Below are 56,049 nucleotides of genomic sequence, written 5' to 3' on the forward strand. Positions count from 1 at the left end.
CGCCCGCCGCGATGAGCTTGGCGCGCAGGCCGAGGCGCTTGGAGATCACGAGTCCGAGGATCGACGCGAGCGTCAGCACGCCCAGCGCGCCGACGTTCACCCCGAGATAGGTGATCGCGTGCCCGAGTGGCGACCAGTGACTGTACATGTTCACCGTCGACAGGCCCGTGACGCAGATCGTCGAGACCGCGGTGAAGAGCGCGTCGGCGAGCGGGGTCCGCTGGCCGTCGGCGGCCGCGGCCGGCAGCGAGAACAGCGCTGTGAACAGCAGGATCAGGACGACGAACACGAGCACCGCGAAACGCGCCGGCGACGCGGTCGTCAGATCGCGGAGTCCGTCCCATGCCCGGTAGGCGATGCGGCGTACGCGCATCGACATACTCACCTCTTCGGGCGTCGCCGCCATGCGTCGCTCCCTTCGGGGTGGAACCCGAATCATGGTACTCGGGCGGGCTCGCGGCTAACCTAATGCCATGGCGGACATCTTCGACGTGATCGCTGACGGAACGCGTCGCGACATCCTTCAGCTCCTTCTCGATCGCGCCACCGGGGGCGAGCGGGGCACCAGCGTCTCGCAGATCGTGCACGCGCTCGGGGTCAGTCAGCCCACCGTGTCGAAGCACCTCAAGGTCCTGCGCGAGGCGGAACTCGTCTCCGTGCGGGAGGAGGGGCAGCACCGCTACTACAGTCTCGCCGTCGCCCCGCTCGACGAGGTCGACGATTGGCTCGTCCCGTTCTTCTCGATCGACGTCGAGAACGAACCGGCGCTCCCCGAATCGGCCGTGCATGCCGCGGAGGTCGTGGGTCGTGCCGCCGCGTCGGTGAAGCATTCCGTCACCTCGGCGTTCCGCAAACTGCCCGGCCGATGAGCAGCGTTCCCGTCATCGGAACGCGGTAGCCGGTACACACTCGTGTCACAGAGGCCCCATTGGTTTACACGCGTCGCGGCCAGACTCTAGAGTGTGTCCCACATCAGAGGGTGAGGGTCACCCTGGCGAAGGGTGATCGATGGCGGAGCTGCCCGACGTGCGGTTTCTGACGGTCGCGGAGGTCGCGGACCTCATGCGCGTCTCGAAGATGACCGTGTACCGGCTCGTGCACGCGGGGGAGCTGCCCGCCGTGCGGTTCGGCCGGAGCTATCGGGTGCCCGAATCCGCCGTCGCCGAGGCCGTGCAGCGTCCGGTCTCCGACGTCGGCTAGACTGGTCCGAGGCCTTTTTCCAACGCCTGCCCGTTCCCGGGAGCCGACATCGGCACCCAGACCCCGACTTAGTGAGGTTTTCCGTGGGTTCTGTCATCAAGAAGCGCCGTAAGCGCATGGCGAAGAAGAAGCACCGCAAGCTGCTTCGCAAGACTCGTCACCAGCGTCGCAACAAGAAGTAAAGCGACCACCACACCGAGCGCCTGTCATCCGACGGGCGCTTCGTGTATCCGGCATCCGATCATTCCGTCCTCTCGAGGAGCACTCATGCAGTCCATCTCGGTCCACGATCTGCACGAGGGACGCGACCGTCCGCTCATCGACGTGCGCGAGGTCGACGAGTTCGCCTCCGGTCACGTGCCCGGCGCGGTGAACCTGCCGATGTCGACGCTCGGCGAGAACCTGGACCAGCTGCCCGACGGCGCGTTCGACGTGATCTGCCAGGCCGGCGGCCGCTCCGCGCGCGTCGTCGAGGCGCTCACGGCGCGCGGCCACGACGCCACGAACGTCGAGGGCGGCACGGGCGAGTGGATCGCCGCGGGGTACGACGTCGAATCCTGACCCGCGCCCGCCCTCCTAGGATGGGGGCGTGACGACCCTCACGCTGATCGCCAAGCCCGACTGTCATCTCTGCGACGTCGCCGAGCAGATCGTCGAGACGGTCGTCGCCGAGCTCCCCGACGACGTCGCGGACCGCGTCGTCGTCGAACGGGCCTCGATCGCCGAGGACGCCGCGCTGTACGAGCAGTGGTGGGAGAAGATCCCGGTCGTCCTCATCGACGGAGAGCTGCACACGCACTGGCGTGTCTCCGCCGACCGTCTGCGGGCCGCGCTCCTCGCGGCCGACCCCGAAGGAGCCTCTGCGTGAGCATCCGTCACATCGTCCTCTGGAAGCTCGCGGCGGATGACGCCGACACCCGTGCCCTACACGCGGAGCAGATCGAGGAGCGCCTGCTGTCGCTCCGCGGCGAGATCGCCGAGATCGAGCACCTCGAGGTGGGGCGCAACGTCGCCTATCCGCAGACCAACTGGGACGTGGTGCTCGTCAGCGAGTTCGCCGACGTGGAGGCGCTCGAGCGCTATCAGGTGCACCCCGCGCACCAGGAGGTGTCGGCGTTCGTCCGCTCTGTCGTCACCGAGCGCGCCGGAATCGACTTCCCGGTCTGAGGCCCGCCCTCAGCTGAGGGGACGCGTCGTCACCGGAACGGGCGCGAGCGCGATCCGGACGTGGGCGTGGTCGTCGAGGCGTGCCTGCGCGCCGTGCTCCACGTGCACGAGGCTGCCGTCGCTCGTGCGTACCCGCGACCGACGTATGTGCCCGAGGAACGTGCTCTCCTCGACGACGCCGTCGACCCCGGGGGCGTCTGGCGCGACGAACACGACGTTCTCCGGACGGATGAGCACCTCGCAGTGCCCGTCGTGCGCGGAGGCCGCGAGTGGCAGGTGCTGTCCCCAGACGTCCACCACGGAGCCCTCCACGATCCCGGGTACGGTGTCGACCGGTCCGAGGACCGCGGCCACCGCCGGTTCGTCGGCGCGCGCGTAGACCTGCTCCGGGGTGCCGTCGGCGGCGACCCGGCCGCGGTGCAGCACGATCACGCGATCGGCGACCGCGATCGCCTCGGCGGTGTCGCGCGTCACCCACACGGTCGTCGTCCGGCGACGACGCAGCTCCCGCACGAGGGCGTCGCGGAGCCGCTCGCGAGCTGACGTGTGCAGCGCGCTCAGCGCGTCGTCCAGGACGAGGGCGCGCGGCTCCGTTGCGAGCACGCGGGCGATCGCGAGACGTTGGCGATCACCGCGGGACAGCCGGCGGACCGGTGCGTCCGGGTCGGGGAGTTCCACGAGCGCGAGAAGCCGGTCGATCTCGGCGCCGACGCGGGGGTTCCCACCGGCCCGAGGCAGGACCACGTCGCGCACCCGACCGAAGCGGGGTGCGGCATCGGTGAAGACCGCGGCCAGCCGGGGGGCGTCGGGCCGGGCACGTCCGTCGATGCGCACCTCGCCGTCGTCGGGCCGCTCGCGTCCGGCGATGATGTTCGCGAGGGTCGTCGCGCCGCAGCCGGACTCCCCGACGATCGCGAGGATCGTGCCGGCTGAGAGGTGGAGATCGACCCCGTCGACCACGCGTTCTCCGCCGCGCACGCGCCCGACACCGTCGAGCCGGATGCTCCAGCCCGCGCCCGAGGAACCGTCCGAGGGGACGGTCAGCGCGGCGCTGTCGACGACCATGCCGAAACGGTAGGCGAGGGGAATGACCTCACCCGGCCCGGGGAGTGAACCCGGGGCGTCGTGTGGGCGAACTCAGGGGGCGAGACGCGTCGGACCGCGGAAGAGGTAGGTGACCTCGCGGATCGACGATTCGCCGAGCAGAAGCATGAGCACGCGCGCGAGACCCATGCCGAAGCCGCCGTGCGGGGGAGCGCCGAAGCGGAAGAAGTCGAGGTAGAAGTCGAGGTGCTCGGGGTCGAGCCCCTTCTCCTTCGCCTGCTCCACGAGAATGTCCACGCGGTGTTCGCGCTGCGCGCCCGTGGTGATCTCGACCCCGTTGAACAGCAGGTCGTACGACTTCGTCAGCCCGGTCTCGGGGTCGCGCATGTGGTAGAACGCGCGGATCTCCGGGTGGTAGTCGGTCACGAAGACGAACTGGTGACCGAACGCCTCGCGCACGTGCGCGGCGATCTGGCGCTCGCCCTCGGGGTCGAGGTCGCCGTCGGTGCGCGGGATGTCGTAGCCGCGGGCCGCGACGATCTCGCGGGCCTCGGCCAGCGGGATGCGCGGGAACGGCAGCGTGGGCACCTGGACCTCGACGCCGAAAAGCTCCTGGATCTCGTCGCCGTGCTTGTCCTTGACCGCCTGGAACGCCGTCTGCAGGAGCTCCTCCTGCATGCGCGCGACGTCTTCGTGCGAGTCGATCCAGCTGATCTCGGCATCCACGGAGGTGAACTCGGTCGCGTGGCGGCTGGTGAAGGAGGGGTCGGCGCGGAACGCGGGTGCGATCTCGAAGATCTTGCCGAAGCCGGCGACCTGCGCCATCTGCTTGAAGAACTGGGGGCTCTGCGCGAGGTACGCGGTCTTGTCCTCGAAGTAGGGGACCTCGAAGAGCTCGGCGTTGGACTCCGACGGGGAGGCCATGAGCTTGGGCGAGTGGATCTCGATGTAGTCCCGCTCGACCCAATACGTGCGCATCGCGTGCTCGAGGGTCGTCTGGACGCGGAAGATGAGGTTGTTGCGGCGCTGACGCAGGTCGAGGAAGCGCCAATCCATGCGCTTGTCCAGACCGCTGTCGGCTGCGATCGGCGTCTCGGGGTTGGCCGCGGCGGCGATCTCGAGCTCGCCGATCTTGATCTCCACGCCGCCGAGCTTGACCCGCTCGTCGTGCTTGAGCTCGCCGCGGACGGTGAGGAACGTGCCGTTGGCCAGGCCGCCGATCGTCTCGGTGAGCGCCAGGGCAGTGGCATCCTGGTCGCCCGCCTCTTCCGACGGGCGCGTGGCCGGGTTGACCAGCTGGACGGCGCCGGTCTCGTCGCGGAGGACGACGAACTGCACCTTCTTCTGGTCGCGGACGGTCTCGACCCACCCCGACACCGAGACGGGGCCGGCGGGAAGGGACTTCAGCTGCTGGACGAGGACGCGTTCGCTCACGAGAAGCCAGTCTACGTGCGGGGCGACGGGCGCCCGCGCCTCAGCGGCCGGAGCCCGCCGTCAGACCCTCCTTGACGTGCCGCTGCGCGGCGAGGATGACGACGAGCGCGGGCACGCTCGCGATGAGGGATGCCGCCATGGTCGCGGCCCACGTGTTCAGGTTCGAGTTCGACAGCGCGAGGATCAGCACCGACATGGGGTACATCTCGTTGCGGTTGACGAGCGTCAGCCCGAACAGCAGGTCGCCCCAACTGAAGAGGAACGCGAAGACGCCCGCGGTGACGATCGCGTTGCGGGAGAGCGGCACGACGATGCGCCACAGCACGCCGAGCGGCCCCAGCCCGTCGACCGTCGCGGCCTCGATGACCTCGGCATCCAGGCGCAGCATGAAGGCCCGCATGACGATCACGGCGAAGGGCACGCCCGCGGTGGAGTTGGCCAGGATCAGTCCGATGAACGTGTTGAGCAGGCCCCAGGAGTTGAACATCGCGTAGAACGACGTCGCCAGGACCACGCTCGGGATCATCTGCGCGAGCAGCAGCAGGATGAGCGCGATGCTCACGGCGCGCGAGCGGAGGCGGCTCAGCGCGTACGCGGCGGGGATCGCGACGAGCAGCGTCACGAGGACCGATCCGAGCGACACGAGCACCGAGACGCGCAGGCCCCCGATCCCGGCGTCGTCCAGCGCCTTCTCGTATCCGCCGAGGCCCGGCGAGGTCGGGAACCACGCGGTGTCGGTGGAGTTCGCGGACGGCTGCAGCGAGGCCGAGATCATCCAGTAGACGGGGAAGAGGTACACCGCGAGCACGACGACGGTGACGACGGTCCACGTCCAGCCGCGACGACGACGGCGTGCGGTCACGGCGGCTGTGGCGGGCTCGGTGGAGACCACGGCGGGGGCGGCGGGCAGGGTCGCGGTCATTCGTCACGCTCCCGGCGCATCGACATCACGGTGTACACGATCGCGAACAGGATGCTGATGCCGAGCAGCAGCATTCCGTACGCACCGCCGAGTCCGAACTGGAACTGCTGGAAGGCCTGCCGGTACGACAGCAGCCCGAGGGTGACGGTGCTGTTGGCGGGACCGCCGGCGGTGAGCACCAGCACGAGGTCGACGATGAGCAGCGTGTAGACGACGCTCATCACGACGAGCACGGAGATCACCGGCCAGATGGTCGGGATCACGATCGAGACGAGGCGGCGCCAGGACCCGGCGCCGTCGAGCTGCGCGGCCTCGAGCTGCTCCGCGGGCACCTGCTTGAGCGCCGCGCCGAGGATCGTCGCCCAGTACGGCAGGCTCGCCCAGACCGCGACGACGATCACGGCGGGCAGGGCGGTCGCGGGGTTGGCGAGCCACGCCTGGACCGGGATGCCGATCGACCCGAGGACGTCGTTGATGGGTCCGTCGCCGGCGAGCAGCGACTTCCAGACCGTTGCGACGACCACGGCGGGAAGCAGCCACGGCAGGAGGATGAGGGTCGGCAGCCACCGGCTGCCGGGGAAGCGGCGCGCGAACAGCAGCGCGAGGAGGAGACCGAGCACGAGTTCCACGACGACCGAGACGATCGTGATCGTGAGGGTGTTCGCCAGAGCCCGGAAGGTCACCGGCTCCGCGAGGACGGCCTCGAAGTTCGCGGTCCCGACGAAGGGGGCGCGGCCGGTGATGAAGGTCCCCGTCGTGAAGTTCGTCGTGCTCATGTACACGCCGTACCCGAGGGGGAAGAGGAAGAAGACGACGAAGAACACGATGGCCGGGGTCAGGAAGCCCCACAGCTCACCGCGCTGACGCGCCGCCAGAGAACGCCGGAACCGGCCGGGGGTGCGAGCCCCCGACCGGCCGGTCGTCGTCAGCGTGTCCGCCGTCACTTGCCGCTGGCCTGCTCCAGCGCGGCCTGGGCCGTCTGACCGCCGACCGTCGCGGCCTGGATGGCGTCGACGTACTGCTGCTGCAGGGTGTTCCACTCGGTGCCGAGCTGCGCGGAGTTGTAGGCGCCGTCGACGGCATCCACGAACGGAGCGGCGGAAGGGACCTTCTGGACGAAGGCGTCCTGCGCCGTCTTCAGCGCGGGGATGTACCCGCCCTGCACGGCGGTGTCGATCTGGTTCTCCTCCGAGGCGCGGCACTTGATCAGGGCGGCCGCGGCCGCCTCCTTCTTGGCATCCGAGTTCGCCGCGGCGCCGTAGACGTAGCCGAGCAGGTTCACCTTCGAAGACTCACCGGCCTTGGCGGTGGGGAAGGGGAACGTGCCCCACTCGAACGGGATCGAGGTGTCGACGAGGTTCCACGGACCCGACACGGTCAGCGCGGCCTTCTGCGAGGTCCACTGGTCGATCGAGTCCCAGCCCCAGTTGACGAACTCGGACGACAGCGAGCCGTTCGCCACGAGGTTCTTGTAGAGGTCGACCGCGGCGACGGATCCGGCACCGGTCGGGTCGGCGGGGTCGCCGCCGGCCGAGAGGAGGAACGGCAGGAAGTAGACCGGGGTCGAGCCGTCACCGGCGATACCCGGGAGGACGATGCCCTTCTGGTCGGCGGTGGTGAGGGAGCCGGCGAGCTTGACGAGGTCGTCGAAGGTCTTCGGTGCGGTCTCGGACACACCGGCGGCGGCGAACGCGGCCTTGTTGTAGAAGATCGCGTAGTCCTCGACCTGCACGGGGAGGCCGTAGAGGGTGTTCTGGTAGGTGCCGAGACCGGCCACGCTGTCGGCGAGGCCGTCGGTCGTGATGTCGTACTGACCGAGGTCGGCGAGCACGCCCTGCGACGCGAGCTGGGGCAGCTGCGTGTCGGTGGAGAGCAGCGCGACGTCGGGGAGCGACTTGGCGCCGGCGGCCTGGAGGAGCTTGGTGGTGTAGTCGCCGGACTGGGTCTCGACGTCCACGGTGATGCCGAGGTCGGCCGCGCACGACTCGAAGTACTGCTTCTGCAGGCCCTGGTAGGGCTCGAAGTCGATGCTGTTCCACACCGTGAGCTTCACGCCGTCGAAGCCGTCGGTCTGTGCCGGGGCCGCCTGGCCGCCCGCGCACGCGGTGAGGGCGAGGGCCGCGGTGAGACCTGCCGCGGGCAGGGCGACGCGACGCAGTCGCTGAGCCGTGGATGCCATGTGTGTGTCCGTTCCCGACGACGCCGGAGGCGTCGGTCGACATGTGCTGGTGGACGCGGGTCGGGGCCGCCCGCGTCACCCTTCACTCTGCGGTCTCGTCGTGACGAACAGGGAACGAACGTGTCACGCGATGTAACACCCGGCCGCGTCGCGGGGGACGAACGGGCAGGGTGAGAGCATGGCATCCCCTTCTCCCGTCCCCTCCGTCCGCCGCGTCCTCGTGGACACCGACACGGGTCTCGACGACGCGCACTCCCTGATGTACCTGCTGGCGCAGCCCGACGTGCGGATCGAAGCGATCACCACGATCTACGGCAACACGCCGGTCGTCGACTCGGCGCGCAACGTCCGGACCGTGCTGAGGCTGGCCGGGCGCGAGGACATCCCGGTGCATCTGGGCGAGGCCGCGCCGATCGAGGGCGAGGCCTCCATCGCCGACTTCGTGCACGGCACCGACGGCCTCGGCGACCGCTTCGAGCGCGCGGAGCTGCGCGTCGAGGAGGAGAGCGCGGTGGATGCCATCGTGCGCATCGCCGCGGAGAACCCCGGGGAGGTCGACCTCCACCCGCTCGGACCGCTCACCAACATCGCACGCGCGCTCGAGCGCGACCCCGACCTGTTCCTGAAGTTCCGTTCGGTCGTCATCATGGGCGGTGCGGGACCCTACCCGGCGCCGGGCGGGGCGACGCTGACGGATGCCAACACCGCGAACGACCGTCGCGCGGCCGAGATCGTGTTCGGGGCGCGCAACGCGGGCAACGTCATCATGGTCGGCGTGAACGTCACGGCCACCGCGATCCTCGACGAACACGTCCTCGCGGTGCTGCGCGGGGTCGGGACGCCCTGGGCGACGTTCGCCGGCGAGGTGCTCGACGCGTACAACGACTTCTACCAGTACAAGTGGGGGCGTCGGATCTCCTCGGCCCACGACGGTCTCGCGACCGTCGTGCTGCACCGGCCGGAGATCGTGACGAGCTGGATCGAAGGGCCGGTCGACTTCACGCCGTACGCGGACTCGCTCGCCACCCGCATCGCCCTCACGCACGACGGTCTGCCGCTCGTGTGGGGCACCCCGGAGGGGCCCACGATCCGCGCGGTCACGGCGTTCGACGGCACCGAGTTCCTGCGCCGGTTCGTCCAGGCGCTCTCGACGGGACCCACTCGACCTCAGCGGTGAGCAGAGCGGGCCGGGTGGTCGTCGCCGAGACGGTCGCGGCGGTCGCTGCGCAGGCGGGAGCGGAACGTGCCGTCCTGCGGGAATCCGCCGTACAGCCCCCGCTCGCGGAGCGCGGGGACCAGGAGCCCCGCGAAGTCTTCCACGGAGCCGGGCGACAGGAACGGGTGCAGCAGGAAGCCGTCGACGCCGGATTCCTCGACGAACTCCCCGATCGCGTCGGCGACGGCGTCCGGGGTGCCGAGAAAGCGGTCGTCCGCGAACGCGGTGACCCGCGAGAACTGGCGGCGGACGTCGCCGGCGGTGAGCACCGGGGCGTCGCTGCGGGTCTCCTTCGTCTGCGTCGCGTTCGTCGCGCGCTTCACGAGCGGTTCGTCGTCGGCGTACAGCGAGAAGTCGATGCCGCCCCAGCCGGCGTACGCGGCGAGCTGCGCCTCCGAGGCGTAGTGGGCCTGGAGGGAGTCGATCTTCTCCTGCACGGCGATCGCGGTCGGGGCCACCACGAGGTTCATGCCGACGACGGCGCGGATCTGAGAGGCATCCCGGCCCAGCTCCTCGGCCCGCCGACGGATGCCGGCCAGCCCCTCGCGCACCGCGACCGGGTCGGAGTCGCCCACGAAGATCAGCTCGGCGTGGCGCGCGGCGAACTCGCGGCCGCGCGGCGACCACCCGGCCTGGATGATGACCGGGGTCCGCTGCGGCGACGGCGTGACCAGGTGCGGACCGGCGACGCGGAAGTGCTCGCCGACGTGATCGATGCGGTGCACCTTCTCGGGATCGGCGAAGACCCCGGATGCCTTGTCCCCGACGAACGCGTCGTCGTCCCAGCTGCGCTCCCACAGCGCGTAGGCGACGTCGAGGAACTCGTCGGCGCGGTCGTAGCGGCTGTCGTGCGCGAGGACGTCGAGGCCGAAGTTCGCCGCGGCACCCGGCAGGTAGGACGTCACGACGTTCCACCCGATGCGACCGGCGGTCAGGTGGTCGAGCGTCGAGAAGCGCCGCGCGTGCGCGAACGGGTGCTCGTACGTCGTCGACACCGTGGTGCCGAACGCGAGGCGGTCGGTGACCGCCGCGAGCGCCGGGATGTGGAGCATCGGGTCGAGCGCGGGGATCTCGACGCCGTGCCGCAGCGCGGTCTCCGCCCCGCCGCGGTACGTGTCGTACAGCCCCAGCACGTCGCCGAAGAAGAACAGGTCCATTCCGGCCTCCTCGACGCGGCGGGCCTGGTCGAGCCAGTACCGCAGGGAGGTCGCGGAGAGCCGGTCGTCGGCGGGGTGCGTCCACAGGCTCGCGGCCGAGGAGCCGTTGCCGACACAAGCCTGCTCGTACAGGCCGAAGAGCAGGGGACGTGGGTCAGACATGGGCGGTGATCCGTTCGTGGGCGGTCGTGGTCGCCCAGCGGACGCGTCCGCCGACGACGGTGAGGGTGGCCTCGGCGGGTCCGGCTTCGACGAGCTCGGCGAGCGCGTCACGCGGCGCATCCGAGGCGACGGGGAAGACGGCGAGGTCGGCGCGGGCTCCGACGCGGAGCGCTCCGGTGTCGGCATCCATCCCGAGCGCGTGCGCGCCGCCGAGGGTCGCGGCGGCGAACAGGCGGGCGTGGAGGTCGTCGTCGGCGTAGCCCTGGGCGCGGGCGATGTCGTGCAGCGCGGTCACGTCGTGCCACGGCGACAGGCTGGGGGAGGAGGACAGCGAGTCGGTTCCGACGGCGATCGCGTTGCCCTCGCGCAGGTAGGCCGCGACCGGTGCCGGGTCGAGGCCGATCACGGCGTTCGACCGCGGGCACAGGGCCACGCTGACGCCGCGCTCGCGCAGCAGCGCCCGGTCATCGGCATCAACGTAAATCCCGTGCGCGAGGTGCGTGGACGGGGTCAGGGCACCGAAGTCGTCGAGGTACCGGATGACGCCCGTGCCGACGCCGCCGTCGCGGAGCAGCGCGAACTCGCCGCGGCCGTTGGCGCGCCAGCGCTCGGCGAGGTCGCCGGTGCCCGAGCGGACGTACGCGTCCTCCCACGCCGACTCGGCCGCGTGGATGTGCTGGCGCACGCCGAGCGTGCGGGCCAGCACGGAGAGGTCGCGGAGGACGGCGGTGTCGAGCGAGTAGATCGCGTGCGGCGAGAGGCCGGTGGCCGGGGGCGTGGGGAGGGCGGCGAGCTGCGCGCGGACCGTGCGCTCGCCGTCGACGTTCCACGCGCGTTCGGTCCAGCCGAGGACCTCCCAGAACGCGATGCCGTGCAGGCCCGCGTCGTGCACCGCGGATCCGGCGGCGGCGTCCGTCACGATCTCGGCGACCGCCGTCGTGCCCGAGCGCAGGGCGAGGGCCGCGCCCGCGGCGGCGGACGTCCCCCAGTCGCGGGGGAGGGGGTACAGCTCCATGAAGGCACTCATCCACGACTCGAAGCCGTCGTGCGCGGCGAGCCCGACGGCGGCCATGTCGCTGTACTGCAGGTGCGTGTGGGCGTTGACGAGGCCGGGCGTGAGCGCGCCGTCCCACTCGTGGATCTCCGCGTCGGGGCCGGCGGCGGTGAGCACCTCGTCGGCGGGGCCGACGGCGACGATACGGCCGCCCGCCACCGCGACCGCACCGTCGGTCAGCGCGGGCGAGCCGGGCGAGAGGACGACCGACGCGCGGTGGACGACGACGGTCACTCCTCGTCCCCGTCGGGGTTCCATGCCGCGAGGAACGCGCGCTGCGCCGCGGAGGGGGTGTCGAGCGTTCCGCCGAAGGACGCGAGGGCGATCGCGGCGACTTCGTCGTCGGCTGCGCGGGGGAGCTCGTGCACGCCCGGCGCGAGGTCGGGCGTCGCGAGGACGTGGGAGACCGAGGCGAGCTGCACGCCGAAGGAGAGGTCCATGATCTCCACGGGGTTGCCCTCGGCCGCGCTCACGTTGAGGCAGTTGCCGTCGTCGAGGACGCGCACCTCCGCTCCGCTCGGCATCCGGAGCACCGAGACGGCGCCCGTGCGCGCGATCTCGACCGCCCCCGCCGCGCGGGCGGCATCCAGGGCGATCTCCTGCCCGACACCGCCGCCCACGGCCACGACCGCTCCGCTGCGGAGCGCGTCGAGGTGGGGGACGTCGATCGTGTGACGGATGCCGGTGGCCGAGATGACGATGTCGGCGTGCCGCACGGCCTCGGCGAGCGTCCGCACCTCGAAGCCGGCGAACGCGGCCTGGAGGGCGGCGACCGGATCGGTCTCGGTCACGACCACGCGCGCCCCCAGGGCGGCCGCGTGCTGCGCGATGCCGGTGCCGACGCGTCCGAACCCGACGACCGCGACGGTCGCCCCGCGGAACGAGCGGTCGGCGACGTCGGCCACCGCGAACACGACCGACTGGCCGGTGCCGTGCATGTTGTCGAACAGCGACTTCGAGCGCGCGTCGTTCGCGGCGACGACCGGGATGCGCAGCGCGCCCTCGGCCTCCATGCGGCGCAGCGGCCGGACCCCGGAGGTCGTCTGCTCGGTCGCGCCGCGCATCCCGTCGACGACCGCGGGACGCTCGAGGTGCGCGAGACGGATGGTGGAGGCGCCGTCGTCGACGATCACGTGGGGCCGGTGGTCGAGGAGGGCCAGGGCGTTCGCGCGGTCCTCGGCGCGGTCGGCGTCGGCACGGGCGTAGACCGGGAGTCCGGCGTGGGCGAGCGCGGCGGCGACGGCGTCGTCGGTGTTGCGGCCGGCGGAGGTGACCGTCACGTCGGCGCCGGCCTCGGCGAGGGCCAGCGCGATCGTCGCCGTCTTCGGCTCGAGCACGTCGGACACGCCGATGCGCACCCCCGCGACCGTGCCGTCGCGGGTCAGGCGAGCCGCGAGCGCGGTCGTCACGGGCATGTGGGCGCGCGCCCACTCGATGCGGTCATGGCCCGCGCGCCACAGCGACGGGTCGGCGATCCGACCGCTCACGGGGTCACCGCCGTGGCGAAGACGGTCTCGTCGGCGGCGATCAGGGTCGTAACGAGCGCGTCGGCGAGGTGCAGCTGCGCCGCGGTGGGGCGTTCGCCCTCGACGGGGAGGGGGGACGGCATCTCCACGAGCGCTCCGTTCGGGGTCGTGCGCACGTGCGGGCGCGGAGACGGGAGGTCGGTGGCATCCACCGGTCGGGGGGAGGCGTCCGCGACGAGGCCGGGCAGGTGCGTCGCCCGGATGCCGTCGTGGCCGACGCCCGTCAGGAGCGTGAGGTGCGCGGTGGAGGGGTCCGCGACGGCCTCGACACGGACGCCGTCGAGCCGCGCGGCGAGCCGCTCGATCGCATCGTCCGTGGCGCGCACGACGGACGCGCCCAGGCGCCGCAGCACCGTCGTGAGCGCCGTCGCGAGCGGGTCGTCGCCGACGATCCGCACGGTGCTGCCGGCGAGGGTGAGGTTCGTGCGGGCCGAGACGGCGAGCACGACCTGCTCGGCGCGGACATGCGCGTACAGGATGCCGAACGCCCGCGACGCGAGCGGGTCGGGGCCGTCGGCGCCGGGGGAGACGTCGAGGCCGCAGGTCTCGCGCACAGCGGCGCGGAGCGCGGACGGGAGGGCGGGCAGCGCACCCCCGTAGGTCAGCACGGAGGGTTCGACCGACCGGGCCGCGAGGAGGCTGCGGGTGATCGGGAATCCACCGTCGAGCCCGACGGGGAGAGCGGGGGTGGAGGACGGCACGGCTCGAACGTACGGCGCGGGGCCGGTGCAGCGCGAATCGATGACGCCGGATCTCTAGGATGGCGCGCGTGACCTATTCCCTCTCCCCGGATTCGTACCGGACGCTGCGGCCCGAACCGGCGGCGCGACCGGCACGACGGGGATGGGACCTGGCTCTCACGATCGTCTTCCTCGTGCTGCTCCCGCTCGCCGCGCTCGCGTGCTCGTACGCGGGGTTCTTCCTCGCGTTCGCGGCGGACGCGTGCGGTTCGGTCAATTGCGACTACGGCGTCATGAACGTGGGCTTCTGGTCCGCGGTGATCGCGCCGTGGGTCGTGCTGCTCGTCGCGGTCGTGGTCGCGATCGTGCGCCTGGTCCGCCACCGCATCACGTTCTGGGTGCCGCTGGTCGGCATCGTGGTCATGGCCGCGACGTGGTTCGTCGCCGCGGCGATCGTGAGCGCCGGGATCTCGGCATCCTGATCCGTTCACAGGTCCCGCGGAGGCGGCGGCTCTAGGCTGCGGGCGGGCGTCCGGACGGGCGGCCGATCACCGAGCGCGAAGGCACCCGATGACCGACAGCACCCTCACCCTCCGCGGCATGCACGCGCTGCGTCCTGCGTCCGCGTACTCGTCCTCCGGCGAGCAGTCCTGGCTCACGTCGCTGTCGGAATGGGCGGTCTCGCTCATGGAGATCATCGGCCCGATCGGCGCCGGCATCGCGATCGCCCTCGAGAACCTCTTCCCGCCGCTGCCCAGCGAGGTCGTGCTGCCGATGGCCGGCCTCACCGCCAGCCGCGGGTCGTTCACGCTGTTCGAGGCACTGCTGTGGACCACGCTCGGCTCCGTCGTGGGCGCGTTCGCTCTCTACGGGCTGGGGCGTTGGCTCGGGGCTGCTCGCCTGCGGGCGATCGCGGCCAAGGTTCCGCTGCTGCACCCCGAGGACGTCGACCGCACCGTCGCGTGGTTCGAGCGCCACGGCGGCAAGGCGGTGTTCTTCGGGCGCATGGTGCCGATCTTCCGCAGCCTCATCTCCATCCCCGCGGGCGTCGCGAAGATGCCGCTGTGGCGCTTCGGTCTGCTGACGGCGGCCGGGAGCCTCATCTGGAACACGATCTTCGTTCTCGCCGGCTACCTGCTCGGCGAGAACTGGCACGTCATCGAGCAGTACGCCGACGTCCTGCAGTACGTCGTCATCGCCGCGGTCGCCGTCGGCGTCGCGTGGTTCCTCTACGCGCGGGTGCGGTCGCTGCTGGCCTCGCGGCGCGACGCCTGAGCGGGGTCCTGGGCGGTCGACGAGCGGTTAGGACGGCGTCGAACCAACGGCATCCCTCGCTCAGCCGGCCCACAAGACCCGCCGCGTAGACTTGACGGGTGCCCGCCGACCGCCTCCATCTCGTGCGCCACGGGGAAGTCCACAACCCGCGTCGCGTGCTCTACGGTCGGCTCCCCGGATTCGGACTGAGCGTCGACGGACGCCGCATGGCCCGCCAGGCTGCGGAGTACGTGCACGGGCTCGAGCGGCCGATCGGTGCGCTCGTCGTCTCGCCGCTGCAGCGCACGCGCGAGTCCGCGCAGCCGTTCGTCGAGCTGTTCGGTATCGAGCCGTTCATCGACGATCGCGTCATCGAGCCGACAAACGTGTTCGAGGGGCGCCGGATGAAGAAGGCCCTGGCCAACCCCCTGAACTGGCGGCATCTGTCGCGTCCCGCCGTACCGAGCTGGGGCGAGCCCTACGACCGGATCGTCGCGCGCATGACCGAGGCCATGGTCGACGCGTGGGAGCGCGTGCCGTCGGGCGACGTCGTCGTCGTCTCGCACCAGCTCCCCATCTGGGTGACGCACCTCGCCCTCTCCCGCCAACCCACCCGCCACGACCCCCGCAAGCGCCGGTGTGCGCTGTCGAGCGTGACGAGCTTCGAGCGGCGAGACGGCGCCGACGGCTCCTCGCGCTGGGTCGAGGTGGCGTACGCCGAGCCGGCCGCCACGGCCGGAGCCGTCGACGTAGGAGCCGTCTGATGCGCCGAATCCTCTCCGCCGCCGCGGCCGCCACCGCCGCGCTCGCCCTCGTGGCGGGTCTGGCTGCGTGCAGCGCCGACCCGCTCGCCGAGCAGTACCGCGCCGGCGACAACAAGGGTTACATCGCCGCGAACGGGTTCCAGACGCAGGAGATCGCCCCCGATCAGCGGGGGGAACCGGTTCAGTTCTCGGGCACCCTCGACAACGGGTCGACCGCCACGAGCGCCGACTACGCCGGCAAGGTGCTCGTCGTGAACTTCTGGTACGCCACGTGCGGCCCGTGCATCGTGGAAGCCCCGCGCCTCGAGCAGGCCTACCAGTCGTTCCAGGGGCAGGACGTCGCCTTCCTCGGCGTCAACACGTACGACCAGCCCGCCACCGCGCTGTCTTTCGCACGCGACAACGACGTGTCCTATTCGAGCCTCATGGCCGTGAGCGACGCCGAGCTCAAGCTCGCGTTCGCCGACAAGACGCCCATCAACGCCACCCCCACGACGCTCGTGCTGGACCGCCAGGGGCGCGTCGCCGCGCGTGTGATCGGCGAGCTGCCCGAGGCATCCATCCTCGAAGCGATGGTGCAGACCGTGGTCGCGGAGAGCGCGTGAACCCGGGAGCTCTCGTCTTCGACGGGGCGCTCTGGCTCGCGCTGCCCGTCGCCCTCGCGGCGGGGTTGATCTCGTTCCTCTCGCCCTGCGTGCTGCCCCTCGTGCCGGGATACCTCGGCTTCATCGGCGGGGCCGTCGCGCCGCGCGGGGGATCGGCATCCCCTCCGGGACGCTCGCGCCTCGTGCTGGGAACGCTGCTGTTCATCGCCGGATTCACGCTCGTCTTCATGGCGGTCAACGTGCTCGGCGGGACCGCCGGGGCGTTCTTCCTCCGCTACGCCGACGTCATCACCCGGATCATGGGCGTCGTCATCATCGTGCTCGGGCTCGTCTTCATCGGGCTCTTCGGCCTCGCGCAGCGGACCGTCCGGTTCCAGGCCCGCGGCGGCCTCGGTCTCGTCGGCGCACCGCTGCTGGGCATCGCGCTCGGCGTGGGCTGGACGCCGTGCATCGGCCCGACGCTCGCCGCGATCCTCTCCGTGTCGTACAACCTCGGCGACCCCGGGCGGGCGGCGCTACTGGGGCTGGCGTACTCCCTGGGGCTCGGCATCCCGTTCCTGCTCCTCGCCATCGGCTTCGGGTGGGCGGCGCGTTCGGTCGCGTTCGTCCGCCGGCACATCCGCGTGGTCAACCTCATCGGCGGTGCGCTGCTCATCGTGCTGGGTCTCCTCATGGTGACCGGGCTGTGGGGCTCGTGGATGTCGAGCCTGCAGGGGGTGATGCAGGGTGTCCAACTCCCGCTCTGACCGAGGGAAATCCGTGGCCGAACCGACCGACGGCGTGCTCCGCCCCTCCGATCACGCCGATTCCGCCGCGCCCTCCGGCGACGACATCACGTCGCCCCGCCTGGGCGTGATCGGGTGGCTCCGGTGGAGCTGGCGGCAGCTCACGAGCATGCGCACCGCGCTCGTGCTGCTCCTGCTGCTCGCGATCGCGGCGGTGCCCGGGTCGATCGTGCCGCAGCGCGGCGCCGACCCGAACGGCGTCACGCAGTACTTCACCGACAACCCCGACCTCGCGCCGGTGCTCGACAAGCTCAGCCTCTTCGACGTGTACTCGTCGCCGTGGTTCTCGGCGATCTACATCCTGCTGTTCATCTCGCTCATCGGCTGTGTCCTCCCGCGCACGAAGCACCACTGGAAGGCGCTGCGCTCGCAGCCTCCGCGCACACCTGCGCGGCTCTCGCGTCTGGACGACCACCGCTCCGTGACGGTGTCGGTTCCCGAGGGGCAGGATGCCGCTTCGGTCGCGGCATCCGCTGTCGAGACCGCCGCGACGCAGCTGCGCAAGAGCGGCTACCGCATCGCCCGGTACGACGGGCGCGGCGCGTTCTCGGTCTCCGCGGAGCGCGGGTACCTGCGCGAGACGGGCAACCTCGTCTTCCACGCGGCGCTGGTCGGCGTGCTGATCGCGGTCGGCGTGGGCGGCGGCTTCACGTACACCGGGCAGCGGGTGCTGGTCGAGGGTCAGGCGTTCACCAACAGCCTGCTCGACTACTCCTCCTTCAACCCCGGCCGGTTCGTGAACACCAACGCCCTCGCGCCCTACTCGATGACGCTCGACCGCTTCGACGTCACCTACGTTCCGCCGGGGCAGCCGGGTTCGGGGCAGGCCGGCGACTTCGCGGCCAACGTCACCACCCTCACGCCCGACGGTCAGCGGCAGGAGGGGCAGGTGCGCGTCAACCACCCGCTCGACGTGCAGGGCGACCGCGTCTACCTCCTCGGCAACGGCTACGCGCCGACCGTGACGATCCGCAACGCCCAGGGCGTGGAGGTGTTCCACGACTCCGTGGCCTTCCTTCCCCAGGATGCCAACATGACCTCGCTCGGCGTGATCAAGGTCGCCGACGGGATGCCGCAGCAGCTGGGCCTCATCGGGTTCTTCTACCCGACGATGGACACGCTCACCTCGGGTGCCCTGACCTCGACCTACGGCGACCTCGAGTACCCCGTGCTCACGCTCCGCGTGTACGCCGGTGACCTCGGCATCGACAACGGAACCCCGCGCTCGGTGTACACGCTCGACCCGACCGGGATGACGCAGATCGCCGGCGGCGACAGCGGCACGCCGGCGCTGCGCCTCATGCCGGGGGAGACGCAGGACCTCCCCAACGGCCTCGGGACGATCACGTTCGAGAACGAGGCCCCGGCGGGCTCCACCGGGTACGCCGGATCGGTCAAGCGCTTCGCGTCGCTGTCGATCCACCGCGACCTCGCGGGTCCCTGGGTGCTCGGCTTCGCCGCGCTCGCGACCCTCGGACTGCTCGCGGCCCTGTTCGTGCCCCGCCGCCGCATGTGGGTGAAGGCCACGCCGGACGGCGACACCGTGCGCGTGGAGTACGCCGGCCTCGCCCGCGGAGAAGACCCCACCCTCGCCTCGGCCGTGGATCAGGTGGTGGAGCGGCACCGCGCTTCCCTGCCGGACCCTGCGCCTTTCCCCGCCGATGACCAGAGCCGCCCCGACACCGGAAAAGTAGACTGACACCATGCCCGGAACCGACCCCCTCCTGCTCGACGAGATCTCCCTCCTCCTCGTGTGGACGGCCGTCGCGATCTACGTGCTCGCCTTCATCGCCTACGCGATCGACCTGGCCCGCCGCTCCGACCTCGCGATCAAGGCCAAGGACGAGGTCGTCGCGCGCGAGCTCGTGACCGCGGGAGGCGGCGGCGTCCTCGTCGCGCCGCCGACGTCCTCGGCATCCGGGACCTCCGCCGCCAAGCCGCGGTACCTGTGGGCCCGCATGGGCACCGCTCTTGTCGCGCTCGGCTTCCTCTTCCACCTCGCCGGCGACGTGCTGCGCGGTGTGGCCGCGGGGCGCGTGCCGTGGTCGAACATGTACGAGTTCGCGCTCACCGGCACGCTGCTAGTCGTCGCGGTGTACCTCGTCGTGCTGACGCGTTTCGACCTGCGGTTCCTCGGTGCGCTCATCACGGGCCTCGCGGTCGTGCTGCTCGGGGGCGCGACGCTTGCGTTCCACGTCGAGGTCGTGCCGCTCGCCGACCCGCTCAAGTCGGTGTGGCTCGTCATCCACGTGTTCGTCGCGTCGCTCGCGACGGCGCTGTTCGCGCTCGCGTTCGGCCTGTCGGTCATGCAGCTGCTGCAGACGCGCCGCGAGCGCAAGCTCGCGATCGCCGCCTCCTCGGATGCCGCGACCCCCCGCCGCAGCTTCCTGCAGACGCTGCCGAACGCCGACGCCCTGGAATCGCTCGCCTACCGCTTCGCGATCGTCGGCTTCATCTTCTGGACCTTCACGCTCATCGCCGGCTCGATCTGGGCCAACGACGCGTGGGGTCGCTTCTGGGGCTTCGACACCAAGGAAGTCTGGACCTTCGTCATCTGGGTCCTCTACGCCGGGTACATCCACGCCCGCGCGACGCGCGGCTGGCGCGGCACCCGTTCGGCCTGGTTGTCGATCATCGGCTTCGCCGCCGTGCTGTTCAACTTCACGATCGTCAACGTCTTCTTCAAGGGCCTCCACGCCTACTCGGGCCTCACGACCTGACGCGGCGCCCCCGGGCTGCCGGGGTGCCGAGTGTCCAAGACGCGCCGCATGGGGTCGGCGGCTGACGTTGAGTGTCCAAGACACGCGGATGTGCCGCGGTGGCATCCGCGTGTCTTGGACACTGAGTCGAGGAGGTTCGTGGCCGCTCTCGCCCCGTGCCGCCAGTGCTCGGGGGTGGGCGGCCGGTGTCGCGTTGCGGCGTTCGCCGTGCGTACGATTTCTGGGGGTTGAGTGTCCAAGACACGCGGATGTGTCGTCATGGCGTCCGCGTGTTGTGGACATTGAACGGATCGGCGAAGGCACAGGAAGGGGCGTGGGAAGTTCACACCCCGGGACGCCAGCCCCGGGAAATCAGCGCGGCGCGAACGGGCGCGACGACGTCACGTTCAGGGTTCCGCAGGTGGTGGTCCAGCACGCGGACGAGGATCCAGCCCGCGTTCGCGATGGCCGGCCAGCGGTCGGCGTCCCGTCGAAACTGCTCCATCGACGCGTGCTGCCGGCCGTCGTACTCGACCGCGACACGGTACCGACGGTAGGCGAGGTCGAGGCGCGCGATGAAGCGTCCGTCGTCGATGAGGTCGCTGTTCAGTTCCGGCTCGGGAAGGCCCGCCCGCTGCAGGATGAGACGCACCTCGGTCTCGCGCGGTGACTCCGCACCGCGACGGGCGAGCTCGAGGGCTGTGGTGAGGTCGGCAGCGCCGCGGCGGCGTAACCGCTTGGCGGCTGCCCGGAGGTCTTCCACGGCTGCGTCGCCGCGCGTCAGGATCGCGTCGGCTGCGGCCACTAGTGCATCACGAGGAACCAGTCCGCCGAGTTGTGCCCAGGTCTCGGCGGCCGCGGGAACCGGGAGCCCCGAACGGAGGGTGAGGTCGGCGGCATCCATGAGTATCCGGTGACCGATGACTCCGGACGTGCGCGGCTCCCGTGCGGGCGGGCTCGCCGAGACGTGCAGGTCATGCGTGGCAGAGGCGGGCAGGGGCAGATCCCAGACGACAGCGGCCGTGGTGTGGCTGAAGAACTGCGGCCCTCGGAGTCGAGGGGCGTACGCGTGGCATCGTTCGAGAAGCGTGCCGAGATCGCGGTCGGAAGACATGCGGATGCCATGAAACGGCGCCGCGAGGTCGCGCGCGAACAGGCGGTTCGAGGAGACGCCGGCTCGACGAGCGCTCGCGACTTCGAAAGCGACCCCGAGGCTTGAAGGGAGAGGTGAGCGGCGCACCGCCTCAGGGAACCGCAACGAGGTCACGCGGCGCGGGACTCGATCGCCGTTCCGTGGAGAATCTCGCCGCTCTCGCACCAGGGGAGGAGGGGTCGTTCGCGCCACCCCGGGCTTCGGCTCCGTCGTTCGCTGTCCAAGACACGCGGATCCTGCGTGCGCACGTCCGCGTGCCTTGGACACTCAACCGGGGGGAATGCGCCGCGACGCCCCGGCGTGTGAGCTACGCGGGCTGAGCGGCGGCCTTCAGTGACGCCGTCCGGCGGCGCACCACGACCAGCGCCGTCGCGATCAGCGCGATCACGGCCCACACCGCCAGCGCCACGATCCCAGCGCCGACGCCGCCCGACGAGGCAAGGGCGCCGAGCATCGCGGAGTACGCCGGCGACGTCGGCAACAAGGCGGAGAGCCCCGCGAGGAACGGCGGCACGGTCGACACGATGTTCGCCGCCACCGCGAGGGCCCCGACGATCGCGGCGATCCAGCGCCCCACTCCGCCGAACACGGCGACCAGCGCCTGGTTCACCGCGGCGAAGGCGACGCCGGCGGCGATGCAGACGAGCGCGAACAGTGCCCAGTCGCCCCAGTCGTAGCGGGATGCCACCTGCACGACGCCCGCGACCAGGAGCCCCTGCGCGGCACCGATGATCGCCGCGGGCGCGAAGCCGCGCAGGGCGACCAGCCCCGACGCGCGGCGGCTCGTCAGCGAGCGGGCCGACACCGCCTGGAACACCACGAACGAGGCGAGGCCACCGAACCACAGCACGGCCATCGCGAGCAGCGGGACCGCGGCGATGCCGAACAGCGAGTCGCTCACGCCGGTGGTCGACACCGGGTCGGCGACGACGTCGGCGAGGCTCTTCGCCTGATCGTCGGTGTACGACGGGATCTGCTGCACGGCGGTGTCGAGACCGTCCGCGAGCGAGGAGGTCCCGGATGCCACCTTCTGCACGCCATCGGCCAACTGCCCGGCCCCGTCCTCGGACTGGGACACCCCGGATGCCACCTGCGCGGCGCCCGAGCTGAGCCCCGCGGCGCCCGCGTCGAGCTTCTGCGCGCCGTCGGCGAGCTGGCTCGCGCCGCCGCCGAGGCCGTCGATTCCGCCGGCGATCGTGGTGAGTCCGGTCTGGGACTCACGCAGCCCACCGGCGAGGGCCTTTCCTCCGTCGGCGAGCTTCTGATTCGTGGCGGCGAGCGCCGCGACCCCGGCGGGCAGCTGCGCGGCCTGCCCCGCGAGGCGGCCCGCTTCGGTGACGGCTTCCTGTGTCCGGCCCAAACCCGCGTTCGCCGCGTCGGCGGCGTTCCGTAGGTCGACGCATCGCTGCGCATCCGTCGGCGTGCAGGAATTCGCTGCCGAGGTCAGTGCGGCGGCTGCTGCGGCGAGATCCGCGTTGATCTGCGGCGTGGAGTCCGCGAGCTTCTGTGCCGTGGGTGCGAACCAGTCGGGGATCGCGGAGGAGATGGCCCCGATCTGCTTCGCCAGGGCCGCGTTCCCCTGGGCGATCTCGTCGGTCTTTTCGGCGATGGTGCCGATACCCGACGCCGCCGTCCGCGTCCCTCCCGCCAGCGCCGTCGCGCCCCCGGCGAGCTGCGACGCCCCGTCCGCGAGCGGACCCACGCCGGCCGCGAGCTGCTGCGTTCCGGTCGCGAGCTGCGACGCCCCGTCGGAGAGCTGCCCCAGGCCGTCCTTCAGGCCCGTGGCGCCGTTCGCGGCCTGGCCGGCGCCGTCGGCGAGCTGGTGTGCGCCGGTGGCGGCGTCGCCGAGGTTCTTGCTCAGGTCCGTGAACCCGAGGAACACGTTCGTCAGGTACTGCGACGACAGCGCGCTCCCGAACACGGAGGAGGCGGTGGATGCCAGTTGCGCGGTGATCGCGCCGTCGACGACGCGCGCATCGGGCGCGGTCTCCACGCCGATCGTGGCGCGCTCGGGGGTCTCGCCGGGGCGGGTGGAGAGTGCCGCCGACGTGAAGTTCTCCGGGATCGTGACGACCGCGGTGTACGTGCCGTCCTTGAGGCCGGCCGCTGCGTCCTCGTCGTTCGAGATGACCCAGTCGATGTTGCTCGGCTGGTCGTCCGCGCCCTTGACCAGCCCCCCGGTCAGCTGACGTCCGAGCGGAACGGTCTGCCCGTTGAGCTGCACCGGCTTGTCGTCGTTCACGATCGCGGCGGTGATGTTGTCGAGCCGGTCGGTGGGGTTGTAGAGCGCGCCGACCAGGATGCCGCCGATCACGGCGGGCAGCAGGAGCACGCCGATGAGCGTCAGCCAGGTCACGGGGCGGCGCGAGCGGGAGCGCTCGACGGGGACGGTCATGCGAACACCTCGGAAAGGTCGGTGGAGGACTCGGGGGTCGGGCGATGCCGGTGCGGCGAGGGCAGCGCGAGAGACGTCACGTCGGGACGGTGGGCGTCGGCGAGGAGCGCGAGCGCGCGGCGCTCGTCGCGCGCCGACACCACGAGGGTGAACGGGTTCTCCTCGCCCGCGTCGCTCGCGGCCCGCCGGAGTGCGTGGGCGACGTCGGCGCGTGCGTCGGCGTCGAGCCGGTCGACGTCGCACAGGACGGCCAGGCGCGCGCGGCCCGACACGGCACGCCCCACCTCGTTTCCGGCGGCCTCGAGATCGTCGAGGAGCGCCAGCCCGACGCGGGCACGCACCGCCCCGGCCCGCTCGGGGAGCAGGAGCCCGTCGACGCGCAGTCGCCCCTCGACCGCGGAGAGGCGGCCGGCGAGCGCCAGCAGCAGGGGGCGGGTGACGCGCGTCTCACCGGTGACGAGCAGCGTCCCGCCGTAACCGAGGCGCAGGTGGACGTCGGCGAACGCCGGTTCCTCGTCGTCGGACGCCGTGCCGGCGCGCAGGTCGTCCGCAGCGATCGCGATCGCGGTTTCGGTCGGCCAGTCGCGCAGGCCGATCTCGCGCTCGACGGCCTCGCCCTCGACGTCCAGCTTGGGCAGCAGACGGTCGAGCCAGCGTGGCATCCACCAGGCCTTCGCCCCCAGGAGCGCGAGAACCGCGGGAACCAGGGTCATGCGCACGAGGAACGCGTCGACGGCGACGCCGACGGCGAGGCCCAGCGCGATCGGCTTGAGGCTCGAGTCGCCCTCGGGCACGAACGCGACGAACACCGAGAACATGATGACCGCGGCCGCGACGACCACGCGCGCGGAGCCCATGAAACCGCTGCGCACGGCGCCGAGCGCCACTTCGCGGGGCGTGCGCCCCTCGCGAGAGGCATGCACATAGTCCTCGCGCATGCGCGAGACGAGGAACACCTGGTAGTCCATCGCGAGGCCGAACAGCACGCCCATCACGACGATCGGCATGAAGCTGATGATCGGGCCGACCTTCGCCACGTGCAGCGCGTCGGCGAACCATCCCCACTCGAACACCGCGGCGACGACGCCGAAGGACGACGCGACCGACAGCAGATAGCCGGCGGCGGCCGTCAGGGGAACCCAGATCGAGCGGAACACGATCATGAGGAGGATCAGCGAGAGGCCGACGACGAAGATGCCGAAGGGCACGAGCGAGGCCCCGAGTTGGTCGGAGATGTCGATCGTGACGGCGGTGTATCCGGTCACGAGGAGGCGCACGCCGAATTGGTCGTACAGACGGTCCTCGGCGCCACGGAGGGCGCGCACGAGATCGGCGGTCTTCGGGTCTTCCGGACCCGTCTCGGGCACGATCTGCACGATGCCGGTGTCGGCGGTCTCGTTGGGGGTCGCCAGCGCGATCTTGGAGACGCCCGGGATCTTCGCGACCTCGTCGCCGATGTCGTTCATGAGCTTCACGGGGTCGTTCGACGTGACGATCGTCCCGGTCATGATGAGCGGGCCGTTCGCGCCGGGCCCGAAGTACTCGTCGGTCAGCTCGTACGCCTCGCGCGCCTCGTTGCCGGGCTGCAGCTGCCCGGCGGTGGGGAGAGTGAGGGCGAGGCTCCCGGCGGGGATCGCCGCGACACCCAGGAGCACCACGACCGACACCGACGTGACGACCGGATGCCGCGTGACCAGGCCCACCCAGCGGGCAGCGGGGCCGTGCGACCGCTTCTCGGCGGTCACGGCCTTCTTCCGGCGCCAGCCGACGACACGGCCCTTCGCGAAGCCGAGGAACGCCGGCGTGAGCGTCAGCCCGATGCACACGGCGATCGCGACGGCGACGGAGGCGGCGACACCCATGGTTGTCAGGAACGGGATGCCGGCGAACCCGAGGCCGATGAGGGCGATGAGCACCGTGATGCCGGCGAACACCACGGCGGATCCGGCCGTGCCGGTGGCGCGGGCGGCGGACTCCTCAGGGTCCATGCCGCCGCGCACTTGGTCTTGATGTCGGGACACGATGAACAGCGCGTAGTCGATGCCGACCGCGAGCCCGAGCATGACCGCCAGCAGGGGCGTCGTCGAGGACACGGTCGCGAACCCGGTGGCGATGAAGATCAACGCCACGGAGAGGGCGACGCCGAGGAGGGCGGTGGCCAGCGGCATCCCGGCCACGAGGAACGAGCGGAACGTCAGCATCAGCACGAGGGCGGCGATCACGACGCCGAGGGCCTCTGTCAGGCTCGCGCCGGGGATCTCGGTCGCGAAGAGCTGACCGCCGAGCACCGCCTGCGACCCCGACGGGAGGGCGGAGGCGAGAGTCGTCGTGGCTTCCCGCAGACCGTCCTCGGTGGCGGTCGGCACGTCTGTGGCCTCGCCGGAGAACTGGATGCGGATGATCGCGGCACGGTTGTCATCGGACACGCCGCCGGAGATGCGCTCGTCGAAGGGGTTCGTGACGGCCTCGACGAAGTCGAGCTTCTCGATGTCGGAGATCGAGGTGCCGATGGCATCCTGATACTTCTGGTCGCGCACGCTCGTGCCGTCGGCCGAGACGACGACGATGTCGGCGCCCGCGCCGCTCACCTGGGGGAAGGTGCGGGACAGCATCTCGAGGCCGGCCTGCGACTCGGTGCCGGGGATCGCGAAGGTGTTGTCGGTGCCCTTCGCGAAGAGGGCCACGCCGCCACCGGCGAGGACGAGAATCAGGACCCAGGCGAACAGCACGCGCCACGGGTGGCGGAACGACCAGCGACCGAGGGTGTACAGGAAAGTGGACACGGTGGCTGCTCCCGAGGTCGGCGGCTTGGTCGATACAGCACCGTATCGGATACAACAATGTATCGTAGTTCGCGGAGGGGGCCACCAACCTGAGTCTCGTCCGTGAACCGAAGGAGCGCGGCATGACCGACACGGCACCGGCGCCGTCGCGGCGACGCGAGAACACCCGCTCCCGGTTGATGGATGCCGCGGCCCAGCTGTTCGCTGAGGAGGGCATCGACGCCTCGTCGGTCGAGGCCATCTGCGAGCGTGCGGGATTCACCCGCGGGGCGTTCTACTCGAACTTCGGCTCCAAGGAGGAGCTGTTCCTCGCGCTGTGCGAGCGCTCCGCGGAAACGACCATCCACGCGGTCCGCGAACGCATCGCCTCCATCGAGAAGAGCGATCTGGATGCCGGCAGCGAAATGCGCACGCTCGTCCAGGAAGTGCTGGAGGTGGCCGGACACGATCGCCTCGACGTCCTGCTGGGCGCGGAGATCCGCGTGCAGGCGCTGCGCAACGCCGACTTCGCCGAGGCCTACCTTGCGCTGGACCGGGGGCTGTCCGAGAACGTGTCGCGGCTCATCAGCGACGTCGCCGAAGCCCGCGGTCTCGAGTTGCGCGTGCCGCTCGCCGAGGCGACGGAGCTGCTGCTCTCGACGTGGATCTCGGCGGCCGAGCGCGCGCTCATCACGCGTCGTGACCCCGGGGTCGTGCGTGACGAGCTCGCCGAACGCCTCTCGCACATCATCGCCCTGATCCTCTGAGCGCTCACGACCCGCTCTCGGCCAGGACGGCGTAACAGCGCGTCAGGCGCTCGAGCCACCAGTCGCGGCGGTCCTCCGGGGCCTCGACCCGGTCCAGGGTCGCGGTCGTCGGCGCGATGCGCGTCAACGGGAGGAAGCCGTCCTGGGCGCGCAACGGGTGGGCGATGACGTCGGCCGTGAACAGGGAGGCCGTCCCGAGCCCGCAGTCGTACTCCAGGTCGGGCAGCGCGGCGGCGAGCGCGAGCCCCATCGAGAGGCCGACCGAGGTGTCCAGCGCGCTGGAGACGACGGCGGGGAGCCCCGCCTCCGCCACGATCGCGAGCGCCGCACGGATGCCTCCGAGCGGCTGCGCCTTGATCACGAGCAGATCCGCCGCTCCGGCCCGGGCGACGCGCAGCGGGTCGGCGGCCTTGCGCACGCTCTCGTCCGCCGCGATCGGGATGTCGAGATACTCGATGCGCTCGCGCAGCTGCGCGAGTTCCTCCACCTCGGCGCACGGCTGCTCGACGTATTCGAGGTCGAACTCGGCGAGGGCGTGCACCGCGCGCTCGGCCTCGTCGACGTTCCAGCCGCCGTTCGCATCGACGCGGATGCGCCCTTCGGGGCCCATCGTCGCGCGCACCGCGCGGACCCGGGCGACGTCGTCCGCGAGCGTCTGACCCGCCTCCGCGACCTTCACCTTGGCCGTGCGGCATCCATCGAATCGGGCGAGCACCCGGTCGACTTCGGTCGCGGCGACGGCCGGCACCGTCGCGTTCACGGCGACGCGCGCGCGGACGGGGGGAGGGGTGGGATGCCACCCGAAGTCGAGCGCCGCGGCGAGCCACGTCGCCGCCTCGGCATCGCCGTACTCGACGAAGGGCGAGAACTCCGTCCAGCCCTCCGGGCCCTCGAACACGACCGCCTCACGGGTCCGGATGCCGCGGAAGCGGGTGGCGAGGGGGAGGGCGACGACGCGGGCCGTGGCGAGGACGTCGACGAGCGGGGGGAGGGGACTCACCCCTCCATCCTGGCCTCGGTGTCGGGCGCCGGGAATAGGCTGGCGACATGCTTTTCGACACCCCGGTCCGGCTCGGCGTCCAGATCCAGCCGCAGCACGTGCAGTACTCCGACATCCGCGACGCCGTCTTCCGCCTGGAAGAGATGGGCGTCGACATCCTCTTCAACTGGGACCACTTCTTCCCGCTCTACGGCGACCCCGACGGCGAGCACTTCGAGTCGTGGACGATGCTCGCCGCGTGGGCCGAGCAGACCGAGCGCGTCGAGTTCGGCGCCCTCGTCAACTGCAACAGCTACCGCAACGCCGATCTGCAGGCCGACATGGCCCGCACCGTCGACCACATCAGCAAGAAGGGTGGCGACACCGGCCGCTTCATCCTCGGCACCGGGTCGGGCTGGTTCCAGCGCGACTACGACGAGTACGGCTACGACTTCGGCACCGCCGGTTCGCGTCTGAACGCCCTCGCGTCGGATCTCGACCGCATCGTCGAGCGCTGGGGCAAGCTGAACCCCGCGCCCACGCGCAAGATCCCCGTCATGATCGGCGGCAAGGGCGAGCAGAAGACGCTGCGCATCGTCGCCCGTCACGCCGACATCTGGCACAGCTTCGTCACGCCCGACGAGGTCACTCACAAGCTCGGCGTGATCGAGCGCTGGGCCGAGACCGAGGAGCGCGACCTGTCCGGTCTCGTCGTCTCGAACGAGCTGAAGGACCGCGACGAGACCGTCGCCGACGCCCTGTTCGACGCGGGCACGCGCCTGTTCACGCTCGGCTTCTCCGGCCCCGACTGGGACTACTCGCTCGTCGAGCGCTGGCTGGCCTGGCGGGACTCCAAGAACGCCTGAGTCCGTGAGCGTCTCCGAGATCTTCGACCCCGCCGAGTGGACCCTGGCGCCCGGCGCCGAGGAGTACACCGACATCACAGCGCACGTCACCCACGACGGTCGGGTCGCGCGCATCGCGTTCGACCGTCCCGAGGTGCGCAACGCCTTCCGCCCGCACACGGTCGACGAGCTGTACCGCGCGCTCGACATCGCCCGCCAGGACCACCGGATCGGTGTCGTGCTCCTCACCGGCAACGGGCCGAGCCCGAAGGACGGTGGGTGGGCCTTCTGCTCGGGTGGCGACCAGCGCATCCGCGGCCGCGACGGCTACAAGTACTCCGATGACGAGACCGCGGTGGCCGACCATGGCCGAGCGGGGCGCCTCCACATCCTCGAGGTGCAGCGTCTCATCCGCTTCATGCCGAAGGTCGTCATCGCGGTCGTCCCCGGGTGGGCGGCCGGCGGCGGGCACTCGCTGAACGTCGTCTGCGACCTGTCGATCGCGAGCGCCGAGCACGGCCGGTTCAAGCAGACGGATGCCGATGTCGGATCGTTCGACGCCGGTTACGGCTCGGCGTACTTCGCGCGGCAGATCGGGCAGAAGTTCGCCCGCGAGATCTTCTTCCTCGCGGAGGAGTACTCCGCGCAGCGCGCGTACGAGATGGGCGCGGTCAACCGCGTCGTCCCGCACGCCGAGCTCGAGCGCGAAGCGCTGGCGATGGCCCGGACCATCCTGACGAAGTCGCCCACCGCGATCCGCATGCTCAAATTCGCGTTCAACGCCGTGGACGACGGGCTCGTCGGCCAGCAGCTGTTCGCCGGCGAGGCCACGCGGCTCGCGTACGGCACCGACGAGGCCGCCGAGGGTCGCGACGCGTTCCTCCAGAAGCGCGACCCCGACTGGTCCGGCATCCCGTGGCACTACTGAATCCGGGACGCACCCCCGGATGCCAGGAACCGGTGCGGTCGTGAAGCTCGAGCGGGTGGCATCCGAGGACCCGCGCGACGTGCTGCGCGCGCTGCGGCACGCCGTCCTGGGAGCCGGGCCGGCCGTGGCGCTCGGCGCGGGGGATGGACTGCCCGCCGAGGTGCCGGCGGGAACGGCCGTGGTCATCACGACGTCGGGATCGACCGGGGTGCCGAAGTCGGTGGCGATCGGACGCAACGCGCTGATCGCGAGCGCGTTCGCCACCTCAGCGCGGATCGGTGAGGGCGCGTGGCTGCTCGCCGTTCCCGCGACCTACGTCGCCGGCGTGCAGGTCTTGGTGCGCGCGCTCGTGAACGGCCGGGAGCCGGCTCTCCTCGCGGGACCGTTCCGTCCCGAACCGTTCGCCGCGGCGGCGCTCGGGATGGCGTCGCACGAGAACGGCGCGCGGGTGCCCACGTACACCTCCCTGGTCCCGGCGCAGCTGCAGCGGCTCCTCGACGCCGCCGACGACGACCCCGAGGTGGCCCGCGCGCTGCGGTCGTTCGAGCGCATCCTCATCGGCGGACAGGCGCTGCCGGTGTCGCTGCGGGAGCGCGCCGAGGCGGCCGGAGCCCGGATCGCGCGCACCTACGGGTCGACCGAGACCAGCGGCGGCTGCGTGTACGACGGCGTCCCGCTCGACGGTGTCGAACTCGCGATCGTCGACGGTGAGGTTCGCATCTCCGGTCCGACGCTCGCCGACGGGTACGTCGGCGATCCGGCGCGCACGGCCGAGATCTTCCCGACGGATGCCGACGGCACGCGGTGGTACCGCACGGGGGACGGTGGCGAAGTCGCCGACGGGGTGCTCCGGATCACGGGGCGCCTCGACAACGTCATCGTCTCGGGTGGAGTGAACGTGTCACTGGACCGGGTCGAGGCGGCGGTGCGGGGCATCCCGGGTCTGGAGTCCGCCGTGGTCATTCCGATCGAGGACGCGCGCTGGGGACAGGGGTCCGCCGTCGTGGTCGCGGGGACCGACGCCGACGAACGGGAGACGCTCGAGCGCGTCCGGGTCGCCGTCGCGGCGGCGATCGGTCCGGTGGCTCGGCCCGCGCGCGTGATCCCGATCGAGGCGCTGCCCCTCCTGGCATCCGGCAAGCCCGATCGCGCCGCCCTGCGGCAACGGTTCGGCTCCGCGAAGAATTAGGCTTTCCCTCCGTGGCAGCACAGTCTCGCAAGCGCTCGCGTCCCGCCCCGAAGCGGCGTCCCGGCGGCAATCCCCAGAAGGCCCACCGTCCCGCGCCCCGCGCCACCCCGGCGACCGCGCGCGACTGGATCGGCGCCGCGCGCCTGCGGACCCTTCCGCTGGCGATCACGCCCGTGCTCATCGGAACGGGTGCCGCGACGCTCGTCGACGACCAGCTCCACTGGGTCATCGCGCTCGCGTGCCTCGCGGTGGCGTTCGCGCTGCAGATCGGCGTGAACTACGCCAACGACTACAGCGACGGCATCCGCGGAACCGACGACGTCCGGGTGGGGCCGGGGCGCCTGACCGGCGGCAAGAAGGCGAAGCCGCGCACCGTGCTGATCGTCGCGCTGTCCTTCTTCGCGCTCGCCGCCGTCATCGGCCTGGCGCTCGTCGTCCGCACCGGACAGTGGTGGCTCATCGCGGTGGGTGCGGCGAGCATCGTCGCCGCGTGGTTCTACACCGGGGGCAAGCGCCCCTACGGGTACAACGCCCTCGGCGAGGTGTTCGTCTTCGTCTTCTTCGGGCTCGTCGCCACGCTCGGCACGACGTGGCTCCAGGTGCAGTCGCTGCCGCAGGAGGCGTGGTTCGGCGCGGTCGCGGCGGGTCTGCTGGCGTGCGCGGTGCTGCTGGCGAACAACCTCCGCGACATCGACCAGGACCGCCTCGCGGGCAAGCGCACGCTGTCGGTGCTCATCGGGCGTCGGGCCACGCAGGTGCTGTTCACGTTGTTCGTCCTGGTGCCCTTCGCCATCGCGGTGTTCCTCGCGCTGGTGTACCCGATCGCGTGGCTGACGCTCATCGCGCTGCTCGGCGGGCTGTCGGCGATCCTCATCGTCTGGACCTACCGCGCTCCCCGCGAACTCATCGTGGCGCTGCAGGTCACGAGCTTCACCTCGGTCGCGTACGGCGCCGTGCTCTTCTGGGCCTTCGTCGCCTGAATCGTCGACGGAGGCTCAGTGCTCGGTGCTGGGCCGGTCGTCCGTCGCCGCGTCGACCACGGCGTCCTCGACGTCGGCGTCCTGCTCGGCGCCGGTGCGACGGTTCGCGGCGCGACGGGCCTCGCGGCGTTCGGCGAGGTCGCCGGTCACCTGATCGAGGGGGCGCCGGAGGAACAGCAGCGACAGGCTGAGGCCGATCAGCGCGGCGAAGACCGCGGCCAGCCAGGGCAGTTCCTGGAAGACCGGGAACAGCAGCAGGATGCCGAGCGGCACCACGAACGCGAGAAGACGCAGCACCGTGTAGACCAGGGCGGAACGGGCACGCATGGTCCCACTCTACGACCGGTTCACGGCATCCCGGTGCCCGGCCACCGCCCAGGCAGCGCCGGTAGAATCGGTGCATGGCACGCCTGCTGCTGATCCTGGCGCTCGTGGCGACCGCGTTCTGGGTCTACACGATCGTCGATTGCGCCGTTCAACCGGCCTCCCGCCATCGCGGGGTCAGCAAGCCCGCGTGGATGGTCATCGTCATCGTGCTGCCCGTGCTGGGTGGCATCCTGTGGTTCCTCATCGGACGAGGTCGTGCGAGCGACCCCGTCCTGCGGCGCGCTCCCGACGACGATCCCGAGTTCCTCGGTCGGCTGTCCGCCCGTGACCGCGCCGAGCAGGACGAGCGCATCCGCCGCCTCGAGGAAGAGCTCGCGCAGCTCGACTCCGAGGGCGACGACCCGCGTGATTCGCGGCCCGCTCCGAAGCCCGACAGCGACGACCCCGGCGGCAATCCGGGCGACGACGACACCCGCGGTCAGCGCGGCGCCGTCGGCTGACCGTGGCATCGGTCGAGGGGGGCGCTCCGGCCCCGGCCACCGACGCGGCCGCGGCGCTGCTGGCGGGTCTCGTGTCGCGCGGGGTGCGGCACCTCGTCGTGAGTCCCGGATCGCGCTCACAGGCGCTCGCGCTCGTCGCGGCGGAGTTGGAGCGCGCGGGGCTCGTGCGTCTGCACGTCCGCATCGACGAACGCGTCGCCGGATTCACCGCGCTCGGCATCGGTCGCGAGACCGGCGTGCCCGCCGCCGTGATCTGCACGTCGGGCACGGCGGTGGCGAACCTGCTCCCCGCCGCCCTCGAGGCCCATCACTCCGGCATCCCGCTGCTGCTGCTGACGGCCGATCGTCCGCCCGAGCTCCGCGGCGTCGGCGCGAACCAGACGACCCGTCAGCCGGGTCTCTTTCACTCCGCCGCACGGTTCGAGGCCGACCTGTCCGTTCCCGAGATCGTGGATCCGGATGCCACCGACCCCCAGACGGACGCCTTCGACGCCGTCGCGGCGACGGCGCTCGCCGCGGCGCTCGGTGAGGGCACCCGTCCGGCCGGTCCCGTCCACCTCAACGTGCCGCTGCGCGAGCCGCTCGCGGGGGCCGCTCCCGCATGGTTGGTCGACCGCGCGGCGCGACCGGCGCCGGTGGACGACGTGCCCGACGAAGAGGCATCCGGTGCCCTGTACCAGGGCGGGGGCGGGATCGGTGTGGCCGACGTCGCGCCCGAGCCCGAGGCGGCGTTCGTGCTCTCCCCGGGTCCGCGGACGATCGTCGTGGCGGGGGCGGATGCCGGTCCCGCCGCCGAGGATCTCGCTCATCGCGGTGGTCTGCCGCTCGTGGCCGAGATCGTCAGCGGTGCCCGCTTCGGTCGGCACGTCGTGCACTCGTACCGCGCGCTCCTGCGCGAACCGGACCTCGGCGGCCGCGTCGAGCGGGTCATCGTGTTCGGACACCCGACCCTCAGCCGCGAGGTCGCGCAGCTCCTCGGTCGCGCCGACGTCGAGGTGATCGCGGTGCGCGGTCCCGGTGAGCCCGTCAACCTCAACGGCGCGACGCACGCCGTGGACGCCGTCCGCGCCGACGGTGCAGCCGATCGCGAGTGGCTGGGGGAGTGGATGCGAGCCTCGCGCGCCGCGGCCGTCGACCTCAGCCCGCCCGCGCCCGACGCCGATGGGCTGTCGTCCGCGGTGCCGCACGAACGTCTCGGGGCGATCAACGCCGAGGTAGCGGTGGTGCGCGCGCCCGTCGACCGGGCGACTCTCGTCGATGCCCTGTGGCGCTCGACGTGGCCCCACGACCGGCTGGTGTTCGGGTCGTCGCGTCTCGTGCGCGTCGCCGACGAGCTGCTGGGCGGCAAGAAGGTGGCGGTGCACGCCAACCGCGGACTCGCCGGCATCGACGGCACGATCGCGACCGCGATGGGTGTCGCCCTGGCCAGTCAGGAGGGCGAGCGCCCCGGCGTCACGCGGGTGCTGCTCGGCGACCTCGCGTTCCTGCACGACGTGGGCGCACTGCTGCTCCCGCCCGGCGAGCACGAACCGCGCCTCCAGGTGGTCGTCGGGAACGACGGCGGCGGCACGATCTTCGACGGCCTCGAGGTTGCCGGTGTCGCGGGCGCCGACGCGATGGAGCGCGTGCAGTACACGCCCCAGAACGCCCGTCTCGAGCACCTCGCGCGCGCGTACGGCTGGGAGTACCTCCGCGTGACGACGCGCGTCGCGCTCGACCAGGCGCTCACCGCTCCGGTGGGCGGCCGACAGCTCATCGAGGTGCCGCTCGACCGCTGAGCCGCGTTCGTCAACCTCTTGGCGCGGAACGCGCGGGCGCGGCACGATGTGGCGATGAGTTCGCACAACCGCTGGACCACGCCCGCCGCCGAAGCCCTCACCGTCTCGCCGGGATTCCGGCTCGCCGACGTCGACCCGCGCGCGACGCCCGGCTACGACGGCGACAAGGACCAGGGCAGGGCCGACCTCGAGGCCGGCGTGACGCCCCTCGCCGATCTGCAGGAGCGCCTCTTCGCCCAGAGCGTCGCCGGCACCGCGACCCGCTCCGTGTTGCTCGTGCTGCAGGCGATGGACACGGCAGGCAAGGGCGGCATCGTCAAGCACGTGGTCGGTGCCGTCGACCCGCAGGGCGTCGAGCTCGCGTCGTTCAAGAAGCCCACCGCCGAGGAGCTGTCGCACGACTTCCTCTGGCGCATCCGGAAGCGTCTCCCGGATGCCGGGCGCCTCGGGGTCTTCGACCGCTCGCACTACGAGGACGTGCTCATCGGACGCGTCCGTCAGCTCGCCCCGGCGGAGGAGATCGAGCGGCGCTACGGGGCGATCGTCGCGTTCGAGGCGGAGGCGGCGGAACTCGGCATCCGTGTCGTGAAGGTCATGCTGCACATCTCGAAGGACGAGCAGCGCGAGCGACTGGCATCCCGTCTCGATCGTCCCGACAAGCACTGGAAGTACAACCCGTCCGACGTCGATGAGCGCGCCCTCTGGGACGAGTACATGGATGCCTACCAGGTCGCGCTCGAACGCACCTCGACGCCGCTCGCGCCGTGGCATGTCGTCCCGGCCGACCGCAAGTGGTACGCGCGGCTCGCCGTGCAGCAGTTGCTCATCGACGCCCTGACCGACATCGATCCGCAGTGGCCCGCGGCCGACTACGACGTCGCGACCGAGCGTCAGCGGCTCGCGGAGTCCTAGGCCAGCGCCTCGACGATCGGACGGAATTTCACGCGCGTCTCGAGCAATTCGGACTCGGGCACACTGTCGGCGACGATCCCCGCACCCGCGTAGGCGGTGATGGGCGCGGTCGGTGAGGAGGGGGCGGCGGGATCGATCTGCGCGCACCGCAGCGCGATCGCCCACTCGCCGTCGCCCGACGCGCCGATCCAGCCGACGGCTCCGGCATAGCGGCCGCGGTCGAACGGCTCGAGGCGGCGGATGACATCCATCGCGACGGCCGTCGGCGTGCCCGCGACCGCGGCGGTCGGGTGCAGCACGGTGATCAGATCGAGGGAGGATGCCGCCTCCGACAGCTCTCCTTCGACGTCGGTGGCCAGGTGCCAGACGTTGGGGAGCTTGAGCGTGAAGGGCTGTTCGGCGGCGGCGAGGGCCGAGGTGTGCGGGCGGAGGGCGGCGAGGACGCTCTGGACGGCGAACCGGTGCTCCTCCTGATCCTTCGCGCTCTCGGTGAGGGCGAGGGCGGCCGCGACGTCGCTGTCGGCGTCGCCGCCGCGGGCCGTGGTGCCGGCGAGCACGCGGGCGGTCACCGTGCCGCGCGAGACCGTGACCAGGGTTTCGGGGCTCGCGCCGATGAGGCCGTCGACGGCGAAGACCGAACAGTCCGGGTAGCCCTCGAGGAGCGACCGCACGAGCCGGCGCCGGTCGGAGCCGGCGGGGATCGTGCCGACGATGTCGCGTGCGAGCACGACCTTGCGCACCTCGCCCAGGCGGATCGCTTCGACGGCGTGGTGGACGGCCTCCTGGTAGCCCTCGGCGGTCTGACGGCCGGGGCCGAGCGTGGCCGACCAGTGCGGCCCGAAGGGGGAGCGCGGCGGCAGGTCGGGTTCCGGCTCGTCGGGGGTGTCGGCGAAGGCCAGTCGTGTGACCCACGCGCGGCCGCCGTGGCGTCCCACGATTGTGCCGGGCACCCGCAGGACGCTCTCGCGCGCCGAACGGGGGTCGAAGACGAAGGAACCGAACGCGACGAGACCCGTGCCGGGGAGGCCCAGCGGGTCATCGACCTCGGCGGCGGCGGCGATCTGCCGCCAGCGGTCGGCGATCGTCGTGTCACCGGGCTGAGCGCCGGTGTAGCGGATGGTCAGCAGGTCGCCGAAGCCCGCGAGGGACTCTCCGCGACGGCTCCAGAAGAGGGGGTCGTAGCCCGTGGTGTAGTCGAGCACGTCGTCCATCGGCGGCAGTTCCCGCGTGACGACGCGCAGACGGGGCACGGTGTCGTCCGCCGGTTGCTGCACCTTTCCACAGTAGACCGCCGCTGAGACTCGCGGCGGGGAAGCGCCAGGACGCCGGCACCGTCACCTGTTGGGCGTGTGCCGCGACTTAGACTCGCGGCATGACCTCCCGTCCCGCACCCGGCACCCGACTCGTGTTCCGCTGGCGCAAGTGGGACGGCTCGCCGCACTGGGAGCAGGACTGCGTCTACCTCGGATCCGATGGCTGGGGCGACTGGTTCGGCCAGCAGATCGGGTGGCGGAGCGTCCGCCCGGGCCGGGAGTTCGTGTGCCGCGAGCCCAACGTGACGCTGGTTCCGGCGAGCGGCGATTGGGCGTTCACGCACAACGCGGCCCCGCACCCGGTGGCCGTGTACATCGACCTCGCGTGGGACGCCGGCTGGGACGACGACGGGAACCCGGTCGGCATCGACATGGACCTCGACGTCGTGCGCCGCACCGACGAACGCGGCACGTGGATCGACGACCGCGACGAGTGGGACGAGCACCGCGTCCAATACGGCTACCCCGCCGACATCCAGACTCACCTCGAGACGGTCGCCGTCGACCTCGAGCGGCGTGTACGCGATCGGGAGGCGCCGTTCTCGGACGACGTCACCGGCCCGTGGCTGCAGCGTCTGTCCGACCTCGCGCAAGCCGGGGACGACGACGCTGCCCGCGCCTAGACTCGACGGGTGAGCAGCGACCCCAACCGCGCCGACCTCGGCAAGGACCCCCAGCGTGTCAGCGGCATGTTCGACCAGGTGGCCGCGGCCTACGACCGCACGAATTCGGTGCTGAGTCTCGGCAACGACCGGTTCTGGCGCGTCGCGACCCTCAAGGCCGTCGCGCCGAAGCGGGGCGAGCGCATCCTCGACCTGGCAGCGGGCACCGGCACCTCGTCGATGGCCTTCGTGCCGAGCGGTGCTCATGTCGTGGCGGCGGACTTCTCGCCCGGAATGATCGCCGAGGGGCGCCGTCGACACGGGAACGTCCCGAACCTCGAGTTCGTGCAGGCGGATGCCACCGACCTCCCGTTCCAGGACGGTGAGTTCGACGCGGTGACGATGTCCTTCGGGCTGCGCAACGTCAACGACCCTCGTCGTGCGCTGCGGGAACTGCGTCGGGTCACGAAGCCCGGGGGTCGCATCGTGGTGTGCGAGTTCTCGCATCCGCCGTCCCGGGCCTTCAACGGTCTCTACCGGTTCTACAACGACCGCGTGCTGCCGACCGTGGCGAAGGCCGTGAGCTCGAACGCCGAGGCGTACGACTACCTGAACGAATCGATCCGCGACTGGCCGAACCAGCCGACGCTCGCCGCGTGGATGCGCGACGCGGGCTGGGCGGACGTGGCGTACCGCAACCTCACGTTCGGCATCGTGGCCCTCCACCGCGGAATCAATCCGGGCGCGTAATCCCGAGAGGGCGCGTCCTGTCAACCGTCGAGATACCGACGGCGACCCCGGACCGCGCCAGGATAGGCTGAAACCCGTGACCCCGAGACCGCCCGCGGCCGGCACCCGCCTGTCGGGCAAGCTGGGCCTGAGTGACCGCATCTTCGCAGGGCTTCGCGCGCGCACCCTGCTCTCCACCGTCGAGGCCGGCCTCGATCGTGTCGAGAGCACGCTGGAGCGCGAGGTGCGCAGCGCCGACCGGCTCGCCGACGTGACCGCCCGCTACCTGTACGAGGCGGGCGGCAAGCGCGTGCGCCCGATGCTCGCGATCCTCACCGCGCAGCTCGGCGAGGGCACCACGCCCGAGGTCGTCGAGGTGGCCACGGCCCTCGAGCTGACGCACCTCGGCTCGCTGTATCACGACGACGTCATGGACGGTGCCGACAAGCGTCGCGGCGTGCCCAGCGCGCAGACGGTGTGGGGCAACAACATCGCCATCCTCACGGGCGATCTGCTCTTCTCCCGCGCGAGCCAGCTCATGGCCCGCCGTGGTGAGCGCGCGATTCAGCTGCAGGCCGACACGTTCGAGCGGCTCGTCCTCGGTCAGATGCACGAGACCGTCGGCCCGCAGGAGGGCGACGAGCCGGTCGAGTTCTACCTGCGCGTCCTCGCCGACAAGACCGGTTCGCTCATCGCCGCCGCCGCACAGTCGGGCGTCATCTACTCGGGTGCTCCCGAGGAGTTCGAGGCTCCCATGGTCGTCTTCGGCGAGAAGGCGGGCGTCGCCTTCCAGCTGCTCGACGACGTCATCGACCTCTCGCCCGACCCGTCCGAGACCGGCAAGGTACCCGGCACCGACCTGCGCGCGGGCGTGCCGACCATGCCCTACCTGCTGCTCGGCCACCGCTCCGACCAGGCCTCGGCCGACCTCCGGGCGCGCATCGACGAGGGGCAGGACCGGATCGCCGCGGGCGCCGACCCGGCGATCCTCGACGACGCCCTCACCGAGCTCCGCGAGCACGAGACGACGCGCGAAACGCTCGACCTCGCCCACCGGTGGTCGCAGGATGCGATCGATGCGCTCGAGCCGCTGCCGGACGGGGCCGTCCGCGAGGCCCTGACGCGGTTCGCCCGCGCGGTTGCCGACCGCTCCGCCTGACCTTTCCCCACCCCCCCCGATCGCGATCGAGAGGACCCCCATGACGAAGCTGCGCCTTGCCATCGTCGGAGCCGGCCCCGCCGGCATCTACGCCGCCGACATCCTGCTGAAGGCCGAGCGCCAGTTCGACGTGTCGATCGACCTGTTCGAGCAGCTCCCCGCCCCCTATGGCCTCGTCCGCTACGGCGTCGCCCCCGACCACCCGCGCATCAAGGGCGTCATCACGGCGCTTCGCGAGGTGCTCGACCGCGGAGACATCCGGATCTTCGGCAACGTGAACTTCGGCACCGACATCACGCTCGACGACCTGAAGCAGCACTACAACGCCGTCATCTTCGCCACCGGTGCGATCCGTGACGCCGACCTCGACATCCCGGGCATCGACGCGCGCGGCTCGTACGGCGCGGCCGACTTCGTCAGCTGGTTCGACGGCCACCCCGACGTGCCGCGCGAGTGGCCGCTCGAGGCCGAGTCCGTCGCCGTGATCGGCAACGGCAACGTCGCGCTCGACATCACGCGCATGCTCGCCAAGCACGCCGATGATCTGCTCCCCACCGAGGTGCCCGACAACGTGTACCAAGGGCTCAAGGCCTCGCCCGTCACCGACGTGCACGTGTTCGGCCGCCGCGGTCCCGCGCAGGTGAAGTTCACACCGCTCGAGCTGCGCGAACTCGGCGAGCTTCGCGACGTCGACATGGTCGTCTACGACGAGGACTTCGACTACGACGAGGCCTCCCTCACCGCCATCCAGACCAACAAGCAGGTCAAGGTCATCGACCGGGTCCTGCAGGAGTGGCGCACGCGTCCCGGCGCCAACAACGCCGGGGGCGAAGCCTCGCGCCGCCTGCACCTGCACTTCTGGGCGAAGCCCCTCGAAGTCGTGACGGATGCCGAGGGCCGCGTCGCCGCGCTGAAGTACGAGCGCACGAAGCCCGACGCCGAGGGCGGCGTCTCGGGCACCGGCGAGATCCGCGAGGTCCCGATCCAGGCGATCTACCGCGCCGTCGGGTATTTCGGCTCGCCGCTGACCGACGTGCCGTTCGACGAGCGTCACGGCGTGATCCCGAACCACGAGGGTCAGGTGCTGGCATCCGACTCGAACGAGCGGATCCCGGGCCTCTACGCCACCGGGTGGATCAAGCGCGGACCCGTCGGCCTCATCGGACACACCAAGTCGGATGCCATGGAGACGGTGCGCCACCTCATCAACGACCAGGCCGAGTGGTGGCGTCCCGCGCACCCCGAGGAGGAGGCGATCCCCGCCCTCCTGGCCGAGCGCGGCGTGCGCTGGACCGACCTCGAGGGCTGGCACCGGCTCGACGAGCACGAGATCGCTCTCGGCGCCCCGCACGAGCGCGCGCGCATCAAGGTCGTCCCGCGCGACGAGATGATCCGGGTCTCCCGCGGCGAGTGACGGGCGAACCCTCGCCCGTAGGCTGTGCCCATGGGCGACGTGGGGGAGTGGCATCCGGACATCCTCGGGGCGGGGTTCGAGCAGCGGACGCTGCCGCTCGGCGCCGATGACGAGGGCGAGGTCGTCGCCACCCTGGTGCGGTCGATGCCGCACCCGGGCGCACGGCTGTTTGGAGCTTGGCGGGACGTCGACGTGCTGTACGTGCACGGGTGGTCGGACTACTTCTTCCAGACGGCGCTGGCGCGGTTCTTCACCGATCGGGGCGCGCGCTTTCACGCGCTGGACCTCCGCAAGTACGGTCGCAGCATCCGCCCGGGCCAGACCCGCGGGTACGTCGCCGCGCTCGACGTGTACGACGCCGACATCGAGGCGGCCCTGGATGCCATGGGCACCGAGGCGCACGGTCGACGCCTCGTGCTCCTCGGGCACAGCACCGGGGGTCTGACGCTGACGCTGTGGGCGGCTCGGCACCCCGGGCGCGCGCACGCGGTGGTGCTCAACAGTCCGTGGCTAGAGCTGCAGCTCGGCCCGCTCGGGCGGCAGGCTCTTGCCCCGATCCTGAACGCCCGCGCCCGCATCGACCCGCTCGGCACGCACCCCGTCGTCGACCTCGGCTTCTACACCCGCGCGCAGCGCGAGGTCGGCACGCTTCCCGACAGCCCCGACGGGTGGCGGCCCGAGCGCGGCTTCCCGACCCATCCCGGCTGGCTCGCCGCGGTCGTCGCGGGCCACGCGCGGGTGGCATCCGGGGTCGACATCGGATGCCCGGCGCTCGTGCTGCTGTCCGCGCGCTCGGCACCGGCGCTGTCGTGGAGCGACGCGATGCGCGAGTCCGACTCGGTGCTCGTCGTCGACGACATCGCCCGCGCGGCGACCCGCATCGCGCGGGAGGTCACGATCGTCCGCGTCGACGGGGCGCTGCACGACGTGTTCCTGTCGCGGGCGGACGCTCGGGATGCCGCGTTCGCTGCGCTCGAGCGCTGGTCGGGGTGGCTAGCGTAGGAGGCGATACAAGGAGTCCCATGACCTCGACGACCCCCACGGAGCAGTACCGTGCTGCCCGCGACCTCCTCCTCGCCGCCCGCACCGATCCCGACCGCGCCGCGGAATTCGCGTGGCCGCGGATCGAGGGGCCCTTCAACTGGGCGATCGACTGGTTCGATCCGATGGCGCGGGGGAACGATCGTCCGGCGCTGATCGTCATCGACGACGACGGCACGCACCACGAGCGCACGTTCGACGAACTTGCGCGGCGCTCGGATCAGGTCGCCGCGTGGCTGGCATCCCGGGGCGTCCGGAAGGGGCACGCGGTCCTGCTCATGCTCGGCAACCAGGTCGAGCTGTGGGAGGCGATGCTCGCGATCATGAAGCTCGGCGGCGTCATCGCGCCCACGACGACGGCGCTCGGCGCCCACGATCTCGCCGACCGCATCGAGCGCGCCGAGATCCGGCACGTCATCGTCGATTCCGCGGATGCCGACAAGTTCGAGGCCGCGCCGGAGGATCTCGGCCGCATCGTCGTGGGGGAGCCCGTGCCGGGCTGGGCCTCGTACGACGACGCGTTCCTTGCGGAGGCGCCGGCGGTCGCGCACCCGGGCACCGTCGCGGACGACCGGCTGCTGCTGTACTTCACCTCCGGCACGACGTCGAAGCCGAAGCTCGTCGAGCACACGCACGCGTCCTACCCCGTCGGGCACCTGTCGACCATGTACTGGCTCGGGCTCGAGCCGGGCGACGTGCACCTCGCGATCAGCTCGCCCGGCTGGGCCAAGCACGCCTGGAGCTGCTTCTTCGCGCCGTGGATCGCCGAGGCGACGGTTCTCGCGCTCAACTACTCGCGCTTCTCGGCCGACCGGCTCCTCGACGTGCTCGAGCGCGACGGCGTCACCACGTTCTGCGCGCCGCCGACGGTGTGGCGCATGCTCATCCAGGCCGACCTCACCGGGCGGCGCGGGGCACTGCGCGAGGTCGTGTCGGCAGGCGAGCCGCTCAACCCCGAGGTCATCGCTCACGTGCAGCGCGCGTGGGGGCTCGACATCCGCGACGGGTACGGGCAGACCGAGATGACCGCGATCGTGGCGAACACCCCGGGTGCGGCGCTCGTGCCCGGGTCGATGGGGCGCCCGCTGCCGGGCTGCCCGGTGGTGATCGTCGACCCGCTCACCGGCGAGCTCGCCGACGAGGGCGAGATCTGCCTCGACCTCACCGAGCGACCCCTCAACCTCATGACCGGGTACGTCGGAGACCCGGAGAGGAACGTGGATGCCTTCGCCGGAGGGCTCTTCCACACCGGCGACGTCGCGCGGCGCGACGACACCGGCAGCATCACCTACATCGGTCGCACCGACGACGTCTTCAAGTCCTCGGACTACAAGATCAGCCCGTTCGAACTCGAGAGCGTGCTGATCGAGCACCCCGCGGTCGTCGAGGCGGCCGTCGTGCCCGCGCCGGATGCGCTGCGGCTGTCGGTGCCGAAGGCGTACGTCGTCCTGGCATCCGGTCATGAGCCGGGTGAGGAGGTCGCGATCGAGATCCTGCGCTTCGCGCGCGAGAACCTCGCGCCCTTCCAGCGACTGCGGCGCATCGAGTTCGCGGAGCTGCCCAAGACGATCTCGGGCAAGATCCGCCGCGTCGAGCTGCGGGAGCGCGAGGAGCGTGCGGCCCGCGGCGAGATCGTCGTCGTCGAATGGCGCGACGACAGCCTGCGCGGCTGAGGGAGAACGATCCGCCCTGTCAGCTCGGCTCCGTCGTGCGGATGAGTCCGCAGTTGACGCACGACCACGCGACGAGGAAGCGCTCGTCGTCGAGCACCTCGAACCGGAGCGGGTCGCCGCACGTCGGGCACGTGGGGAAACCCTCGGGCGTCCTCACCGCGCGAAGGTGACGTGCACGACGCCGCTCTCGGCGACCTCGGACGTGACCGTGTAGTCGGCGTGCAGGTGGCGGAGGTCGTCCCACAGGCGCGTGCCGTTTCCCAGGACGACGGGCCGGATCGCGACGTGCAGCCGGTCGACGAGGCCCGCGGCCAGGGCCGAACGCACCGTGGAGACGCCCCCGCCCACACGAACGTCGGCGTCGCCGGCGAGCTCGGTCGCCCGGCGCACGGCATCCTCGATCCCGGTCTGGACGAACTCGAACCGGGTGCCGTTGGCGAAGTCGATCGGCGGGCGTTCGCGGTGCGTCAGCACCAGAACCGGCACGCGGAACGGCGGCTCCTCGCCCCACCATCCGCGCCAGTTCGGGTCGTCGGGGAACGAATGGATGCCGAACATCCCGGCTCCCATCACTTCGGCGCCGACGCCCTCGAAGTACGCCGCGGCGTACCGGTCGTCGACCCCGGTGGTGCCCTCGCCGGAGGTGTCGCCGAACACGCGCTCGCGGAACGTGCGCGTCGCCGTGTAATCCGCGACGAGCAGCCCCCAGTCCGCCCCCATCGGGTTCTCGGGCGAGATGTCGGCGGGTGCGGCGACGCCGTCGAGGGAGATGTTCAGATCGACACGGACGGCCATGGGGTGCCCTGGATCCTGCTCTTACCGGTAGTTCGTGAACTGCAGGTCGACGTCGAGGTCGGCGGCCTTGAGGAGGCGCTGCACCTCCTGGAGGTCGTCGCGCGACTTGGACTGCACGCGCAGCTCGTCGCCCTGGATCTGCGACTTGACGCTCTTGGGGCCCTCGTCGCGGATGATCTTGCCGATCTTCTTGGCGTTCTCCTGGGAGATGCCTTCCTTGAGCGTCGAGGTGATGCGGTACTCCTTGCCGCTCGCCGTGGGCTCGCCGGATTCGAGGCTCTTCAGCGAGATGCCGCGCTTGATGAGCTTGGTCTGGAAGACGTCGAGGACGGCCTTCGCGCGCTCCTCGGAGTTGGCTTTGATGAGGATCGCTTCGCCGCTCCATTCGATGGAGGCGTCGGCGCCCTTGAAGTCGTAGCGCTGCTCGACCTCTTTCCGCGCCTGGTTGAGCGCGTTGTCGGCTTCCTGGCGGTCGATCTTGGAGACGATGTCGAATGAGCTGTCGGCCATCCCGGGATTCTATCGAGCCGGGAGCGACCGGCCCAGCGGGTGGCGGTCGCTCGTAGACTCGGATGCCATGCGAGCACTCACCGAGAACGAGGTGCGCGAGGCGTTCGTCAACGCCGCGCCCGAGGAGTTGCGGGTCGTGGCGCTGCCGCACGACTTCCTGCTCACCGACTGGGACCACCTCGACTTCTTCGCGTGGCGCGACCCCCGCACCCGCGGGCGCGGCTACCTCGTGACCGAGCGCGACGGCGAGCCCACCGGCATCGTGCTGCGGGTCGCCGACGGGCAGTCCCGGGCGCGCGCGGCGATGTGCAACCTGTGCCACACGATGCAGCCCGGCGACCAGGTGTCGCTTTTCACGGCGCGCAAGGCCGGGGCTGCGGGCGAACACGGCGATACGGTCGGGACGTACATGTGCGCCGACCTGTCGTGCCACGAGAACGTGCGCCTGGCGATGCCGCTGGCGCCGAGTGAGATCCGCGGGAGTGTGGACATGAAGATCGACGGCACCAAGCGTCGTACCGAGGCGTTCGTGGAGCGTGTGCTCGAGACGGCCGGGGTCGAGCGGTGACCGGCCGCGTCGTCGTCATCGGCGACGCCCTGATCGACGAACTGCGCGACGACGAGGGTGTCCGCGAGTTCGTCGGGGGTGCGGCGCTGAACGTCGCCGTAGGGTTGTCGCGCCTGGGCGTTCCCACGTCGCTCATCGCCATGGTCGGCGATGACGCCGCGGGGGAGCAAATCCGCAGCTACCTCTCCGAGTACGACGTCCACCTGCTCCAGAGCCCCTCGGAGCACGGGTCGTCGCGTGCCGTGAGCACGCGATCGGCGGGTGGCGAGCCGGAGTACGTCTTCAACGAGGCCGCCCAGAACCGCCGCGTCCGCTACGGCGAGGCCGAGCGCGCCGCCCTCGCCGAGGCGCCGCTCGTCGTGGTGAGCTGCTTCCCGTTCGACGACGCGGAGCAGACCGACGCGCTCCTGGATGCCGTGGGCTCGACGTCGCTCGCGATCGACCCGAACCCCCGCGCGGGCATGTTGCACGACCGTGAGGAGTTCGTGCGCGGTTTCGAGAAGGCCGCGGCGCAGGCGCAGCTGGTGAAGGTCGGCGAGGACGACGCTCAGCTCCTCTACGGCGGCCCGCTCGAAGGACTCCGCGAGAAGCTCGCGGCGCTCGGCGTCGAGGCGGTGCTCGCCACCTACGGTGCCGGGGGAGCCGCGATCGACGCGCACGGCCTGACCGTGTCGCGCCCCATCGTCGAGCGTCCCGAGCCCATCGTCGACACCATGGGCGGCGGCGACGCCGTGCTCTCGACGACGGCGGCGCTCGTGCGCGGTGGGCTGCCCGAGGACGAGGCGGGCTGGGGCTACGTGCTCGACCGCGCGATGGAGGTGGCCGCCGCCACCTGCCGGAGCGAGGGCGCTCTGCTGCGGATCCCCGAGTGAAGCCCGCCCAGGCGCTCATACGTTCACACTGATTACAGTTGACGTCCGGGGAATCCGGGGCGTGGAACGACCATGAGCAAGAGAGAGCAGGTCTACGCTCGGATTCGCAGAATACATCCAGCGATGACCGAATCGCCCACAGCGGAAAGGCGATAGACGAGACAACGCTAGAAGCCGCACTGGGAGCGCAAATCCTGCCTCGAGACCGGTGAGTTCGACGTTCTGATTGTGGTTGAAGGCGAACGCCTCGCGCGGACCTATCTCGACGAGTTCGACTGGATCGGGGCCTTCGTAACCGGCGGCTTCACCCGGCACCTAGACCGCGGCGGCCTGATCGATCCGTTCACCGACATGGGCGAGGGTAAGGCAATCGGCATCTTCGGTGAACGACGTCGAGAGGGAAAGCGCCGTGACTTGCGTGAGAAGCGCCGGTACGACGACGAGAGGTCTGCGGGTATCCCGCTGTCAGACATCGGAAGCATTAGAACGGCTCGATGTCATCGAGGTCGGACAAGATCTCCTCGCTCAGCTCACGACGAAGGCCGTTAGCAGATCTAAAGGCCTGCTCATGAAGCGCTGCGAACTTCTGAGCGAGTGCCTCGTCTTGATCTACCGAGAATTCCTCGGCTAGCTTGACTGGGTTTGCGTCCCTCCTGAAGACCTGGAACCTGTAGGGGGCGACGCCGTCCTCGTCGCGAGTCTTGATGTAGTACCAGAATTTCGTGGTACCCGTCTTGTACTCGGTCGGTTCGTTGGACGCGCTCCACGTCAAGTCCCCATTAGCCGTCTTGGCGAAGAGCTTTCCGAGGACGGAACCAAGATTGCTTGCGTTGAGTGCCACTTTCGGACCCCTTCTGAAGCGAGGCAGAGAAGCTGGCTGCCTCCAAAATGACCTTACCGATGCTCTGCCTAGCCGTCCGCGCAACGGCGACGACGTCGATAGTTCCGCCCTCGTAAAGGGCCTCCTTCGCCGTCCTCGCCTCCTTCACGCTGGCCTCAATCAAGTCCACGAGATCGGCTCCACTGAACGCGGGAGTCGCTTTGAGGTGTCCGTGGATTCGTTGCGCTTTGCGGGCGTACTCTGCGAGTGCTGTCCCGACCTTGTCAGGCTTGGTGGTCTTGACCGCGGCGTCGAGAGCATCTTCGAGGTGTTCTAGGTCTGGCAGAAGCACAAGAAGATCGTTCGCGATTAGACGCTGCCCAAGCGCGCGAGCGGACTTCGCAGTGGCGTTGGCGGTCCTCACGAGTTGCCAGATCGCAACGCCGAACCCGAGCACCGCCACAGCCAACTGAAGGCCGCCGAAGACGTCCGAGGGTGTCCACACATAGTCGCTGGCCCCCTGCACAGCCAGATCATAGCGAAGCGGACCGCCGCCACGCTTGATGTGGAGTTGACCTTCAGCCCGTGTTGGAAGCACCCCCTCGGGGAGGGTAAGGTAGGTGATCGCGCCTCCGGTCGACTGCGAAAGCCGGGCGGGTGCGCACCTGGCGAGTTACCCAAGCGGCCAAAGGGATCTGACTGTAAATCAGACTGCATTGCATTCGGGGGTTCGAATCCCTCACTCGCCACCGACACACAAGAGAAAAGCCCCGGGAGACCGGGGCTTTTGTCGTTGATGGGCGCCGAGTTTCAGGCCGACTCGCGCCAGACGATCGGGCTCTCCAGCAGGATCGGGGCGGTGAAGGTCTGACCGTCGAGCTGCGCGAGGACGGCGCGGGCCGCGGCGCTGCCCAGCTCGTCGGCGGGTTGGTGCACGGTCGACAGCGGGGGATCGCAGCGCAGGGCCCACGAGCTGTCGTCGAAGCCGACGATGCCCACGTCGTCGGGCACGCGACGACCCGCTTCGCGCAGCGCCTCGATGGCTCCGGCGGCGACGGCGTCGCTCGAGGCGAAGACACCGTCGATGTCGGGGACGCGCTCGAGAAGGCGCTTCATGCCCGCCTTGCCGTCGGAGAACGAGTAGAACGGCACCCGCTCGACGAGCTGCGGGTCGAAGTCGCCGCCGAGGGCGTCGACGAACCCGGCGAGGCGATCGGCGCCGGAGTCGCGGTCGAGAGCCGCAGCGACCATGCCGACGCGGCGGCGGCCCGTGCCGACGAGGCGTTTCGTGATCTCGCGCGCCGAGCCGCGGTTGTCGATGGCCACGTGCGCGGCGTCGCCGATGTCGCGCGGGTTGCCGACGAATGCGGCGGGCAGCCCCAGTTCGACGACCGCGCGGGTGATGGGGTCGCCGACGCGCGCCGAGACGATGATCACGCCGTCGATGAGCCCGCCGCTGAGGTAGCGCGCGAGCCGATCCACGTCGCGGGGTGTGTCGGCGATCAGGCACGACAGTTGGTAATCCGCCTCGGAGAGAGCGCTGTTGGCGCCCAGCAGGATCGAGGCGATGTTGGGGTCCTCCACGAACAGCGAGTGCGGCTCGTGCACGATGAGGCCGATCGCCTGGGAGCTCTGCATCACGAGGCTGCGCGCCGCGCGATTGGGGACGAACCCGACCTTCGCGATCGCGGCCTCGATCGCCGCGCGCGCGTCCTCCGAGACATACGGCTGCCCGTTCAGCACGCGGCTCACCGTCCCCCGCGAAACCCCCGCCTCGAGAGCGACGTCCTTCACGGTGGCGCGACGCCGACGCTCCGTATCCACGATCCCGATCCTAGGGCGGGGAGACCCCGTGTGTGAACGAGCACAGATTGATAACGAAGACTTGACGCGGAAAACGCCGGATGCCACTCTGTGTACGTTCACAGAACCTCGACGGTGAGGCATCCCGCTCGAGACTGTGCACGTTCACAGAACGAGGAGCAGGATGACCGGCCGGACCCCCTTCACGCACGAGGGCATCGCCTTCGGGTGCGACTACAACCCCGAGCAGTGGGCGCCCGAGGTGTGGGACGAGGACATCCGCCTGATGCGCGAGGCCGGGGTCGATCTGGTCGCGATCAACATCTTCGGGTGGTCGCACCTGCAGCCGGGCCCGGACGCGTTCGACTTCGCGGCCCTGGACGACATCCTCGAGCGGCTGCACGCCGCCGGCATCCGGGTCAACCTCGGGACCGGGACCGCCTCCGCGCCCGCGTGGCTCAGCCGTGCGTATCCCGAGGTTCTGCCGATGGCGGAGGACGGCACGCGCCGCTACCCCGGCGGACGCCAGGCCTGGTGCCCCAGCTCGCCGATCTTCCGCACGGCATCCCTCCGTCTCGTCGAAGCGGTCGCCGCGCGGTACGGGTCGCACCCCGCCGTGGCGCTCTGGCACGTCTCGAACGAACTCGGATGCCACAACGCCCTCTGCTATTGCGACGAGAGCGCCGCGGCGTTCCGGGTCTGGCTGCGTGAGCGGTACGGGTCCGTCGCCGAGCTCAACCGGGCCTGGGGCACCGCGTTCTGGAGCCAGTCGTATTACGACTGGGAGGAGATCCTCCCGCCGCGGGCGGCCCTGTCGGCCCGGAACCCGGGGCAGCTGCTGGACTTCCACCGCTTCAGCTCGGACGCCGTCTTCGCGCAGTATCGGGCGGAGGCCGACGTGCTCCGGCGCCTCAGCGACCGCCCGGTGACGACGAACTTCATGGTCACCGCGCACATCGAGAACATGGACTACTGGACGTGGGCCGACGAGATGGACGTCGTCGCCAACGACCACTACCTCGACCACCGCCTGGGTGACCCGCTGAGCGAGCTCGCGTTCGCCGCGGACCTCACCCGGGGGCTGGCGAAGGGCGCGCCGTGGATCCTCATGGAGCACTCCACCGGTGCCGTCAACTGGCAGCCGCTGAACCTCGCCAAGGAGCCCGGTCAGCTGCTGCGCAACTCGCTCACCCACGTCGCGCGCGGCGCCGACGGCGTGTGCTTCTTCCAGTGGCGTGCCTCTCTGCAGGGCGCCGAGAAGTTCCACTCCGCGATGCTGCCGCACGCCGGCACCGACTCCGCGGTGTGGCGAGAGGTCGTCGAACTCGGCGGCATCCTGGACCGGCTCGGCGAGGTCGCGGGCTCGCGCGTCCTCGCCGACGCCGCCGTCGTCTTCTCCTGGGAGGCGTGGTGGGCGACCGACACCGAGTGCCGCCCCACCCAGGCGGTCGGCTACCTCACGCAGGTCCACGCGGCCTACGCCGCGCTGCACGCCGAGGGGCTGACGGTGGACATCGTGCGACCGGGCGGCGACCTGTCCGCGTACCGCGTGGTCGTGGTTCCCGGGCTTCACCTCCTGCGCGCCGACGAAGCCGCCGTCCTGACCGACTGGGTCGCCGCGGGCGGCACCGCGGTCGTGACCTACTACTCGGGCATCGTCGACGAGAACGACCGCGTCTGGGCGGGGGGCTACACCGGTCCGCTGCGCGAGGCTCTCGGCATCCATGTCGAGGAGTTCGCGCCCGTCGCGCTCGGCGTGGCGATCGCGCTCGACGACGGCACGCGCTCCCACCTGTGGAGCGAGCGCCTGCGCGCGACGACGGCGGAGACGGTGGCGACGTTCGCCGACGGTCCCGCGGCCGGGTCGCCGGCGATCACCCGCAACGCGCACGGGCGGGGGAGGGCGTGGTACTTCGCCACCCAGCTCGAGCCCGCGGCTCTCGCCGACCGGATCGGCGCGATCGCGCGGGAGGCGGGCGTGCGTCCGCCCCTCGACGTCGACGCCGCCGGGGCGTTCGAGATCGTGCGGCGCCGCGGGGACAACGCGTCCTACGTCTTCGTCGTCAACCACGGCGACACCGACCTCGTGGCCGACGTGCGCGGCACCGAGCTCATCACGGGAACCGCGGTCGAAGACCGACTGCGCGTGCCCTCCGGCGCCGTGCGCGTCGTCCGAGAGGAGATCCACTCATGACCGCTCCTGCCGCAGTGGCGCGAACGTCCCGGGGGCGTCGACGCATCCCCCACAAGAGGGCCATAGCGGCCTTCATCGCCCCCTTCGTCGTGCTCTTCGTGCTCTTCTACCTGGTGCCGATCGGCTACGCGATCTGGAAGTCGCTGCTCGTCGTCGAGCGCGAGGGCACGTTCGGCCAGGCGCGCGAAGTCTTCGGCGGCCTCGCGCAGTACGCCCTCGTGTTCCAGAACACCGCGTTCTGGACGTCGGTCGGCCGGGTGCTGCTCTTCGGCGTGGTGCAGGTGCCGGTGATGCTGGGCCTCGCGTTGCTGTTCGCCCTGCTGCTGGACTCGCCGCTGCTGCGCGGCAAGCGGTTCTTCCGCCTGGCGTTCTTCGTGCCGTACGCCGTCCCGGGCGTGATCGCGGCGATCATGTGGGGCTTCCTGTACTCGCCGAATCTCTCGCCGTTCCCCGCCGTCACCTCGAACGTCGACCTGCTGTCCGCGGATCTCGTGCTGTGGTCGATCGCCAACGTCGTGACGTGGGTGTTCGTCAGCTACAACATGCTGATCATCTACTCGACGCTCCTGGCGATCCCGCAGGAGATCTACGAGGCGGCGCGCATCGACGGTGCCGGCCACGTCCGCATCGCCTGGTCGATCAAGATCCCGCTGGTGCGGCCGGCTCTCGTGCTCACCGGTGTCCTGTCGATCATCGGCACCCTGCAGCTCCTCGCCGAACCGCAGACCTTCCGGTCGTTCAGCTCGGCGGTGACGAGCACCTTCACCCCCAACATGACGATCTACGCGACCAGCTCGATCCCGAACGTCTCGCTCGCGGCGGCCTTCTCGGTCGTCCTCGCGCTGGCGACGTTCGTGCTGTCGTTCACCTTCCTCCGTCTCAGCCGTCGTGGAGCACAGGCATGAAAACAAGCTCAGGCCCCCGCGAGAGCATCCTGTCGCGCACGACCGCGATGGTCGTGATGGGCATCTTCACGCTGTACTTCCTGATCCCGCTGTGGTGGCTCGTCGTGGCATCCACGAAGGACCGCGGACAGCTGTTCAGCACCAACGCCCTGTGGTTCGCCGACTTCCGGTTCTTCGACAACGTCGCGCAGCTGTTCGCCTACCGCGACGGCGTGTACCTGAAGTGGCTGGGCAACAGCGTCCTGTACGCGGGTGTCGGCGGCGTCATCGCGACGGTCATCGCCGCGATGTGCGGCTACGCGCTGGCGAAGTATCGGTTCCCGGGACGCGAGGCCATCTTCAACACCGTCCTCGGCGGGGTGCTCGTGCCCGCCACGGCCCTCGCGCTGCCGCTGTTCCTGCTGTTCAGCCAGGTGCAGCTCACCGACACCTACTGGGCCGTGCTGCTCCCGAGCATCGTGAGCCCGTTCGGCGTCTACCTCACGCGCGTGTTCGCCGAGGCATCCGTTCCCGACGAACTCCTCGAGGCCAGCCGCCTCGACGGGGCGGGGGAGGTGCGGACGTTCTTCACGGTGTCGATCCGTCTGATGTTCCCGGCGCTGGTGACGGTGTTCCTGTTCCAGTTCGTCTCGATCTGGAACAACTTCTTCCTGCCGCTGATCATGCTCCGCAGCGAAGATCTGTTCCCCGTCACCTACGGCCTCTATGCGTGGAACTCCACCATCAACCAGTTCCCCGAGCTGCGCACGTACGTGCTGGTCGGGTCCCTCATCTCCATCGTCCCGCTCATCGTGACGTTCCTGCTGCTCCAGAGGTACTGGCGCACCGGGCTCGGCACGGGGGCCATCAAGTAACACACCCTCCCGCCGGCACGACCGGCGGGTCAACCGAGAGAAGGAATCATGCAGCACAAGAAGAGAGCGGTCAGCGTCGCCCTGCTCGCCGCGGGCGCCCTGGTCATGGCGGGATGCTCGTCGTCGAGCACCGGCAGCACCGACGCGGCGTCGTGCGCCCCCGCCGGCGAGAACGTGACGCTCACGTTCACGTCGTGGATCCCGGGTATCGAGGATGCCGTGAAGATCTGGAACGACAAGAACCCCGACATCCAGGTGCAGGTGCAGACCGGCCCCTCGGGCAACGCCGGCACGTACCAGAACTTCTTCAACCAGCTCCAGGCGGGGAACGCCCCCGACCTCGGCCAGATCGAGTACGACGCGCTGCCGAACTTCCGGGTGCAGGACGGTCTCGCGAACCTCGGCGCGTGCGAAGACGTCGTCGCGGCCAAGGACCAGTTCGTCGACTGGACCTGGAAGCAGGTCACCCTCGGCACCGACAACGAGGTCTACGGCGTGCCTCAGGATGCCGGCCCCATGGCGCTGTTCTACCGCAAGGACCTGTTCGAGCAGAACGGCATCGCGATCCCCACGACGTGGGACGAGTACCGCGAGGCGGCGAAGAAGATCCGCGCGCTCGGCGGTTATATCACCAACTTCTCGCAGAGTGACATCAACCAGTTCGCGGGCTTCGTGTGGCAGGCCGGCGGTCAGTGGTTCTCCAACGACGGCGACGCCTGGAAGGTCGACCTCACCAGCGACGCCTCGAAGAAGGTCGCCGACTACTGGCAGGGCCTGATCGCCGACGACCTCGTGTCGTCGTACCCGGCCTGGACCGACGAGTGGAACAACGCGTACAACACCGGCCAGGTGTGGACGTGGAACTCCGCCGTCTGGGGTGCCAACTCCATCTCCAGCGGTGCTCCCGACACGTCGGGCAAGTGGGCGGTGGCCGAGGCTCCGCAGTGGCAGGCCGGGCAGTCGGTCGCCGGGAACTGGGGCGGATCCTCGATCGCCGTCTTCAAGTCCACGAAGCACCTCTACGAGGCGGCGAAGTTCGCGCTGTGGCTGAACACCTCCGAGGAGGCGCTGACGTCGCTGAACAAGACCGCGGCGATCTACCCCGCGACCAAGGACGGCCTGAAGCTGCCCTCGCTGCAGGAGGGCGTGCCCTTCTACGGTGACCAGAAGATCTACGACGTGTTCGCCAAGGCCTCCAGTGAGGTCGACCCGAACTTCGTCTGGGGTCCCACGATGACGCAGGTCTACGCCGACGTGTCGGACGGCTTCAAGGCCGCCGTCGCCGGGTCGGGCACGCTCGACCAGGCGCTGGCATCCGCCCAGGACAAGACCATCGCGACCCTCGAGGCGCAGTCGATCCCGGTCGCGAAGTAACCTCCAGGCATGATCCATCACCTCCGCGCCGCGGGCGTCGACTTCATCCTCGACGCCCGCGGCACGGCGGCGCCCGTCGTGGTGCACTGGGGGCGCGCCCTCGGTGACCTCGACGCCGCCGCCCTCCGTGCCCTGGCCGATGCCGCGATCCCCGCCGTCGCGCCGAGCTCGATCGATCGTCCCTTCCGGGTCGGTGTTGTTCCTCTCCTCACGGAGGGCTGGACCGGCCGTCCCCCCGTCGAGATCTCCCCGTTCTCCCCAGCTTTGCGCCACCTCGGCACCCGACGCGACGGTGACACGCTCGTCGTGACGCTCGCCCTCGGCGACGCGTGGCTCGAGCTGCGCTACACACTGACGCCGCAGGGCGTCCTCCTCGTCGATCGCCGCGTGCGCAACGACGGTGTCGCCGACATCGAGGTGCGCGCGCTCGCCGCGCTCCTGCCCGTGCCCGCGCGGGCACGCGAGGTGCTGGACTTCTCCGGCCGCTGGGCCGGGGAGCGCGAACCGCAGCGTCTGCTCCCGGGCCACGGCGTCTGGGCCCGCGACACCCGCCACGGTCGCGGAGGCCACGACGACCCGTTCCTGTTCACCGTCGGCACGCCCGGGTTCGGGTTCCGTCACGGCGAGGTGTGGGCCACCCACGTCGCGTGGAGCGGCGACCGTTCCGTGTGGTTCGAACGCAGCGACGTGGGTTTCTCCGTCGTCGGGGCCGGCGAACGCCTCGACGCTCTGGCGCTCGCCCCGGGCGAGACGCACGAGGCGCCGACCGTCGTGGCCGTGTGGTCCGACGACGGCCTCGACGGGCTCTCGGCACGTCTGCACCCGTGGGTGCGGTCGTGGGCGACGCCCCGGGGCCCGCGTCCGGTGACGCTCAACACCTGGGAGGCGGTGTACTTCGAGCAGTCGCTGGAGCGTCTCACGCCGCTCGTCGATGCCGCCGCCCGCGTGGGTGCGGAACGCCTCGTGCTCGACGACGGGTGGTTCCACGGGCGCACCGACGACCGCCGCGCGCTCGGCGACTGGACTGTGGACGAACGCGTGTGGCCGGACGGCCTCGACCCGCTGATCTCGCGCGTCAACGGCGACGGCCTCGAGTTCGGTCTGTGGGTCGAGCCCGAGATGATCAGCGACGACTCCGACCTCGCGCGGGCGCACCCCGAGTGGATGCTGACCCCCGCGGATGCCGTGACCTGGCGGTTCCAGCACGTGCTGGACCTCACGCACCCCGACGCGTGGCAGTACATCCACGACCGGCTCGACGCGCTGCTCGCGCAGTATCCGATCGCGGCGCTGAAGTGGGACCACAACCGCGACCTCCTCGTCCCCCGCACCGGGGATCAGGTGCGCGCTCTGTACCGTTTGCTCGACGCCCTGCGCGCCGCGCACCCGGGTGTCGAGATCGAGTCGTGCGCGTCCGGGGGTGCCCGGATCGACCTCGGTATCCTGCGCCGCGTCGACCGGTTCTGGACCAGCGACACCAACGACCCGCTCGCCCGCCAGCGGATCCAGCGGTGGACCGGCATCCTGATCCCGCCGGAGTTCCTCGGTTCGCACGTCGGCGACGAGCGCGCGCACACCACCGGTCGCACCGCCTCGCTGGCATTCCGGATGACGACGGCGCTGTTCCTCCACGCCGGGATCGAATCCGACATCTCGAAGGCCGACGACGCACAGCTCGACGCACTCGCCGCGTGGACCGCGCTGTACCGCGCCCATCGGGCGCTCCTCCACGGCGGCGCGACGGTCCGGGTCGACGACCCCGACCCGGCCGTGCTCCAGCACGGTGTCGTCGCCCCCGATCGCGGCGAGGCGTTGTTCGCGTACGTCGCGCTGGACCGGTTCGATCAGGCGCTGCCGTCCCCGATCGTGCTGCCGGGCCTCGACACCGACCGGCGCTACCGGGTGCGGGCGATCGACGTCGGCGCGCCGGTGCGGACGGTCCAGGATGCCGATCCCGCCTGGCTCGTGGCCGGCGGTGCGGTCCTCCCCGGATCGGTGCTGGCCGAGGGCGTGCTGCCCCCGCCGCTGCTCGCGCCCGGGGAGGCACTGCTCCTGCATGT

The 56,049-nt window shown here is 70.8% G+C and carries 57 protein-coding genes and 1 tRNA gene (2 of these 58 only partly in view); 36 read left to right on the forward strand and 22 right to left on the reverse strand.

Annotation, left to right across the window (positions count from 1 at the left end):
• Window positions 1-379, reverse strand: the beginning of a protein-coding gene (locus tag AVW09_RS00270; RefSeq protein WP_063256198.1) for a TrkH family potassium uptake protein. It extends 1,037 nt beyond the left edge of the window; the window shows 379 of its 1,416 coding nt (coding positions 1-379); it begins with the start codon at window positions 377-379; the stop codon falls past the left edge of the window.
• Window positions 380-473: 94 nt separating this feature from the next.
• Here AVW09_RS00270 and AVW09_RS00275 point away from each other — a divergent pair, with 94 nt between their 5' ends.
• From AVW09_RS00275 to AVW09_RS00295, 6 genes are all read left to right on the forward strand, one after another.
• Window positions 474-869 (forward strand): ArsR/SmtB family transcription factor, encoded by a 396-nt coding sequence (locus AVW09_RS00275; RefSeq protein WP_022877900.1) that lies wholly within the window; start codon window positions 474-476, stop codon window positions 867-869.
• Window positions 870-1,008: 139 nt separating this feature from the next.
• Entirely contained in the window at window positions 1,009-1,200 is a 192-nt protein-coding gene (locus AVW09_RS00280) for a helix-turn-helix domain-containing protein (protein WP_022877899.1), read from the forward strand.
• An 83-nt stretch (window positions 1,201-1,283) separates the two neighbouring features.
• Complete coding sequence (locus AVW09_RS17065; protein ID WP_003792170.1) at window positions 1,284-1,382, forward strand: 30S ribosomal protein bS22; 99 nt, start codon at window positions 1,284-1,286, stop codon at window positions 1,380-1,382.
• 85 nt (window positions 1,383-1,467) lie between these two features.
• Window positions 1,468-1,761 carry a rhodanese-like domain-containing protein gene (locus tag AVW09_RS00285; RefSeq protein ID WP_063255990.1) on the forward strand — a complete coding sequence of 98 codons (294 nt, stop codon included), beginning with the start codon at window positions 1,468-1,470 and terminating at the stop codon, window positions 1,759-1,761.
• A gap of 28 nt (window positions 1,762-1,789) precedes the next feature.
• The gene (locus tag AVW09_RS00290; protein ID WP_063255992.1) at window positions 1,790-2,068 is read left to right on the forward strand and encodes a glutaredoxin family protein; all 279 of its coding nucleotides are present in this window, start codon (window positions 1,790-1,792) and stop codon (window positions 2,066-2,068) included.
• Window positions 2,065-2,367: a Dabb family protein gene (locus AVW09_RS00295; RefSeq protein WP_063255995.1), complete on the forward strand. Its 303-nt coding sequence runs from the start codon at window positions 2,065-2,067 to the stop codon at window positions 2,365-2,367. The genes AVW09_RS00290 and AVW09_RS00295 overlap by 4 nt, the downstream gene beginning before the upstream one ends.
• A gap of 9 nt (window positions 2,368-2,376) precedes the next feature.
• Here the strand turns inward: AVW09_RS00295 and AVW09_RS00300 are convergent, their stop codons facing one another.
• From AVW09_RS00300 to AVW09_RS00320, 5 genes are all read right to left on the reverse strand, one after another.
• Window positions 2,377-3,432 carry an ABC transporter ATP-binding protein gene (locus AVW09_RS00300; RefSeq protein ID WP_063255997.1) on the reverse strand — a complete coding sequence of 352 codons (1,056 nt, stop codon included), beginning with the start codon at window positions 3,430-3,432 and terminating at the stop codon, window positions 2,377-2,379.
• Window positions 3,433-3,504: 72 nt separating this feature from the next.
• Entirely contained in the window at window positions 3,505-4,845 is a 1,341-nt protein-coding gene (gene aspS, locus AVW09_RS00305; RefSeq protein WP_063255999.1) for an aspartate--tRNA(Asn) ligase, read from the reverse strand.
• Between the two features lie 40 nt (window positions 4,846-4,885).
• Window positions 4,886-5,767: a carbohydrate ABC transporter permease gene (locus AVW09_RS00310; protein ID WP_082822725.1), complete on the reverse strand. Its 882-nt coding sequence runs from the start codon at window positions 5,765-5,767 to the stop codon at window positions 4,886-4,888.
• Window positions 5,764-6,711, reverse strand: a complete 948-nt coding sequence (locus AVW09_RS00315) for a carbohydrate ABC transporter permease (protein ID WP_063256002.1) — start codon at window positions 6,709-6,711, stop codon at window positions 5,764-5,766. Before AVW09_RS00315 ends, AVW09_RS00310 begins: the two co-directional genes overlap by 4 nt.
• On the reverse strand, window positions 6,708-7,946 hold the full coding sequence (locus AVW09_RS00320; protein WP_063256004.1) for a sugar ABC transporter substrate-binding protein: 1,239 nt from the start codon (window positions 7,944-7,946) through the stop codon (window positions 6,708-6,710). Before AVW09_RS00320 ends, AVW09_RS00315 begins: the two co-directional genes overlap by 4 nt.
• 178 nt (window positions 7,947-8,124) lie before the next feature.
• On the opposite strand from AVW09_RS00320, the gene AVW09_RS00325 reads away from it, so the two are divergent.
• Entirely contained in the window at window positions 8,125-9,123 is a 999-nt protein-coding gene (locus AVW09_RS00325; protein WP_063256006.1) for a nucleoside hydrolase, read from the forward strand.
• Here AVW09_RS00325 and AVW09_RS00330 read toward each other — a convergent pair.
• From AVW09_RS00330 to AVW09_RS17815, 4 genes are read right to left on the reverse strand one after another with little or no spacing between them, the layout of a single operon-like run.
• The gene (locus tag AVW09_RS00330) at window positions 9,114-10,481 is read right to left on the reverse strand and encodes an NtaA/DmoA family FMN-dependent monooxygenase (protein WP_063256009.1); all 1,368 of its coding nucleotides are present in this window, start codon (window positions 10,479-10,481) and stop codon (window positions 9,114-9,116) included. The genes AVW09_RS00325 and AVW09_RS00330 overlap by 10 nt on opposite strands.
• On the reverse strand, window positions 10,474-11,769 hold the full coding sequence (locus AVW09_RS00335) for an amidohydrolase family protein (RefSeq protein WP_156495890.1): 1,296 nt from the start codon (window positions 11,767-11,769) through the stop codon (window positions 10,474-10,476). Before AVW09_RS00335 ends, AVW09_RS00330 begins: the two co-directional genes overlap by 8 nt.
• Window positions 11,766-13,022, reverse strand: coding sequence for an adenosylhomocysteinase (locus AVW09_RS17810; protein ID WP_063256015.1), 1,257 nt, complete (start codon window positions 13,020-13,022; stop codon window positions 11,766-11,768). The genes AVW09_RS00335 and AVW09_RS17810 overlap by 4 nt, the downstream gene beginning before the upstream one ends.
• Complete coding sequence (locus AVW09_RS17815) at window positions 13,019-13,762, reverse strand: hypothetical protein (protein ID WP_063256018.1); 744 nt, start codon at window positions 13,760-13,762, stop codon at window positions 13,019-13,021. The genes AVW09_RS17810 and AVW09_RS17815 overlap by 4 nt, the downstream gene beginning before the upstream one ends.
• A gap of 68 nt (window positions 13,763-13,830) precedes the next feature.
• Between AVW09_RS17815 and AVW09_RS00350 the strand changes: the two genes are divergently transcribed.
• From AVW09_RS00350 to ccsB, 7 genes are all read left to right on the forward strand, one after another.
• A complete protein-coding gene (locus tag AVW09_RS00350; RefSeq protein ID WP_156495892.1) occupies window positions 13,831-14,223 on the forward strand; it encodes a hypothetical protein in 393 nt (130 codons plus the stop codon).
• A gap of 88 nt (window positions 14,224-14,311) precedes the next feature.
• Complete coding sequence (locus AVW09_RS00355; RefSeq protein WP_082822726.1) at window positions 14,312-15,016, forward strand: DedA family protein; 705 nt, start codon at window positions 14,312-14,314, stop codon at window positions 15,014-15,016.
• Window positions 15,017-15,114: 98 nt separating this feature from the next.
• Complete coding sequence (locus tag AVW09_RS00360; protein WP_063256023.1) at window positions 15,115-15,759, forward strand: histidine phosphatase family protein; 645 nt, start codon at window positions 15,115-15,117, stop codon at window positions 15,757-15,759.
• Window positions 15,759-16,364, forward strand: a complete 606-nt coding sequence (locus AVW09_RS00365; RefSeq protein ID WP_082822727.1) for a TlpA family protein disulfide reductase — start codon at window positions 15,759-15,761, stop codon at window positions 16,362-16,364. Before AVW09_RS00360 ends, AVW09_RS00365 begins: the two co-directional genes overlap by 1 nt.
• The gene (locus AVW09_RS00370) at window positions 16,361-17,110 is read left to right on the forward strand and encodes a cytochrome c biogenesis CcdA family protein (protein ID WP_063256025.1); all 750 of its coding nucleotides are present in this window, start codon (window positions 16,361-16,363) and stop codon (window positions 17,108-17,110) included. The genes AVW09_RS00365 and AVW09_RS00370 overlap by 4 nt, the downstream gene beginning before the upstream one ends.
• A gap of 13 nt (window positions 17,111-17,123) precedes the next feature.
• Window positions 17,124-18,848 (forward strand): cytochrome c biogenesis protein ResB, encoded by a 1,725-nt coding sequence (gene resB / locus AVW09_RS00375; RefSeq protein WP_156495893.1) that lies wholly within the window; start codon window positions 17,124-17,126, stop codon window positions 18,846-18,848.
• A 4-nt stretch (window positions 18,849-18,852) separates the two neighbouring features.
• The gene (gene ccsB, locus AVW09_RS00380) at window positions 18,853-19,869 is read left to right on the forward strand and encodes a c-type cytochrome biogenesis protein CcsB (RefSeq protein ID WP_063256030.1); all 1,017 of its coding nucleotides are present in this window, start codon (window positions 18,853-18,855) and stop codon (window positions 19,867-19,869) included.
• A gap of 322 nt (window positions 19,870-20,191) precedes the next feature.
• On the opposite strand, the gene AVW09_RS00385 is transcribed toward ccsB, so the two are convergent.
• The 3 genes from AVW09_RS00385 to AVW09_RS00395 form a co-directional block, all read right to left on the reverse strand.
• Window positions 20,192-20,962, reverse strand: coding sequence for an endonuclease domain-containing protein (locus AVW09_RS00385; protein WP_156495894.1), 771 nt, complete (start codon window positions 20,960-20,962; stop codon window positions 20,192-20,194).
• A 346-nt stretch (window positions 20,963-21,308) separates the two neighbouring features.
• A complete protein-coding gene (locus AVW09_RS00390) occupies window positions 21,309-23,396 on the reverse strand; it encodes a YhgE/Pip domain-containing protein (protein ID WP_063256035.1) in 2,088 nt (695 codons plus the stop codon).
• Window positions 23,393-26,179: an MMPL family transporter gene (locus tag AVW09_RS00395; protein ID WP_063256038.1), complete on the reverse strand. Its 2,787-nt coding sequence runs from the start codon at window positions 26,177-26,179 to the stop codon at window positions 23,393-23,395. The genes AVW09_RS00390 and AVW09_RS00395 overlap by 4 nt, the downstream gene beginning before the upstream one ends.
• A 122-nt stretch (window positions 26,180-26,301) precedes the next feature.
• On the opposite strand from AVW09_RS00395, the gene AVW09_RS17820 reads away from it, so the two are divergent.
• Window positions 26,302-26,925, forward strand: coding sequence for a TetR/AcrR family transcriptional regulator (locus tag AVW09_RS17820; RefSeq protein WP_063256041.1), 624 nt, complete (start codon window positions 26,302-26,304; stop codon window positions 26,923-26,925).
• A 4-nt stretch (window positions 26,926-26,929) separates the two neighbouring features.
• On the opposite strand, the gene AVW09_RS00405 is transcribed toward AVW09_RS17820, so the two are convergent.
• Complete coding sequence (locus AVW09_RS00405; protein ID WP_063256044.1) at window positions 26,930-27,925, reverse strand: o-succinylbenzoate synthase; 996 nt, start codon at window positions 27,923-27,925, stop codon at window positions 26,930-26,932.
• A gap of 47 nt (window positions 27,926-27,972) precedes the next feature.
• Here AVW09_RS00405 and AVW09_RS00410 point away from each other — a divergent pair, with 47 nt between their 5' ends.
• Genes AVW09_RS00410 through AVW09_RS00425 form a run of 4 tightly spaced genes read left to right on the forward strand, consistent with a single transcriptional unit; the run spans window position 27,973 to window position 31,846 of the window.
• Entirely contained in the window at window positions 27,973-28,770 is a 798-nt protein-coding gene (locus AVW09_RS00410) for an LLM class F420-dependent oxidoreductase (protein ID WP_063256046.1), read from the forward strand.
• Window positions 28,771-28,774: 4 nt separating this feature from the next.
• Window positions 28,775-29,677 (forward strand): 1,4-dihydroxy-2-naphthoyl-CoA synthase, encoded by a 903-nt coding sequence (locus tag AVW09_RS00415; RefSeq protein ID WP_063256049.1) that lies wholly within the window; start codon window positions 28,775-28,777, stop codon window positions 29,675-29,677.
• A 40-nt stretch (window positions 29,678-29,717) separates the two neighbouring features.
• Complete coding sequence (locus AVW09_RS00420) at window positions 29,718-30,866, forward strand: AMP-binding protein (RefSeq protein ID WP_063256051.1); 1,149 nt, start codon at window positions 29,718-29,720, stop codon at window positions 30,864-30,866.
• An 11-nt stretch (window positions 30,867-30,877) separates the two neighbouring features.
• Window positions 30,878-31,846 (forward strand): 1,4-dihydroxy-2-naphthoate polyprenyltransferase, encoded by a 969-nt coding sequence (locus AVW09_RS00425; protein ID WP_063256054.1) that lies wholly within the window; start codon window positions 30,878-30,880, stop codon window positions 31,844-31,846.
• A 15-nt stretch (window positions 31,847-31,861) separates the two neighbouring features.
• Here the strand turns inward: AVW09_RS00425 and AVW09_RS00430 are convergent, their stop codons facing one another.
• Window positions 31,862-32,173 carry a DUF4229 domain-containing protein gene (locus AVW09_RS00430; RefSeq protein ID WP_063256057.1) on the reverse strand — a complete coding sequence of 104 codons (312 nt, stop codon included), beginning with the start codon at window positions 32,171-32,173 and terminating at the stop codon, window positions 31,862-31,864.
• Between the two features lie 74 nt (window positions 32,174-32,247).
• Here AVW09_RS00430 and AVW09_RS00435 point away from each other — a divergent pair, with 74 nt between their 5' ends.
• From AVW09_RS00435 to AVW09_RS00445, 3 genes are read left to right on the forward strand one after another with little or no spacing between them, the layout of a single operon-like run.
• Complete coding sequence (locus AVW09_RS00435) at window positions 32,248-32,673, forward strand: PLD nuclease N-terminal domain-containing protein (protein ID WP_063256060.1); 426 nt, start codon at window positions 32,248-32,250, stop codon at window positions 32,671-32,673.
• Window positions 32,674-32,675: 2 nt separating this feature from the next.
• Entirely contained in the window at window positions 32,676-34,451 is a 1,776-nt protein-coding gene (menD, locus tag AVW09_RS00440; protein WP_063256062.1) for a 2-succinyl-5-enolpyruvyl-6-hydroxy-3-cyclohexene-1-carboxylic-acid synthase, read from the forward strand.
• A gap of 54 nt (window positions 34,452-34,505) precedes the next feature.
• A complete protein-coding gene (locus AVW09_RS00445; RefSeq protein ID WP_063256066.1) occupies window positions 34,506-35,363 on the forward strand; it encodes a polyphosphate kinase 2 family protein in 858 nt (285 codons plus the stop codon).
• Here AVW09_RS00445 and AVW09_RS00450 read toward each other — a convergent pair.
• Entirely contained in the window at window positions 35,360-36,574 is a 1,215-nt protein-coding gene (locus AVW09_RS00450; RefSeq protein ID WP_063256202.1) for an isochorismate synthase, read from the reverse strand. The genes AVW09_RS00445 and AVW09_RS00450 overlap by 4 nt on opposite strands.
• Window positions 36,575-36,735: 161 nt before the next feature.
• On the opposite strand from AVW09_RS00450, the gene AVW09_RS00455 reads away from it, so the two are divergent.
• From AVW09_RS00455 to AVW09_RS00480, 6 genes are all read left to right on the forward strand, one after another.
• Window positions 36,736-37,299, forward strand: a complete 564-nt coding sequence (locus tag AVW09_RS00455) for a DUF402 domain-containing protein (protein WP_063256068.1) — start codon at window positions 36,736-36,738, stop codon at window positions 37,297-37,299.
• A gap of 9 nt (window positions 37,300-37,308) precedes the next feature.
• Window positions 37,309-38,028: a demethylmenaquinone methyltransferase gene (locus AVW09_RS00460; protein WP_063256071.1), complete on the forward strand. Its 720-nt coding sequence runs from the start codon at window positions 37,309-37,311 to the stop codon at window positions 38,026-38,028.
• Between the two features lie 76 nt (window positions 38,029-38,104).
• The gene (locus tag AVW09_RS00465) at window positions 38,105-39,166 is read left to right on the forward strand and encodes a polyprenyl synthetase family protein (protein ID WP_063256075.1); all 1,062 of its coding nucleotides are present in this window, start codon (window positions 38,105-38,107) and stop codon (window positions 39,164-39,166) included.
• 40 nt (window positions 39,167-39,206) lie between these two features.
• Window positions 39,207-40,580: an FAD-dependent oxidoreductase gene (locus tag AVW09_RS00470; protein ID WP_063256079.1), complete on the forward strand. Its 1,374-nt coding sequence runs from the start codon at window positions 39,207-39,209 to the stop codon at window positions 40,578-40,580.
• A 30-nt stretch (window positions 40,581-40,610) separates the two neighbouring features.
• Entirely contained in the window at window positions 40,611-41,582 is a 972-nt protein-coding gene (locus tag AVW09_RS00475) for an alpha/beta hydrolase (protein ID WP_063256082.1), read from the forward strand.
• Window positions 41,583-41,602: 20 nt separating this feature from the next.
• The gene (locus tag AVW09_RS00480; protein ID WP_063256084.1) at window positions 41,603-43,294 is read left to right on the forward strand and encodes an AMP-binding protein; all 1,692 of its coding nucleotides are present in this window, start codon (window positions 41,603-41,605) and stop codon (window positions 43,292-43,294) included.
• Window positions 43,295-43,313: 19 nt separating this feature from the next.
• Here AVW09_RS00480 and AVW09_RS17825 read toward each other — a convergent pair whose 3' ends face one another.
• The 3 genes from AVW09_RS17825 to AVW09_RS00490 are packed head-to-tail and all read right to left on the reverse strand — an operon-like array spanning window position 43,314 to window position 44,599.
• Window positions 43,314-43,451, reverse strand: coding sequence for a hypothetical protein (locus AVW09_RS17825; RefSeq protein ID WP_197462524.1), 138 nt, complete (start codon window positions 43,449-43,451; stop codon window positions 43,314-43,316).
• Window positions 43,448-44,089, reverse strand: a complete 642-nt coding sequence (locus AVW09_RS00485) for a dihydrofolate reductase family protein (RefSeq protein WP_063256087.1) — start codon at window positions 44,087-44,089, stop codon at window positions 43,448-43,450. Before AVW09_RS00485 ends, AVW09_RS17825 begins: the two co-directional genes overlap by 4 nt.
• 21 nt (window positions 44,090-44,110) lie before the next feature.
• Window positions 44,111-44,599 carry a YajQ family cyclic di-GMP-binding protein gene (locus tag AVW09_RS00490; protein ID WP_063256091.1) on the reverse strand — a complete coding sequence of 163 codons (489 nt, stop codon included), beginning with the start codon at window positions 44,597-44,599 and terminating at the stop codon, window positions 44,111-44,113.
• Between the two features lie 67 nt (window positions 44,600-44,666).
• Here AVW09_RS00490 and AVW09_RS00495 point away from each other — a divergent pair, with 67 nt between their 5' ends.
• Both AVW09_RS00495 and AVW09_RS00500 read left to right on the forward strand, forming a co-directional pair.
• Complete coding sequence (locus AVW09_RS00495) at window positions 44,667-45,167, forward strand: FBP domain-containing protein (protein ID WP_063256094.1); 501 nt, start codon at window positions 44,667-44,669, stop codon at window positions 45,165-45,167.
• Window positions 45,164-46,039, forward strand: a complete 876-nt coding sequence (locus tag AVW09_RS00500; protein WP_063256096.1) for a PfkB family carbohydrate kinase — start codon at window positions 45,164-45,166, stop codon at window positions 46,037-46,039. Before AVW09_RS00495 ends, AVW09_RS00500 begins: the two co-directional genes overlap by 4 nt.
• 481 nt (window positions 46,040-46,520) lie before the next feature.
• Here AVW09_RS00500 and AVW09_RS00505 read toward each other — a convergent pair whose 3' ends face one another.
• Entirely contained in the window at window positions 46,521-46,880 is a 360-nt protein-coding gene (locus AVW09_RS00505) for a hypothetical protein (protein WP_156495895.1), read from the reverse strand.
• On the reverse strand, window positions 46,819-47,385 hold the full coding sequence (locus AVW09_RS00510; protein WP_063256100.1) for a hypothetical protein: 567 nt from the start codon (window positions 47,383-47,385) through the stop codon (window positions 46,819-46,821). The genes AVW09_RS00505 and AVW09_RS00510 overlap by 62 nt, the downstream gene beginning before the upstream one ends.
• A 141-nt stretch (window positions 47,386-47,526) precedes the next feature.
• On the opposite strand from AVW09_RS00510, the gene AVW09_RS00515 reads away from it, so the two are divergent.
• Window positions 47,527-47,608 (forward strand) — tRNA-Tyr (locus AVW09_RS00515).
• 61 nt (window positions 47,609-47,669) lie between these two features.
• On the opposite strand, the gene AVW09_RS00520 is transcribed toward AVW09_RS00515, so the two are convergent.
• Window positions 47,670-48,683, reverse strand: a complete 1,014-nt coding sequence (locus tag AVW09_RS00520) for a LacI family DNA-binding transcriptional regulator (protein ID WP_231901724.1) — start codon at window positions 48,681-48,683, stop codon at window positions 47,670-47,672.
• A gap of 163 nt (window positions 48,684-48,846) precedes the next feature.
• Between AVW09_RS00520 and AVW09_RS00525 the strand changes: the two genes are divergently transcribed.
• The 5 genes in view from AVW09_RS00525 to AVW09_RS00545 are tightly spaced (at most 48 nt apart) and all read left to right on the forward strand, a layout consistent with a single transcriptional unit that may run on beyond the window.
• The gene (locus tag AVW09_RS00525) at window positions 48,847-50,856 is read left to right on the forward strand and encodes a beta-galactosidase (RefSeq protein WP_063256102.1); all 2,010 of its coding nucleotides are present in this window, start codon (window positions 48,847-48,849) and stop codon (window positions 50,854-50,856) included.
• A complete protein-coding gene (locus AVW09_RS00530) occupies window positions 50,853-51,761 on the forward strand; it encodes a carbohydrate ABC transporter permease (protein ID WP_063256104.1) in 909 nt (302 codons plus the stop codon). Before AVW09_RS00525 ends, AVW09_RS00530 begins: the two co-directional genes overlap by 4 nt.
• A complete protein-coding gene (locus AVW09_RS00535) occupies window positions 51,758-52,615 on the forward strand; it encodes a carbohydrate ABC transporter permease (protein ID WP_197462525.1) in 858 nt (285 codons plus the stop codon). Before AVW09_RS00530 ends, AVW09_RS00535 begins: the two co-directional genes overlap by 4 nt.
• A gap of 48 nt (window positions 52,616-52,663) precedes the next feature.
• Window positions 52,664-53,989: an ABC transporter substrate-binding protein gene (locus AVW09_RS00540; RefSeq protein WP_063256107.1), complete on the forward strand. Its 1,326-nt coding sequence runs from the start codon at window positions 52,664-52,666 to the stop codon at window positions 53,987-53,989.
• Window positions 53,990-53,998: 9 nt separating this feature from the next.
• Window positions 53,999-56,049: the 5' portion of an alpha-galactosidase gene (locus AVW09_RS00545; RefSeq protein ID WP_063256109.1), read on the forward strand. It continues 13 nt past the right edge of the window; 2,051 of the gene's 2,064 nt are visible here — the first part of the coding sequence; it begins with the start codon at window positions 53,999-54,001; its stop codon lies off the right edge, out of view.

It is taken from the genome of Microbacterium sp. T32 (assembly GCF_001619615.1).
Classification (GTDB): Bacteria; Actinomycetota; Actinomycetes; order Actinomycetales; family Microbacteriaceae; genus Microbacterium.

Excerpts from the sequence above, each read along its gene's own strand:
- AVW09_RS00275 (WP_022877900.1), top strand. The coding sequence starts at position 474 with ATGGCGGACATCTTCGACGTGATCGCTGACGGAACGCGTCGCGACATC.
- AVW09_RS00280 (WP_022877899.1), top strand. The coding sequence starts at position 1,009 with ATGGCGGAGCTGCCCGACGTGCGGTTTCTGACGGTCGCGGAGGTCGCG.
- AVW09_RS00285 (WP_063255990.1), top strand. The coding sequence starts at position 1,468 with ATGCAGTCCATCTCGGTCCACGATCTGCACGAGGGACGCGACCGTCCG.
- AVW09_RS00300 (WP_063255997.1), bottom strand. The coding sequence starts at position 3,432 with ATGGTCGTCGACAGCGCCGCGCTGACCGTCCCCTCGGACGGTTCCTCG.
- AVW09_RS00310 (WP_082822725.1), bottom strand. The coding sequence starts at position 5,767 with ATGACCGCGACCCTGCCCGCCGCCCCCGCCGTGGTCTCCACCGAGCCC.
- AVW09_RS00320 (WP_063256004.1), bottom strand. The coding sequence starts at position 7,946 with ATGGCATCCACGGCTCAGCGACTGCGTCGCGTCGCCCTGCCCGCGGCA.
- AVW09_RS00325 (WP_063256006.1), top strand. The coding sequence starts at position 8,125 with ATGGCATCCCCTTCTCCCGTCCCCTCCGTCCGCCGCGTCCTCGTGGAC.
- AVW09_RS00330 (WP_063256009.1), bottom strand. The coding sequence starts at position 10,481 with ATGTCTGACCCACGTCCCCTGCTCTTCGGCCTGTACGAGCAGGCTTGT.
- AVW09_RS00355 (WP_082822726.1), top strand. The coding sequence starts at position 14,312 with ATGACCGACAGCACCCTCACCCTCCGCGGCATGCACGCGCTGCGTCCT.
- AVW09_RS00365 (WP_082822727.1), top strand. The coding sequence starts at position 15,759 with ATGCGCCGAATCCTCTCCGCCGCCGCGGCCGCCACCGCCGCGCTCGCC.
- ccsB (WP_063256030.1), top strand. The coding sequence starts at position 18,853 with ATGCCCGGAACCGACCCCCTCCTGCTCGACGAGATCTCCCTCCTCCTC.
- AVW09_RS00385 (WP_156495894.1), bottom strand. The coding sequence starts at position 20,962 with ATGTCTTCCGACCGCGATCTCGGCACGCTTCTCGAACGATGCCACGCG.
- AVW09_RS00390 (WP_063256035.1), bottom strand. The coding sequence starts at position 23,396 with ATGACCGTCCCCGTCGAGCGCTCCCGCTCGCGCCGCCCCGTGACCTGG.
- AVW09_RS17820 (WP_063256041.1), top strand. The coding sequence starts at position 26,302 with ATGACCGACACGGCACCGGCGCCGTCGCGGCGACGCGAGAACACCCGC.
- AVW09_RS00410 (WP_063256046.1), top strand. The coding sequence starts at position 27,973 with ATGCTTTTCGACACCCCGGTCCGGCTCGGCGTCCAGATCCAGCCGCAG.
- AVW09_RS00430 (WP_063256057.1), bottom strand. The coding sequence starts at position 32,173 with ATGCGTGCCCGTTCCGCCCTGGTCTACACGGTGCTGCGTCTTCTCGCG.
- AVW09_RS00435 (WP_063256060.1), top strand. The coding sequence starts at position 32,248 with ATGGCACGCCTGCTGCTGATCCTGGCGCTCGTGGCGACCGCGTTCTGG.
- AVW09_RS00445 (WP_063256066.1), top strand. The coding sequence starts at position 34,506 with ATGAGTTCGCACAACCGCTGGACCACGCCCGCCGCCGAAGCCCTCACC.
- AVW09_RS00450 (WP_063256202.1), bottom strand. The coding sequence starts at position 36,574 with ATGGACGACGTGCTCGACTACACCACGGGCTACGACCCCCTCTTCTGG.
- AVW09_RS00455 (WP_063256068.1), top strand. The coding sequence starts at position 36,736 with ATGACCTCCCGTCCCGCACCCGGCACCCGACTCGTGTTCCGCTGGCGC.
- AVW09_RS00470 (WP_063256079.1), top strand. The coding sequence starts at position 39,207 with ATGACGAAGCTGCGCCTTGCCATCGTCGGAGCCGGCCCCGCCGGCATC.
- AVW09_RS00475 (WP_063256082.1), top strand. The coding sequence starts at position 40,611 with ATGGGCGACGTGGGGGAGTGGCATCCGGACATCCTCGGGGCGGGGTTC.
- AVW09_RS00480 (WP_063256084.1), top strand. The coding sequence starts at position 41,603 with ATGACCTCGACGACCCCCACGGAGCAGTACCGTGCTGCCCGCGACCTC.
- AVW09_RS00485 (WP_063256087.1), bottom strand. The coding sequence starts at position 44,089 with ATGGCCGTCCGTGTCGATCTGAACATCTCCCTCGACGGCGTCGCCGCA.
- AVW09_RS00490 (WP_063256091.1), bottom strand. The coding sequence starts at position 44,599 with ATGGCCGACAGCTCATTCGACATCGTCTCCAAGATCGACCGCCAGGAA.
- AVW09_RS00495 (WP_063256094.1), top strand. The coding sequence starts at position 44,667 with ATGCGAGCACTCACCGAGAACGAGGTGCGCGAGGCGTTCGTCAACGCC.
- AVW09_RS00525 (WP_063256102.1), top strand. The coding sequence starts at position 48,847 with ATGACCGGCCGGACCCCCTTCACGCACGAGGGCATCGCCTTCGGGTGC.
- AVW09_RS00530 (WP_063256104.1), top strand. The coding sequence starts at position 50,853 with ATGACCGCTCCTGCCGCAGTGGCGCGAACGTCCCGGGGGCGTCGACGC.
- AVW09_RS00535 (WP_197462525.1), top strand. The coding sequence starts at position 51,758 with ATGAAAACAAGCTCAGGCCCCCGCGAGAGCATCCTGTCGCGCACGACC.
- AVW09_RS00540 (WP_063256107.1), top strand. The coding sequence starts at position 52,664 with ATGCAGCACAAGAAGAGAGCGGTCAGCGTCGCCCTGCTCGCCGCGGGC.